This window comes from Mumia sp. zg.B17, assembly GCF_019550915.1.
GTDB lineage: Bacteria > Actinomycetota > Actinomycetes > Propionibacteriales > Nocardioidaceae > Mumia.
Window position 1 is genome coordinate 226,661 of sequence record NZ_JAHWCI010000006.1, and the last position, 57,671, is coordinate 284,331.

At 70.6% G+C, this 57,671-nt stretch carries 52 protein-coding genes and 1 tRNA gene (3 of these 53 only partly in view); 10 read left to right on the forward strand and 43 right to left on the reverse strand.

Annotated elements, in window-relative coordinates; all coding sequences use genetic code 11:
- Positions 1 to 837 carry the beginning of a DNA polymerase I gene (polA, locus tag KV097_RS09525; protein ID WP_220344432.1) on the reverse strand. It extends 1,878 nt beyond the left edge of the window, so only the first 837 of its 2,715 coding nucleotides appear in the window; the start codon lies at positions 835 to 837; the stop codon falls past the left edge of the window.
- Positions 838 to 906: 69 nt separating this feature from the next.
- The gene (locus KV097_RS09530) at positions 907 to 1,518 is read right to left on the reverse strand and encodes a GNAT family N-acetyltransferase (RefSeq protein WP_220344431.1); all 612 of its coding nucleotides are present in this window, start codon (positions 1,516 to 1,518) and stop codon (positions 907 to 909) included.
- Positions 1,519 to 1,658: 140 nt separating this feature from the next.
- Between KV097_RS09530 and KV097_RS09535 the strand changes: the two genes are divergently transcribed.
- A complete protein-coding gene (locus tag KV097_RS09535; RefSeq protein WP_220365749.1) occupies positions 1,659 to 2,405 on the forward strand; it encodes a DUF554 domain-containing protein in 747 nt (248 codons plus the stop codon).
- Positions 2,406 to 2,417: 12 nt separating this feature from the next.
- On the opposite strand, the gene KV097_RS09540 is transcribed toward KV097_RS09535, so the two are convergent.
- Positions 2,418 to 3,083 carry an ANTAR domain-containing response regulator gene (locus KV097_RS09540; RefSeq protein ID WP_220365750.1) on the reverse strand — a complete coding sequence of 222 codons (666 nt, stop codon included), beginning with the start codon at positions 3,081 to 3,083 and terminating at the stop codon, positions 2,418 to 2,420.
- Positions 3,084 to 3,127: 44 nt separating this feature from the next.
- Here KV097_RS09540 and KV097_RS09545 point away from each other — a divergent pair.
- From KV097_RS09545 to KV097_RS09570, 6 genes are all read left to right on the forward strand, one after another.
- Positions 3,128 to 3,210, forward strand: a tRNA-Leu gene (locus tag KV097_RS09545).
- A gap of 245 nt (positions 3,211 to 3,455) precedes the next feature.
- Complete coding sequence (locus KV097_RS09550; protein WP_301022374.1) at positions 3,456 to 4,673, forward strand: branched-chain amino acid ABC transporter substrate-binding protein; 1,218 nt, start codon at positions 3,456 to 3,458, stop codon at positions 4,671 to 4,673.
- 82 nt (positions 4,674 to 4,755) lie between these two features.
- Complete coding sequence (locus KV097_RS09555; RefSeq protein WP_220344427.1) at positions 4,756 to 5,730, forward strand: branched-chain amino acid ABC transporter permease; 975 nt, start codon at positions 4,756 to 4,758, stop codon at positions 5,728 to 5,730.
- Positions 5,727 to 6,899, forward strand: coding sequence for a branched-chain amino acid ABC transporter permease (locus KV097_RS09560; protein WP_255559403.1), 1,173 nt, complete (start codon positions 5,727 to 5,729; stop codon positions 6,897 to 6,899). The genes KV097_RS09555 and KV097_RS09560 overlap by 4 nt, the downstream gene beginning before the upstream one ends.
- Positions 6,896 to 7,774 (forward strand): ABC transporter ATP-binding protein, encoded by an 879-nt coding sequence (locus KV097_RS09565; protein WP_301022375.1) that lies wholly within the window; start codon positions 6,896 to 6,898, stop codon positions 7,772 to 7,774. The genes KV097_RS09560 and KV097_RS09565 overlap by 4 nt, the downstream gene beginning before the upstream one ends.
- Positions 7,775 to 7,781: 7 nt before the next feature.
- Complete coding sequence (locus tag KV097_RS09570) at positions 7,782 to 8,489, forward strand: ABC transporter ATP-binding protein (protein WP_255559471.1); 708 nt, start codon at positions 7,782 to 7,784, stop codon at positions 8,487 to 8,489.
- Between the two features lie 86 nt (positions 8,490 to 8,575).
- Here KV097_RS09570 and pyk read toward each other — a convergent pair whose 3' ends face one another.
- The 8 genes from pyk to trpC all read right to left on the reverse strand — a co-directional run bounded on the left by pyk (position 8,576) and on the right by trpC (position 21,053).
- Positions 8,576 to 10,033, reverse strand: coding sequence for a pyruvate kinase (pyk, locus tag KV097_RS09575; protein WP_220365751.1), 1,458 nt, complete (start codon positions 10,031 to 10,033; stop codon positions 8,576 to 8,578).
- A 185-nt stretch (positions 10,034 to 10,218) separates the two neighbouring features.
- A complete protein-coding gene (locus KV097_RS09580) occupies positions 10,219 to 11,685 on the reverse strand; it encodes a glutamate synthase subunit beta (protein ID WP_220365752.1) in 1,467 nt (488 codons plus the stop codon).
- On the reverse strand, positions 11,678 to 16,201 hold the full coding sequence (gltB, locus tag KV097_RS09585; RefSeq protein ID WP_220365753.1) for a glutamate synthase large subunit: 4,524 nt from the start codon (positions 16,199 to 16,201) through the stop codon (positions 11,678 to 11,680). The genes KV097_RS09580 and gltB overlap by 8 nt, the downstream gene beginning before the upstream one ends.
- Before the next feature lie 174 nt (positions 16,202 to 16,375).
- Positions 16,376 to 17,131 carry a VIT1/CCC1 transporter family protein gene (locus KV097_RS09590; protein ID WP_220344422.1) on the reverse strand — a complete coding sequence of 252 codons (756 nt, stop codon included), beginning with the start codon at positions 17,129 to 17,131 and terminating at the stop codon, positions 16,376 to 16,378.
- A gap of 9 nt (positions 17,132 to 17,140) precedes the next feature.
- On the reverse strand, positions 17,141 to 18,100 hold the full coding sequence (lgt, locus tag KV097_RS09595; protein WP_220365754.1) for a prolipoprotein diacylglyceryl transferase: 960 nt from the start codon (positions 18,098 to 18,100) through the stop codon (positions 17,141 to 17,143).
- The gene (gene trpA, locus KV097_RS09600; protein ID WP_220344420.1) at positions 18,097 to 18,936 is read right to left on the reverse strand and encodes a tryptophan synthase subunit alpha; all 840 of its coding nucleotides are present in this window, start codon (positions 18,934 to 18,936) and stop codon (positions 18,097 to 18,099) included. Before trpA ends, lgt begins: the two co-directional genes overlap by 4 nt.
- Positions 18,933 to 20,180, reverse strand: coding sequence for a tryptophan synthase subunit beta (trpB, locus tag KV097_RS09605; RefSeq protein WP_220344419.1), 1,248 nt, complete (start codon positions 20,178 to 20,180; stop codon positions 18,933 to 18,935). Before trpB ends, trpA begins: the two co-directional genes overlap by 4 nt.
- A 66-nt stretch (positions 20,181 to 20,246) precedes the next feature.
- A complete protein-coding gene (gene trpC / locus KV097_RS09610; protein WP_220344418.1) occupies positions 20,247 to 21,053 on the reverse strand; it encodes an indole-3-glycerol phosphate synthase TrpC in 807 nt (268 codons plus the stop codon).
- Between the two features lie 220 nt (positions 21,054 to 21,273).
- Here trpC and KV097_RS09615 point away from each other — a divergent pair, with 220 nt between their 5' ends.
- Positions 21,274 to 21,678, forward strand: a complete 405-nt coding sequence (locus KV097_RS09615) for a DUF4190 domain-containing protein (RefSeq protein ID WP_220365755.1) — start codon at positions 21,274 to 21,276, stop codon at positions 21,676 to 21,678.
- Between the two features lie 62 nt (positions 21,679 to 21,740).
- Here KV097_RS09615 and KV097_RS09620 read toward each other — a convergent pair whose 3' ends face one another.
- The 14 genes from KV097_RS09620 to hisD form a co-directional block, all read right to left on the reverse strand.
- Positions 21,741 to 22,166: a DUF2752 domain-containing protein gene (locus KV097_RS09620; protein ID WP_220365756.1), complete on the reverse strand. Its 426-nt coding sequence runs from the start codon at positions 22,164 to 22,166 to the stop codon at positions 21,741 to 21,743.
- A 2-nt stretch (positions 22,167 to 22,168) separates the two neighbouring features.
- Positions 22,169 to 22,870 (reverse strand): RDD family protein, encoded by a 702-nt coding sequence (locus KV097_RS19750; protein ID WP_220365757.1) that lies wholly within the window; start codon positions 22,868 to 22,870, stop codon positions 22,169 to 22,171.
- Positions 22,871 to 22,936: 66 nt separating this feature from the next.
- Positions 22,937 to 23,125, reverse strand: a complete 189-nt coding sequence (locus KV097_RS09630) for an HGxxPAAW family protein (RefSeq protein WP_220344414.1) — start codon at positions 23,123 to 23,125, stop codon at positions 22,937 to 22,939.
- A 63-nt stretch (positions 23,126 to 23,188) separates the two neighbouring features.
- The gene (locus KV097_RS09635) at positions 23,189 to 23,767 is read right to left on the reverse strand and encodes a Trp biosynthesis-associated membrane protein (RefSeq protein WP_220344413.1); all 579 of its coding nucleotides are present in this window, start codon (positions 23,765 to 23,767) and stop codon (positions 23,189 to 23,191) included.
- Complete coding sequence (hisI, locus tag KV097_RS09640; RefSeq protein ID WP_220344412.1) at positions 23,764 to 24,132, reverse strand: phosphoribosyl-AMP cyclohydrolase; 369 nt, start codon at positions 24,130 to 24,132, stop codon at positions 23,764 to 23,766. Before hisI ends, KV097_RS09635 begins: the two co-directional genes overlap by 4 nt.
- Positions 24,116 to 26,014 (reverse strand): ABC transporter ATP-binding protein, encoded by a 1,899-nt coding sequence (locus KV097_RS09645; protein WP_308289388.1) that lies wholly within the window; start codon positions 26,012 to 26,014, stop codon positions 24,116 to 24,118. Before KV097_RS09645 ends, hisI begins: the two co-directional genes overlap by 17 nt.
- A complete protein-coding gene (locus tag KV097_RS19755; RefSeq protein ID WP_220365758.1) occupies positions 26,011 to 27,819 on the reverse strand; it encodes an ABC transporter ATP-binding protein in 1,809 nt (602 codons plus the stop codon). Before KV097_RS19755 ends, KV097_RS09645 begins: the two co-directional genes overlap by 4 nt.
- Entirely contained in the window at positions 27,816 to 28,577 is a 762-nt protein-coding gene (gene hisF, locus KV097_RS09655; protein WP_220365759.1) for an imidazole glycerol phosphate synthase subunit HisF, read from the reverse strand. Before hisF ends, KV097_RS19755 begins: the two co-directional genes overlap by 4 nt.
- Positions 28,574 to 29,320 carry a bifunctional 1-(5-phosphoribosyl)-5-((5-phosphoribosylamino)methylideneamino)imidazole-4-carboxamide isomerase/phosphoribosylanthranilate isomerase PriA gene (gene priA / locus KV097_RS09660; RefSeq protein WP_220365760.1) on the reverse strand — a complete coding sequence of 249 codons (747 nt, stop codon included), beginning with the start codon at positions 29,318 to 29,320 and terminating at the stop codon, positions 28,574 to 28,576. Before priA ends, hisF begins: the two co-directional genes overlap by 4 nt.
- Before the next feature lie 64 nt (positions 29,321 to 29,384).
- Positions 29,385 to 30,611, reverse strand: a complete 1,227-nt coding sequence (locus KV097_RS09665; protein ID WP_220365761.1) for a sulfite oxidase — start codon at positions 30,609 to 30,611, stop codon at positions 29,385 to 29,387.
- Between the two features lie 89 nt (positions 30,612 to 30,700).
- Positions 30,701 to 31,336 (reverse strand): imidazole glycerol phosphate synthase subunit HisH, encoded by a 636-nt coding sequence (gene hisH / locus KV097_RS09670; RefSeq protein ID WP_220344407.1) that lies wholly within the window; start codon positions 31,334 to 31,336, stop codon positions 30,701 to 30,703.
- Positions 31,333 to 31,953: an imidazoleglycerol-phosphate dehydratase HisB gene (hisB, locus tag KV097_RS09675; protein ID WP_220344406.1), complete on the reverse strand. Its 621-nt coding sequence runs from the start codon at positions 31,951 to 31,953 to the stop codon at positions 31,333 to 31,335. The genes hisH and hisB overlap by 4 nt, the downstream gene beginning before the upstream one ends.
- Entirely contained in the window at positions 31,950 to 33,053 is a 1,104-nt protein-coding gene (locus tag KV097_RS09680) for a histidinol-phosphate transaminase (protein WP_308289389.1), read from the reverse strand. The genes hisB and KV097_RS09680 overlap by 4 nt, the downstream gene beginning before the upstream one ends.
- Positions 33,050 to 34,378: a histidinol dehydrogenase gene (gene hisD, locus KV097_RS09685; protein ID WP_220344405.1), complete on the reverse strand. Its 1,329-nt coding sequence runs from the start codon at positions 34,376 to 34,378 to the stop codon at positions 33,050 to 33,052. Before hisD ends, KV097_RS09680 begins: the two co-directional genes overlap by 4 nt.
- Positions 34,379 to 34,444: 66 nt before the next feature.
- Here hisD and KV097_RS09690 point away from each other — a divergent pair, with 66 nt between their 5' ends.
- A complete protein-coding gene (locus KV097_RS09690) occupies positions 34,445 to 35,107 on the forward strand; it encodes an LON peptidase substrate-binding domain-containing protein (RefSeq protein WP_220347055.1) in 663 nt (220 codons plus the stop codon).
- A 129-nt stretch (positions 35,108 to 35,236) separates the two neighbouring features.
- Here the strand turns inward: KV097_RS09690 and KV097_RS09695 are convergent, their stop codons facing one another.
- The 6 genes from KV097_RS09695 to KV097_RS19760 form a co-directional block, all read right to left on the reverse strand.
- Positions 35,237 to 36,400: a Vms1/Ankzf1 family peptidyl-tRNA hydrolase gene (locus KV097_RS09695; RefSeq protein WP_220344403.1), complete on the reverse strand. Its 1,164-nt coding sequence runs from the start codon at positions 36,398 to 36,400 to the stop codon at positions 35,237 to 35,239.
- 151 nt (positions 36,401 to 36,551) lie between these two features.
- Positions 36,552 to 37,091: a hypothetical protein gene (locus KV097_RS09700; RefSeq protein ID WP_220365762.1), complete on the reverse strand. Its 540-nt coding sequence runs from the start codon at positions 37,089 to 37,091 to the stop codon at positions 36,552 to 36,554.
- Between the two features lie 77 nt (positions 37,092 to 37,168).
- Positions 37,169 to 40,705 (reverse strand): DNA polymerase III subunit alpha, encoded by a 3,537-nt coding sequence (gene dnaE / locus KV097_RS09705; RefSeq protein ID WP_220365763.1) that lies wholly within the window; start codon positions 40,703 to 40,705, stop codon positions 37,169 to 37,171.
- Positions 40,706 to 40,821: 116 nt separating this feature from the next.
- A complete protein-coding gene (locus tag KV097_RS09710; RefSeq protein WP_220344400.1) occupies positions 40,822 to 41,769 on the reverse strand; it encodes an RluA family pseudouridine synthase in 948 nt (315 codons plus the stop codon).
- Complete coding sequence (gene lspA, locus KV097_RS09715; RefSeq protein ID WP_220344399.1) at positions 41,766 to 42,350, reverse strand: signal peptidase II; 585 nt, start codon at positions 42,348 to 42,350, stop codon at positions 41,766 to 41,768. Before lspA ends, KV097_RS09710 begins: the two co-directional genes overlap by 4 nt.
- A complete protein-coding gene (locus tag KV097_RS19760; protein ID WP_220365764.1) occupies positions 42,323 to 43,210 on the reverse strand; it encodes a TraR/DksA C4-type zinc finger protein in 888 nt (295 codons plus the stop codon). Before KV097_RS19760 ends, lspA begins: the two co-directional genes overlap by 28 nt.
- 484 nt (positions 43,211 to 43,694) lie before the next feature.
- Here KV097_RS19760 and ileS point away from each other — a divergent pair, with 484 nt between their 5' ends.
- A complete protein-coding gene (gene ileS / locus KV097_RS09725; RefSeq protein WP_220366010.1) occupies positions 43,695 to 46,790 on the forward strand; it encodes an isoleucine--tRNA ligase in 3,096 nt (1,031 codons plus the stop codon).
- 80 nt (positions 46,791 to 46,870) lie between these two features.
- On the opposite strand, the gene KV097_RS09730 is transcribed toward ileS, so the two are convergent.
- A complete protein-coding gene (locus KV097_RS09730) occupies positions 46,871 to 47,647 on the reverse strand; it encodes a DivIVA domain-containing protein (RefSeq protein ID WP_220344397.1) in 777 nt (258 codons plus the stop codon).
- Positions 47,648 to 47,775: 128 nt separating this feature from the next.
- Entirely contained in the window at positions 47,776 to 48,069 is a 294-nt protein-coding gene (locus tag KV097_RS09735) for a YggT family protein (RefSeq protein WP_220365765.1), read from the reverse strand.
- 20 nt (positions 48,070 to 48,089) lie between these two features.
- Positions 48,090 to 48,590: a cell division protein SepF gene (locus KV097_RS09740; protein ID WP_220344395.1), complete on the reverse strand. Its 501-nt coding sequence runs from the start codon at positions 48,588 to 48,590 to the stop codon at positions 48,090 to 48,092.
- A 74-nt stretch (positions 48,591 to 48,664) separates the two neighbouring features.
- Positions 48,665 to 49,390 (reverse strand): YggS family pyridoxal phosphate-dependent enzyme, encoded by a 726-nt coding sequence (locus KV097_RS09745; protein WP_220365766.1) that lies wholly within the window; start codon positions 49,388 to 49,390, stop codon positions 48,665 to 48,667.
- A 4-nt stretch (positions 49,391 to 49,394) separates the two neighbouring features.
- Entirely contained in the window at positions 49,395 to 50,138 is a 744-nt protein-coding gene (locus tag KV097_RS09750; RefSeq protein ID WP_220365767.1) for a polyphenol oxidase family protein, read from the reverse strand.
- Positions 50,139 to 51,401 carry a cell division protein FtsZ gene (gene ftsZ, locus KV097_RS09755; RefSeq protein WP_220344739.1) on the reverse strand — a complete coding sequence of 421 codons (1,263 nt, stop codon included), beginning with the start codon at positions 51,399 to 51,401 and terminating at the stop codon, positions 50,139 to 50,141. It abuts the gene before it with no gap.
- A gap of 238 nt (positions 51,402 to 51,639) precedes the next feature.
- Positions 51,640 to 52,353 (reverse strand): cell division protein FtsQ/DivIB, encoded by a 714-nt coding sequence (locus KV097_RS09760; RefSeq protein WP_220344392.1) that lies wholly within the window; start codon positions 52,351 to 52,353, stop codon positions 51,640 to 51,642.
- A complete protein-coding gene (gene murC / locus KV097_RS09765; RefSeq protein ID WP_220365768.1) occupies positions 52,350 to 53,774 on the reverse strand; it encodes a UDP-N-acetylmuramate--L-alanine ligase in 1,425 nt (474 codons plus the stop codon). Before murC ends, KV097_RS09760 begins: the two co-directional genes overlap by 4 nt.
- On the reverse strand, positions 53,771 to 54,868 hold the full coding sequence (murG, locus tag KV097_RS09770) for an undecaprenyldiphospho-muramoylpentapeptide beta-N-acetylglucosaminyltransferase (protein WP_220365769.1): 1,098 nt from the start codon (positions 54,866 to 54,868) through the stop codon (positions 53,771 to 53,773). The genes murC and murG overlap by 4 nt, the downstream gene beginning before the upstream one ends.
- Before the next feature lie 3 nt (positions 54,869 to 54,871).
- Entirely contained in the window at positions 54,872 to 56,146 is a 1,275-nt protein-coding gene (gene ftsW, locus KV097_RS09775; protein ID WP_308289391.1) for a putative lipid II flippase FtsW, read from the reverse strand.
- 41 nt (positions 56,147 to 56,187) lie between these two features.
- On the reverse strand, positions 56,188 to 57,671 hold the 3' portion of the coding sequence (gene murD, locus KV097_RS09780; RefSeq protein ID WP_374106987.1) for a UDP-N-acetylmuramoyl-L-alanine--D-glutamate ligase. Its footprint extends 4 nt past the window's final position; only the last 1,484 of its 1,488 coding nucleotides appear in the window; the start codon falls outside the window, past its right edge; the stop codon is at positions 56,188 to 56,190.
- Positions 57,657 to 57,671: the end of a phospho-N-acetylmuramoyl-pentapeptide-transferase gene (gene mraY, locus KV097_RS09785; RefSeq protein WP_220344388.1), read on the reverse strand. The gene runs 1,050 nt beyond the window's last position; the window shows 15 of its 1,065 coding nt (coding positions 1,051–1,065); its start codon lies beyond the right edge, outside the window; the stop codon is at positions 57,657 to 57,659. The genes murD and mraY overlap by 19 nt, the downstream gene beginning before the upstream one ends.

A 57,671-nucleotide genomic window follows, 5' to 3' on the forward strand; every position in this document is an offset into this window, starting at 1 on the left:
CAGGCTGAGGTCGGCCGTCGTGACGGGGAGGTCGAGATCTCGGACCAGGGCGTTGATCCGACGGTTGCGCACGACGTCGCCGAGGTGGTCGCGGAAGGACTGCCCCGCCTTGCCCGGCACCTTGTCAGCGTCGCGGACCAGGCCCTCGAGGCCGTCGAACTGGGCGAGCCACTTGGCCGCCGTCTTGGGACCGACGCCGGGGACGCCGGGGAGGTTGTCGCTGGTCTCGCCCACGAGTGCGGCGACGTCGGGATAGCGCTCCGGGGCGACCCCGTACTTGTCCTGGACCGCCTGCGGCGTCATGCGCGCGAGGTCGGAGACGCCCTTGCGGGGATAGAGGACGGTCGTGCGGTCGGTGACCAGCTGCAGGGCGTCGCGGTCGCCGGTGCAGATGAGCACCTCGAAGCCGTCCTGCTCGGCGCGCGTCGCGAGGGTGCCGATGATGTCGTCGGCCTCGTAGCCCTCGAGCTCCAGATAGGTCACCCGCAGCGCGTCCAGCACCTCTTTGACCAGGGCTACCTGGCCGCTGAACTCCTCCGGCGACTTGGAGCGGTTGGCCTTGTACTCGGCGTACTGCTCGCTGCGGAACGTCTGCCTGGACACGTCGAAGGCGACCGCGAGATGGGTCGGCTGCTCGTCGCGGAGCACGTTGATCAGCATCGACGTGAAGCCGTAGACCGCGTTGGTGTGCTGTCCGGTGGTGGTCGAGAAGTTCTCGACGGGGAGCGCGAAGAACGCGCGGTAGGCGACGGAGTGACCGTCGATGAGGAGCAGACGGCCGTTGTCGACCGTTGCGTCGTCGGCCGGTGCGGTGTCAGCGGTGCTGGTCGAATCCACGCACCGACTCTAACGGGCGCGGCAGACAGCGTTCGTCCGGCCGACCGGCCCCTCCCTCGACCGACCGGCTCAGTCGCCGGCGGGGACCGCGGCGAGCTCCCCGCGCGTACGGCGCAGCGACCGGCGCACGGCGATCAGGCGCCCCGTGCCCCGGCTGGCGCCCGTACGGCCGACGGCGCGCGCCCTCAGGACCCGCACTTTCGCGGCACGCACGGTGGCGTAGTGGCCGAACCCGAGCCGGGTGAGGAAGCGGTGCGCGTCGCGCGAGTCCGACGGCGCCCACGCGTACACCAGCGAAGAGTCGACCTGCTCGGCCCAGTCCACCGCGACGTTCATCAGCGCGCAGGCGACGCCCTTGCGGCGGAAGCGCGGGTCGACGTGCAGCTCGCTCACGACGACGACCGTCCGAAGGTGCAGCGGCGTCGCCGGGGACAGGTCGACGTGGATGGCGCCGACCACCCGGTCACCGAAGACCGCCACGCACAACCGCCGAGACGTGGAGTCGCCCACGAGGGTCAGCGCCTGCCGCGCCTCGTCCTCCGAGGGTTCCTCCCACGCGGCCACGACCTGCGTCGGGTCGGCGAGCGCAGCGCCCTCCGCGACGCAGACCGACCACAGGTCGATCAGGCTGCGGGCGTCACCGGGGACTGCCTCACGGACCTCCATCTGAAGGCGCGCCACCACTCCTCCTCCTGCGAGCGGCGGCCCGCGACTCGTGCTCCGGCGGGCGAAGGCCCGCACCGAGCGGCATGGTGTCGAGTTCGGAGTGAAACACTACGCCGTGGCGGAGCCCGCTGTCAGCGGGCTGGGGAGGGAGACTCGTGTTCGTCGGAGCAGGAACGGTCGCCAACGTGGTCGCCGTCCTCGTCGGGTCCGGGATCGGCCTGCTCGTCGGCAACCGTCTGCCGGCCCGCACCCGTGTCGTCGTCACCGACGGGCTCGGCCTGGTGACGCTCCTCATCGCCGGGCTCTCGGCCGTCGCCGTCACCGACCACGTCCTGTCCGACGCCGTCGGCCCGAGCGCGCCCGTCCTCATCGTGCTCGGTGCGGTCGTCATCGGCGGGCTGATCGGGTCGCTGCTCCGCCTCGAGCACCGTCTGGAGAGCTCGGGCACGTGGCTCCAGGGCCGTCTCGGCGGATCGGACGACGAGGGGGCGCGCGCACGGTTCGTCGAAGGCTTCGTCACCGCGTCACTCGTGTTCTGCGTGGGGCCGCTGACGATCCTGGGAGCCCTCACCGACGGTCTCGGCGGGGGTGCCGAGCAGCTCCTCCTCAAGTCCGCGCTCGACGGGTTCGCGGCGATCGCGTTCGCCGCGTCGCTCGGGGTCGGCGTGATGGCAGCGGCCATCACCGTCGGGGTCGTCCAGGGCGGCCTCACCGTGCTGGGGGCGCTCCTGGGGTCCTTCGTGCCCGAGCCGCACGTCGTGGCGCTCACCGCCACCGGTGGCGTCCTCCTCGTCGGCGTGGGCCTGCGGCTGCTCAACCTCAGATCCGTCGCGGTGGGCGACATGCTGCCCGCGCTCGTCGTCGCGCCGCTGCTCGTCCAGTCGGTGGTCTGGCTGCGCTGACGACCGTCGGGCCTACTCCCGCGCGTCGTCTGCGGGTCCGGCAGCGCCGTCGACGACCGCCGCACCACCGAGGGTGGGCCCGTGCTCCACGACGCCCTCGGCCACGGCACGCATCGGCAGACGCAGGTCCATCGCGGTCTTCTGGATCCACCGGAACGCCGCCGGCTCGGACACCCCGAGAGCCTCCTGCAGCAATCCCTTCGCCCGCTCCACCGCGCGACGCGTCTCGAGCCGGTCCTCCAGGCTCGCCACCTCGGCCTCGAGGGCCGCGACCTCGGCGAACCGGCTCACGGCCATCTCGATCGCCGGGACGAGGTCTGCCTTGCTGAAGGGCTTGACGAGATAGGCCATCGCGCCCGCGTCCCGGGCCCGCTCGACGAGCTCGCGCTGGCTGAAGGCGGTCAGCATGACGACGGGCGCGATCCGCTGCGCCGCGATCCGCTCGGCGGCCGAGATCCCATCGAGCTTGGGCATCTTGACGTCCATCACGACAAGGTCCGGACGAAGCTCCTCGACGAGGGCGACCGCCTGCTCGCCGTCGGCCGCCTGACCGACGACCTCGACGCCCTCCTCGGCAAGCATCTCGGCGAGGTCGAGGCGGATGAGGGCCTCGTCCTCCGCGATGACGACGCGACGGACGGGAGAGGGACTACCAGGGGTGCTCTGCGCAGATGTCACATGAGTAAGGTTATCCCGCGCCTGCCGGTGTCCGACGGGCGCGAGCCGGGTTGGCGGAATGGTAGACGCGGTGGTCTCAAACACCACTGTCCGAGAGGGCGTGCGGGTTCGAGTCCCGCACCCGGCACACCTCCCTTCGCGAGCGCACCGAGAAATCTCCGCGCACCTTGCGTCCCTGACGCTCGCCCTCGCCCAAGATCGTTGACCGGGACAACCGTGTCGTAAGGGATTCCAACCGTTTCATAACGGCTTGCCATCATCGGGCTGCGAACGCCCTCGGCTGTGCTAAAACGATGCAGTTACTGCATGGGACGCACCACCCCCGCCCTCGGCACTTCCGGGGCCGGGCACGACGAATCGGAGGACACCACCGTGTCTCGTTCCACGAAGGCGCTCGCGCTCGCCGCAGCGCTGGCCCTGGCCCTCGCGGGCTGCGCCAACAACGACGATGGCGACAACGGCGACGACAACAACAACGCCGCTCCCGAGCTCGAGGTCCAGACCGCAATCGACGCCCCGGACGATGCCGTCACCCCGGCCGGCGATGGCAAGGCGGAGTGCCCGGCGACGACCACGCTCGCCTACCTCGGCGCCGAGACCGGCCCCAACGCCCAGCTGGGCATCAACATCCTCAACGGCGTCCAGCTCGCGATCAACGAGCACAACGAGGCCAACCCGAACTGCCAGGTCAAGCTGCGCAAGTTCGACACCGAGGGCGACCCGAACAAGGCCACCGGCCCGGTGACGCAGGCGACCAACGACGAGAACATCATCGGTGTCGTCGGTCTCCCCTTCTCGGGTGAGTCCAAGGCCACGGGCAACATCTTCGAGCAGGCCGGACTCGTCCACATCACGCCGTCGGCGACGAACCCGCTGCTGACGACCAACGGCTGGACGACGTTCTTCCGCGGTCTCGGCAACGACAACGTCCAGGGCCCGGCCGTGCCGGTGCTCGCCGAGAAGCTCGGCGCCGACAAGGTCTACGTCGTCCAGGACGACTCCGACTACGGCATCGGCCTCGCGACCTCCACGACCAAGGCGCTCGGTGACGCCCTCGTCGGCACCGACAAGGTGACGACGGGCCAGAAGGACTTCTCGGCCACGATCTCCAAGATCCTCGCCGCGAAGCCAGACGCGGTCTTCTACTCGGGCTACTACGCCGAGGCGGCACCGTTCAACCAGCAGCTGGTGAGCAAGGGCTACAAGGGCATCTTCATCGGCCCGGACGGCGTCAAGGACGACCAGTTCGTCAAGCAGGCCGGCGATGCCTCGAGCAACGCCTACTTCACCTGCCCGTGCATCCCCGGTGAGCTGATCACCAGCTTCGCCGACGCCTACAAGGGAGTCTCGAAGGGTGTCGACCCCGGCACCTACTCGGTCGAGGGCTACGACGCCACGACCGTGCTCCTCGCGGGCATCGATGCCGGCAACACCGACCGCGCCAAGCTGAAGGACTGGGTCAAGAACTACGACGCCCAGGGCATCAGCAAGACCTTCAAGTGGGACGAGACCGGTGAGCTCACCGAGCTTCCCGTCTACGGCTACAAGGTGCAGGACGGCAAGATCGTCTCGGTCGGCGTGATCGAGTAACAACCGACTGCCCAACGGAGGGGGTCCGTCTGATCCAGACGGGCCCCCTTTCTGCCCCTTCCGACTCCCAAAAGGAGCCCTAGTGGACCAGTGGATCACCCTCGACTGGGAGGCACTGGGCGCGAACTTCTGGAGCGCGACCGTCGACGGACTCACGTTCGGCGGCATCTACGCACTCGTCGCGCTCGGGTACACGCTCGTGTACGGCGTTCTCAACCTCATCAACTTCGCGCACTCCGAAGTCTTCATCGTCGGTGCGTACGCGATCGTCTTCACCCTCACGTCCCTCGGCTTCGGCCCTTCCGTCCCGAACCTCGCCTGGTACGCGATCGCAGCGAACCTGCTGCTGGCGGTGGTCTTCGGCATGCTCGCGTCCGCCATCACAGCCTTCATCGTCGAACGGGTGGCCTACAAACCACTGCGTGACAAGGGCGCGCCACGGCTCGTCTTCCTGATCTCCGCGATCGGCATGTCGTTCGTCATCCAGTACCTGATCTTCGTCTGGCGCGGGCCCAACCCCGAGCCGTCGGTGATCATGTTCGAGAACAAGGCGATCTTCGACATCGGCGGGACGCTGATCTACTTCGACTCGATCCTCATCGTGAGCGCAGCGATCCTCATGATGATCCTGGTCGACCAGTTCATCCGGCGGACCAAGCTGGGTCGAGGCATCCGCGCTGTCGCGCAGGATCCCGACACGGCCACCCTCATGGGCGTGAACCGCGAGCGGATCATCATCAGCACGTTCATCATCGGTGGCCTCCTCGCCGGTGTGGCAGCGCTCTTCTACGTCATGAAGGTGCCGTCGGGCGTCCTCTACCTCGGTGGCTTCCTCCTCGGGGTCAAGGCGTTCACTGCGGCAGTCCTCGGCGGCATCGGCAACGTCCGGGGAGCACTCCTCGGCGGGCTGCTGCTCGGACTGATCGGCAACTACGGGCAGATCCTGCTCGGGAGCGCGCAGTGGACCGACGTCGTCTGCTTCGTCGTCCTGATCGTCGTCCTGATGGTCCGACCGGAAGGCATCCTCGGGAGCAACCTCGGAAAGGTGAGGGCATGAGCACCGGTACGCCGATGGGCGGGGCCTCGGAGTCCCAGGCCCGCGCCGACGAGCTGGTCGAGGAGACGACCAAGCCGTCCCGCCTGCGAGGTCTCTCGTACTGGTGGAACCATCTTCCGCGCACGGGTCAGTGGGGCTTCCTGCTGATCGCCGTCGCGGCGGCCTTCGCGCTGCCGCTGGTCAACATCCCGCTGATCACCACCGAGCCCGGCAACAACTGGCCGCTCGCCTGTGCCGAGATGGCCCGTTACGCCCTCGTCGCGATCGGCCTGAACGTCGTCGTCGGCCAGGCGGGCCTCCTCGACCTGGGCTACGTCGGCTTCTTCGCCGTCGGTGCCTACGTCGCCGCTCTGTGGACGTCGCCGGACTCCACGCTGGTGCACATCCCCTACCTCCTGACGCTGCCGCTCGCGGCCATGGTCACGGTGGTGTTCGGGGTGCTGCTCGGTATCCCCACGTTGCGGCTCCGCGGGGACTACCTGGCGATCGTGACGCTCGGCTTCGGCGAGATCATCCGCCTGCTGGCGACGATCATCCCGGCGCTGAAGGGCCAGGTCGGCTTCCAGAACGTGGGTCGCCCGCCGGGCCAGGACGCGGACGGCAACGACGTGTTCGTCAACAGCGCCGGCGCGCCGTGGTACTGGCTGACGATCACGGTGATCATCGTCATCATGATCGCGCTGGGCAACCTCGAGCGAAGCCGTGTCGGACGCAACTGGATCGCCCTGCGTGAGGACGAGGACGCCGCCGAGATCATGGGCGTCCCCACCTTCCGCTTCAAGCTGTGGGCGTTCGGGATCGGCGCCGCCCTCGGCGGCGGCGCAGGTGCCATCGCGGCCGGTCAGATCGGCTTCGTCAACAACCAGCGGTTCGACGTCCAGATGTCGATCATGTTCCTCGTGGCAGTCGTCCTCGGCGGCCAGGGCAACAAGTTCGGAGCGATCATCGGCGGGGCGCTCGTGGCCTACATCCCGCTGCGGTTCACCGCGATCGCCGAGTACAAGTACCTCATCTTCGGTGCCGTGCTCGTCGTGCTGATGATCTTCCGGCCGCAGGGTCTCTTCGGCAAGCGTCCCCACCTGCTCACGTTCGAACGCCGAGCGCACAAGCGGATCGCGAACCTCTCCGAGGCTCCCTCCGCTCCGGCCACGAAGGAGGCAGGACAGTGACCGACAAGCTCACTCCCCCGTCGGCCACCCCGAAGCCGGACGCCCCGCCGCCGCTCGACTCCGAGGTGGCCCAGCTCGCTGCTCCGGAGCGCGAGATCGCCGTCGAGGTCGGGGACAAACTGGTCGAGATCCAGAACCTCACGATGCGCTTCGGCGGACTCACGGCGCTCGACGACGTGTCGTTCGACATCAAGCGCGGAGAGATCCTGGGTCTCATCGGTCCCAACGGTGCCGGCAAGACCACGTGCTTCAACGCGATGACCGGCGTCTACCGCCCCACCGAGGGCCAGGTGCTCCTCGAGGGCGAGGCGATCGGCCGACGCAAGCAGCACAAGATCACGAGGCTCGGCATCGCGCGGACCTTCCAGAACGTCCGCCTGTTCGGCGAGATGACGGCTCTGGAGAACGTCGTCGTCGGTCTCGACGCCCGGCACAAGGTGGGTGTCTGGGGCTCGCTGTTCCGTACCCCGCGGCTCTACCGCGAGGAGAAGGAGGCCATCGACCGCGGCATGGCGCTGCTCGAGTTCGTGGGCATCGCCGACAAGGCGATGGACCAGGCGAGCGCTCTCCCGTACGGCTACCAGCGCCGGCTCGAGATCGCCCGCGCGCTGGCGACCGACCCCAAGCTGCTGTGCCTGGACGAGCCGGCGGCAGGCTTCAACCCTGCCGAGAAGGAAGAGCTCATGGAGCTCATCCGGACCATCCGCGACGACGGCTACACGGTGCTGCTCATCGAGCACGACATGCGGCTCGTGATGGGGGTGACCGACCGGATCGTGGTCCTGGAGTTCGGCAAGAAGATCGCCGACGGGCTCCCCAAGGACATCCGTAACGACCCGACGGTCATCGCCGCCTACCTCGGAGAGGAAGACTGACGTGGCGTTGCTCGAGATCAACGACGTCTCTGTCCACTATGGACGCATCCAGGCGCTGCACGGCATCTCGCTGACCGTCGACGAGGGTGAGATCGTCACCCTCATCGGCGCGAACGGTGCCGGCAAGACCACGACGATGCGCGCGCTCGCCGGGCTGCTGAGCCTGTCCTCCGGCACCGTGATGTTCGAGGGCGAGGACATCTCCAAGCTCGCGGGCCACAAGCGCGTCGTGCGTGGCATCTCCCTCACGCCGGAGGGTCGAGGCATCTTCCCCGCGATGACGGTGCGCGAGAACCTCGAGATGGGGACGTACGCGCTCAAGGAGCGTGACACGGTCAACGAGAGCTTCGACCGGGTCTTCGACCTGTTCCCTCGGCTCAAGGAGCGGGAGACCCAGGCGGGAGGCACGTTGTCCGGCGGCGAGCAGCAGATGCTCGCCATCGGGCGCGCCCTGATGGGCCGACCCAAGGTGCTGCTGCTCGACGAGCCCTCCATGGGACTGGCGCCGCAGTTCATCCGGCAGATCTTCTCGATCATCTCGCAGGTGAACGAGCAGGGCATCACGGTGCTGCTCGTGGAGCAGAACGCCAACCAGGCGCTCAGCCGTGCCGACCGGGCGTACGTGCTGGAGACGGGACGGATCACGCGCTCGGGCACCGGCCCCGAGCTGCTGGCCGACCCGGCCGTCAAGGAGGCCTACCTCGGCGTCGCCTGAGCGCCGTCGCCGTACGACGAAGCCGGCCCACTCCCTCTCGGGGTGGGCCGGCTTCGTCGTGGCAGGAGTCCGCGCGCGCGGCGACGCTAGTCGCGGACGAGCCGTGTCGTGTACGCCGGGGAGATGCCCTTGATCGCGTCGCCCATCCGGTGGATCCGCAGGGCGTTCGTGGAGCCGGCGATCCCCGGCGGGCTGCCGGCCACGATGACGACCTCCTCGCCCTCCGAGCACTGACCGATGGCGAGCAGCGCACGGTCGACCTGGAGCACCATCATGTCGGTGTGCTCGACCTCGGGCACCAGGAAGGTCTGGACTCCCCACGACAGCGCGAGCTGGTTGCGGACGACCGGGTCCGGGGTGAAGGCGAGGACCGGCACCGTCGACCGGTAGCGGGTCATGCGCCGGGCGCTGTCACCCGACGTCGTGAACGCGCAGAGATATCTGGCACCGATGCTCTGTGCCACACCCGCCGCCGCACGGCCGATGACGCCGCTGCGGGTCCGGGGGTCCCAGTGGTACGCCGCCATCCGCGGGAGCCCGTGCTCCTCGGTGCTCTCGACGATCCGCGCCATCGTGCGGACGGTCTCCATGGGGAACTCCCCCACGCTCGTCTCGCCCGACAGCATCACGGCGTCGGCACCGTCGAGGACGGCGTTGGCGACGTCGGAGGCCTCGGCTCGTGTCGGCCGCGGAGCCGAGATCATCGACTCGAGCATCTGCGTGGCGACGATCACCGGCTTGGCGTTGCGCCGAGCCTTCTCGACGATCAGCTTCTGGACGATCGGGACGTCCTCCAGCGGCAGCTCGACACCGAGGTCGCCTCGCGCGACCATGATGCCGTCGAAGGCATTCATGATCTCGTCGAGGTTCTCGACGGCCTGGGGCTTCTCGATCTTGGCGATGACCGGTCGGCGGACGCCCACCTCGTCCATGATCGCGCGGACGTCGTCGGCGTCCGCGCCGTGGCGGACGAACGACAGCGCGATGAAGTCGACGCCGGCGCGCAACGCCCACCGGAGGTCGTCACGGTCCTTCTCGGAGAGAGCGGGCACGCTCACGGTCACGCCAGGCAGGTTGATGCCCTTGTTGTCGCTGAGCAGGCCGGGCACCTCGCACTCGGTGACGACGTCCTTGTCCGTCACCTCCGTCGCGCGCAGACGCACCTTGCCGTCGTCGATGAGGATCGCGTCGCCCGGATTGACGTCGCCGGTCAGCCCGGCGTACGTCGTCGAGCACCGGTGCTGGTCACCGACGACGTCCTCGACGGTGATCGTGAACGAGTCACCGACCGCGAGCGGGACCGGCCCGGAGCCAAACCGACCGAGGCGGATCTTGGGGCCCTGGAGGTCGGCCAGGATCGCGATGGGCTCCCCGTGTACCTCTGCGGCGTTGCGGATCCAGGCGAACGAACGATCGTGGGTCGCGTGGTCGGCGTGGCTCAGGTTGAGGCGGGCGACGTTCATGCCTGCTTCTGCCAGCTCGAGGATCTTCTCCTCCGACCAGACGGCGGGACCGATGGTGCAGACGATCTTTGCTCTACGCACCACTCAACCCTAGAGCGCACCCCCAGGACCACGCGACCCGACCCGCGATATTTGTTGTTCGAAAATCAGAATTCTGTCGAACGGCGGCCCCACGGCAGGGCCGCGTTCCCGATGTGGGCAGTTGGACACGAAACCGGGTACGGGATTCCGTGATGAACTGCCCACATCGGGGACGAGAGGTCCGCTCAGACGACGAGGGGCCGCTCGGTCGGCCGGATCGGCGACGGCAGCGTGGTGGCGCCGTTCAGGTAGGCATCCACGCCCGCGGCGCAGGACCGGCCTTCGGCCAGGGCCCAGACGATCAGCGACTGCCCGCGGCCGGCGTCGCCGGCGACGAAGACCCCGTCGACCGACGTCATGTAGGACGCGTCCCGCGACACGTTGCCACGCTCGTCGAGCCCGACACCGAGCTGCGAGACGACTCCGTCGGTCTCCGGGCCGGTGAAGCCCATCGCCAGCAGCACCAGCTGCGCGGGGATCTCACGGACGCTCCCCTCGACCTCCTGGAACCGGCCGTCGACCAGCTCGACCTCGACCATCCTCAGCGCGCGGACATTGCCCTCGTCGTCGCCGAGGAACTCCTGCGTGGAGACGGCGTAGACACGCTCGCCACCCTCCTCGTGGGCCGAGGCCACCCGGTAGGTCATCGGGTACGTCGGCCACGGCTGGTGGCCGGGTCGCTCCTCGGCCGGACGGGGCATGATCTCGAGCTGGGTGATCGAGCGAGCCTGCTGCCGGATCGCGGTCCCGAGGCAGTCCGCGCCGGTGTCGCCGCCACCGATGATGACGACGTCCTTGCCCTCGGCCGTCACCTGTCCCTCGACCGACTCGCCGAGCGCCACCCGGTTGGCCTGCGGGAGATAGTCCATCGCCTGGTGGATCCCTCCGAGCTCACGTCCCACCGTGGGAAGGTCCCGGCGCACCGTCGCACCGGTGGCGAGCACCACGGCGTCGTAGCGGTCGCGAAGCTCGTCGCCGGTGATGTCGGCACCGACCGCCACCCCGTTGCGGAAGATGGTGCCCTCAGCCGTCATCTGCTCGATGCGGCGGTCGAGGACAGCCTTCTCCATCTTGAACTCGGGGATCCCGTAGCGGAGCAGACCACCAGGGCGGTCGTCACGCTCGTACACGGCGACCGTGTGGCCGGCCCGCGTCAGCTGCTGGGCGACGGCCAGGCCGGCCGGTCCGGAGCCGACCACCGCGACCGTCCGACCCGTCAGCCACTCCGGCGGCTCGGGCACGACACGACCGTCGTCCCAGGCGCGGTCGATGATCGAGACCTCGACGTTCTTGATCGTCACGGCGTCGCGGTTGATCCCGACGACGCAGGCGGTCTCGCACGGTGCCGGGCACAGGCGTCCGGTGAACTCCGGGAAGTTGTTCGTCGCGTGCAGCCGCGAGAGCGCCTCGTTCCAGTCGTCGCGCCAGACGAGGTCGTTCCACTCCGGGATCAGGTTGCCCAGCGGACAGCCGGAGTGGCAGAACGGGATGCCGCAGTCCATGCAGCGTCCCGCCTGCTGCGTGATGATCGGCAGGAGGGCACGCCCCGGGCTGCCCGGATAGACCTCTTTCCAGTCGTGGATCCGGTCTCCGACCGGACGGCGCGGCGCGACCTCGCGCGGCGTGTTCATGAAACCCTTCGGATCAGCCACGGATCGCTGCCTCCATCATCGCTGCGGTGGTCTCGTCCTCGCCGAGACCGGCCTCCTCGGCTGCGGCTCGCGCCTGCAGCACCCTGCGGTAGTCCATCGGCATCACCTCGGAGAAGCGTGCCAGCGCGGTCTCCCAGTCGGCCAGCAGCGCCGCTGCCACCTCCGAGCCGGTCTCCTCGGCATGGCGCGTCACGAGTGCCTTGAGCTCGTCGGGCGCACCGACCTCGTGGACCTCGACCAGCTCACGGTTGACGAGGTCGGGGTCGAGGTCGAGGACGTACGCGACTCCCCCGCTCATGCCCGCCGCGACGTTGCGGCCGGTGCTGCCGAGGATCACCACGCGGCCACCGGTCATGTACTCGCAGGCGTGGTCGCCGACGCCCTCGACGACCGCGGTCGCTCCCGAGTTGCGGACGCAGAACCGCTCGCCGGCGCGTCCGCGGACGAAGATCTCGCCGCTGGTGGCGCCGTACCCGATGACGTTGCCGGCGATGATCTGCTCCTCGGCGGCGAACCGCGCCTCACGGGGAGGACGGATCACGAGGCGCCCGCCGGACAGGCCCTTGCCCACGTAGTCGTTGCCGTCACCCTCGAGCCGCAGCGTGATGCCGCGAGGGACGAAGGCGCCGAACGACTGACCGGCGGAGCCGGTGAACGTGATGTCGATCGTGTCGTCAGGCAGGCCCGCCCCGCGGTAGCGCTTGGTCACCTCGTGGCCGAGCATCGTGCCGACGGTGCGGTTGACGTTGCGGATCTCCAGCTGGGCCCGCACCGGCTCGCCCCGCTCCAGGGCGTCGGCCGAGAGGGCGATCAGCTCGTTGTCGAGCGCTCGCTCCAGGCCGTGGTCCTGACCGACGGTGTGGTGCCGAGGCGTGCCCTCGGGCAGCTCGGGCACGTGCAGGATCGGCGTCAGGTCGAGCCCGCTGGCCTTCCAGTGAGCGATCGCCTCGCGGGTGTCGAGCATCTCGGCGTGTCCCACGGCCTCCTCGATGGAGCGGAAGCCGAGCGTCGCGAGGTACTCCCGCACCTCCTGCGCGATGTACTCGAAGAAGTTCACGACGAACTCCGGCTTGCCCGAGTACATCTTCCGGAGCTCGCGGTTCTGGGTGGCCACGCCCACGGGGCAGGTGTCGAGGTGGCAGACCCGCATCATGATGCACCCGGACACCACCAGCGGCGCGGTCGCGAAGCCGAACTCCTCCGCACCGAGCAGCGCGGCGACGACGACGTCGCGTCCGGTCTTGAGCTGGCCGTCGGCCTGCACGACGATGCGGTCGCGCAGACCGTTGAGCAGCAGCGTCTGCTGGGTCTCCGCGAGGCCCAGCTCCCACGGACCACCGGCGTGCTTCAACGACGTCAGCGGGGAAGCACCGGTGCCGCCGTCGTTGCCCGAGATGAGGACGACGTCGGCGTGGGCCTTGGACACACCGGCGGCGACGGTGCCGACGCCGACCTCCGCGACCAGCTTGACGTGGACCCGCGCCGACGGGTTCGCGTTCTTGAGGTCGTGGATGAGCTGCTTGAGGTCCTCGATCGAGTAGATGTCGTGGTGCGGGGGCGGCGAGATGAGGCCGACACCGGGCGTGGAGTGGCGCGTCCTCGCGACCCAGGGATAGACCTTGGGCCCCGGCAGCTGACCGCCCTCGCCCGGCTTGGCGCCCTGGGCCATCTTGATCTGGATGTCGTCGGCGTTGGTGAGGTACTCGGCGGTGACGCCGAACCGGCCCGAGGCGACCTGCTTGATGGCGCTGCGCCGCTCCGGGTCGTACAGGCGGTCGGGATCCTCGCCGCCCTCACCGGTGTTGGACTTGCCGCCCAGACGGTTCATCGCGATCGCGAGGGTCTCGTGCGCCTCCTGGCTGATGGAGCCGTACGACATCGCGCCGGTGGAGAACCGCGTGACGATCGCTGAGACCGGCTCGACCTCGTCGACCGGCACCGGCGGGCGGGCGCCCTCCCTGAGCTTGAGCAGACCGCGCAAGGTCATCAGACGCTCCGACTGGTCGTCGACGCGCTCGGTGTACTGCTTGAAGACGTCGTAGCGACCTGCCCGCGTGGAGTGCTGGAGCCGGAAGACGGTCTCGGGGTCGAAGAGATGCTCCGCACCTCCACGACGCCACTGGTACTCGCCGCCGACGTCGAGCTGGCGACGCGAGGCCGAGATGCCCGCCGTCGGGTACGCCTTCGCGTGCCGGGTGCGCACCTCCTCGGCGACGACGTCGAGGTCGATGCCGCCGAGTCGCGACGTCGTCCCGCTGAAGTAGCGGTCGACGAGCGCGGCGGACAGTCCGACCGCCTCGAAGATCTGCGCGCCCGTGTACGAGGCGACGGTCGAGACGCCCATTTTGGACATCACCTTGAGCACCCCCTTGCCGAGGGCATAGCGCAGGTTGGCGACCGCCTTCTCGGGCGTGACACCGTCGATGTAGACGGCGTTGCGGGCGAGATCCTCCGCAGTCTCGAGCGCGAGGTAGGGATTGACCGCCGACGCGCCGTAGCCGAGCAGCAGGGCGACGTGGTGGACCTCGCGCACGTCGCCGGCCTCGACGAGGAGCCCCACCCGGGTGCGAGTCTTCTCGCGCACCAGGTGGTGGTGCACGGCGCCGGTCATCAGCAGCGACGGGATCGGCGCGAGCTCGTGGTTGGCGTGCCGGTCCGACAGGACGATGATGCGCGCGCCGTCGGCGATGGCCGCCGAGACCTCGGTGCACAGCTCGTCGAGCCGTGCGCGCATCGCGTCGGCACCACCGGCGACGTCGTACAGGCCACGGACCACGTACGTCGAGAGCCCGGGCATGTTGCCGTGCCGGTTGACGTGGCGGATCTTGGCCAGCTCGTCGTTGGTGATCACCGGGAACGACATCTGGAGCTGCCGGCACGACGCCGGCGTCGCCTCGAGCAGGTTGCCCTCGGCACCGACCGTGCTCAGCAGCGACGTGACGAGCTCCTCACGGATGGCGTCGAGCGGCGGGTTGGTGACCTGGGCGAACAGCTGGTTGAAGTAGTCGAAGAGCAGCCGCGACCGGTCCGACAGCACCGCGATCGGCGTGTCGGTGCCCATCGACCCGATCGGCTCGGCACCCGTGCGTGCCATCGGCGCGAGGAGGATGCGCAGCTCCTCCTCGGTGTATCCGAAGACCTGCTGGCGTCGCGTCACCGAGGCATGGGTGTGGACGACGTGCTCGATGTCGGGGAGGTCCGAGAAGCGGACGAGGCCGGAGTAGAGCCACTCGTCGTACGGGTGGGCACCGGCGAGCTCGTGCTTGATCTCGTCGTTGGTCACCACACGCTTCTCCTCGAGATCGAGGAGGAACATCTGACCCGGCTCCAACCGGCCCTTGCTGACGATCGTCGCCGGGTCGAGGTCGAGGACGCCGGCCTCGGATGCGAGGACCACGAGTCCGTCCTCGGTCTGCCAGTAGCGTCCCGGTCGCAGCCCGTTGCGGTCGAGGACCGCGCCGATCTGCGTGCCGTCGGTGAAGACGACACAGGCCGGCCCGTCCCACGGCTCCATCATCGTCGAGTGGAACTCGTAGAACGCCCGCAGCCGCGGGTCCATCACCGGATTGTTCTCCCAGGCCTCCGGGATCATCATCATCATCGCGTGAGGGAGGCTGCGACCGCCGAGGTGCAGCAGCTCGAGCGCCTCGTCGAACGACGCCGAGTCGGAGTCCTCCGGGTCGACGATCGGGAAGAGTCGGCTCAGGTCGCCCGGGATCAACGACGACTCGAGCAGAGCCTCGCGGGCCCGCATCCAGTTGCGGTTGCCGCGGGCGGTGTTGATCTCGCCGTTGTGCGCGATGAAGCGGAACGGGTGGGCCAGCGGCCAGCTCGGGAACGTGTTGGTCGAGAAGCGGCTGTGGACCACGGCGAGCGCCGAGGCCATCCGAGCGTCAGTGAGGTCGGGGAAGAAGTGGTCGAGCTGGTCGGTGGTCAGCATGCCCTTGTAGGTCAGGGTGCGGGCCGACAGCGACGCGAAGTAGACGTCGAGCTCGTGCTCGGCGCGCTTGCGCAGTGCGAAGGCGCGGCGGTCGAGATCGATCCCCGTACGCTCCCCGTCGGCGTCGGCGACGAACAGCTGGGCGAACGAGGGCATCGCGCCTCGCGCGGTCGCCCCCAGGATGCCGGGATTCACCGGGACCTCACGCCATCCGAGCACCGTGAGGCTCTCCTCCGCGGCGAGCCGCTCGACACCCTCGCGTGCCGCCTCCGAGAGCGCCGCGTCGACGGGCAGGAACGCCGTGCCGACGGCGTACGCCCCCGGGTCGGGGAGCGCGAAGTCGACCGCGTCACGCAGGAACGCGTGCGGAACCTGGATGAGGATGCCGGCGCCGTCGCCGGAGTCGACCTCGGCGCCCACGGCGCCGCGGTGGTCGAGGTTGCGCAGGGCCGTGAGGCCCTGTGCCACGATCTCATGGCTGGCCTGGCCGGTCAGGGTCGCGACGAAGGCGACGCCACAGGCGTCGTGCTCGTCCTCGCCGGAGTACAGGCCTTGAGCTGGGGGAATCCCGCGCATGCCGCTCTTCTCCCGTCGTCTTCGCGATGGTGCTGCGGACGGGGGACTCACGTCGAACGCGAGGGCCAGTCCGTCAGCGGGGAACAACCACACCGAAGGGACGACAGTGGCCCTCTATGGCCTGCTCAGGTTACACGATTGTTGCCGCTGGCGACCCGCTGGTACGAATCGGACTCAGACGGCCACTCCCCCGACGAGACTGCCGACGAGGAACGTGAGGCCGGCGGCAGCTCCACCGAGGATCAGCTGGCGCAGCCCGCCGAACCACCAGGGCCGGTCGGTGATCGCGGTGACGACGGCGCCGACGCCGAACAGCGCGAGCAGGGACACCGTGACCGTCGGAACGACCGAGACGATCCCGAAGAGCAGGGGTACGAGCGGGATGATGGCCCCGACGGCGAAGGACAGGAACGAGGAACCCGCGGCAAGCATCGGCGACGGGAGGTCGGTGAGGTCGACCCCGAACTCCTCTCGCGCATGCACCCGTACGGCGTTCTCGGGATCGGAGTGGATCTGCTGCGCCACCTCGCGCGCCACGTCCTCGTCGACGCCCTTGGCGACGAACATGGACGCGAGCTCCGCCTGCTCGGCACGGTCATGGCGGGCGATCTCTCGGCTCTCCCGCTCGACCTCCGCGCGTGCGAACTCTGCCTGGCTGGCGACGGAGGTGTACTCCCCCACCGCCATGGAGAAGGCACCCGCGGCTAGTCCGGCGAAGCCCGCGAGGATCACGGGCTTCGGGTCGGTGGTCCCGCCCGCCATGCCCATGATCAGCGCGAAGTTGGAGACCAGTCCGTCCGAGGCGCCGAAGACCGCTGGTCGGAGCCAACCGCCTGTGACGTCGGGGTGCTCGCTCCCGATGGTCGCCGGATCGGGCAGCGGGTACGACGGCTGGTCCGGCGCGTCGTCGGGCGTGCGGCGGTCGCTCATGCCCTGAACCTACGACCGCGGCTCGTCGCCGTCATCCCGGACGCGGCTCGTCGCATCGTCGCCGGACGCCGTCGTCCGGTCCTCCGCGGGGTCCTCGGCAGCACCGCTGTCGTCACCGTCGGACGCGTCGTCCTGGTCGCGCCCGTCGATCTGGACGGTCGTCTCGCGGTCGCCACGACCGGTCCGGGTCAACCAGACGAACAACGCGACCGCGGCCACGAACAGCACGATCGACGTCCACTGGTTGAGCCGGAGCCCGAGGAACTCGTGGGCGGTGTCGATCCGAAGACCTTCGATCCAGAACCGGCCCGCGGTGTAGATCGCGACGTACAGCGCGACGACGCGGCCGCCGCCGAGCCGGAACCGTCGGTCGGCCCAGATGAGCACGAAGAATCCGAGGAGGTTCCACAGGGACTCGTAGAGGAAGGTGGGGTGGAACGTCTCGTACTGCGCCACGTCCGCGGGACGGTGGGCAGCATCGATCTCCAGGCCCCACGGGAGGTCGGTCGGGCTGCCGAACAGCTCCTGGTTGAACCAGTTGCCGAGGCGACCGATGGCCTGGGCGAGCAGGACCGCAGGCGCGAGCGCGTCGGCGAAGGGAGCGAAGCGGATGCCTTGGCGACGGCAACCGATGTAGGCGCCGAGCGCGCCGAGCGCGATCGCACCCCAGACCCCGAGGCCACCCTCCCAGACGTAGAGCGCCCGGATCGGCTCTCGACCCTCGCCGAAGTAGAGCTCAGGGTTGGTCGCCACGTGGTAGAGCCGAGCGCCGACGAGGCCGAAGGGGATCGCCCAGACCGCGACGTCGGCGACGGCTCCGGGCTTGCCGCCGCGAGCCTGGAATCGGCGGTCTCCGACCACGATCGCAGCGACGACGCCGGCGATGATGCACAGCGCGTACGCCCGCAACGGGAACGGCCCGATGTGCCAGACCGACTCGGCCGGGCTCGGGATGGACGCGAGGATCACGCGGGAGCTCCCTCTTCTGGGCTGTGAACGTCGGCACGAGCCCGCTCGACGCCGGCGCGGAGGTCCTGGGCGAGGCTGCGGACGGCGGCCACACCCGCGGGGCGGTCGGAACCAGCCTGGAGCAGGCACGCCACCAGGGCGGAGCCGACGATCACCGCGTCGGCGAAGCGACCCACGTCCGCGGCCTGGTCACCGTTGCTGACCCCCAGACCGACGCCGATCGGGATGTCAGTGAGGCGTCGGACGCGTTCGACCAGCGCCGGCGCCGCCGTGCTCGTCGCGGTGCGCGCGCCCGTCACTCCCATGACCGAGGTCGCATAGAGGAACCCGCTCGACGCGGCACCGGTCATCGCGATGCGCTCGTCGGTCGAGGAGGGCGCGACGAGGAACACCCGGTCGAGGCCGTGCGCAGAGGCTGCGGCGACCCACTCACCGGCCTCGTCGGGGATGAGGTCCGGCGTGATCAGGCCCGCACCTCCCGCAGCCGCGAGCCGGGAGGCGAACGTGTCGACGCCGATGCGCTCGACCGGGTTCCAGTAGGTCATGACCAGGGTGGGCGCCCCCGTGGCGGCGACAGCCTCCACGGTGTCGAACACGTCGGCGATCCGGGTGCCGGCGCGCAACGCCGCGTCGGCCGCCTTCTGGATGGTCGGCCCGTCCATCACCGGGTCGGAGTAGGGCAGCCCGATCTCGACGATGTCGACACCGGCGTCGACCATCGCGACCATCGCCTCGATGGCCGTCTGCTTGTCCGGGAAGCCCGCCGGCAGGTAGCCGACGAGTGCGGGGCGACCCTCCGCGCGGGTCTTCGCGAGGACCTCGTCCAACCGGCTCATGCGTCATCCTCGGCGAGCAGGCCGAAGTGCTCACCGGCGGTGTGGACGTCCTTGTCACCGCGACCGGACAGGTTCACCAGAATCGTCGGCGTGCGCCCGAGCGTCTCGGCGAGCTGCGGTGCGATCCGCAGCGCGCCCGCGATCGCGTGCGCGGACTCGATCGCGGGGATGATCCCCTCGGTCTTGCAGAGCAGGTCGAAGGCGGCCATCGCCTCGTCGTCGGTCACCGGCTCGTACGTCGCCCGGCCCGTCTCGGCGAGGTAGGCGTGCTCGGGACCGACCCCCGGGTAGTCCAGGCCTGCCGAGATCGAGTGCGACTCCATCGTCTGCCCGTCCTCGTCCTGCAACAGGTAGGAACGTGTGCCGTGCAGGACGCCGACGTCACCGGCCGTGATCGTCGCGGCGTGGCGCCCGGTCTCGAACCCGTCGCCACCAGCCTCGAACCCGTACAGCCGGACGTCGGCGTCGCCGACGAAGGCGGCGAAGAGCCCGATCGCGTTGGACCCGCCGCCGACGCACGCGGCGGCGGCGTCGGGGAGCGAGCCGGTCAGCTCGAACATCTGAGCGCGGGCCTCGTCGCCGATCCCCCGCACGAGGTCGCGGACGATCTCCGGGAACGGGTGGGCGCCGGCAGCGGTGCCCAGGAGGTAGTGCGTGTCGTCGACGGTGCCGACCCAGTCGCGCAGCGCCTCGTTGATGGCGTCCTTCAGCGTGCGGCTGCCGGTGGTCACCGGCACGACGGTGGCACCGAGCATCTGCATGCGGGCGACGTTGAGCGCCTGGCGCTCGGTGTCGACCTCGCCCATGTAGACGACGCACTCGAGATCGAGATACGCGCAGGCGGTGGCCGTCGCGACGCCGTGCTGGCCCGCACCGGTCTCGGCGATCACGCGACGCTTTCCCATCCGGCGGGTGAGCAGGGCCTGGCCGAGGACGTTGCGGATCTTGTGGGCCCCGGTGTGGTTGAGGTCCTCACGCTTGAGCAGGATGCGCGCACCGGCCCGCTCCGACAGCCGGGTCGCCTCGTAGAGCGGGCTCGGCACGTTGGCGTACTCGCGGAGCATCCGGTCGAGCTCGCCGGTGAAGGTCGGGTCGGCCTTGGCCTCACGCCATGCTCGCTCGAGCTCGTCGAGGGGCGCGATGAGCGCCTCGGGCATGAACCGCCCCCCGAACTGGCCGAAGTGGCCGTGCGCGTCGGGGAGCGTCGAAGGGCTGGTGCCGGCCGAGGCCGCGGAACTACTCATAGATCGATCCTTGCAGGTGGCGTCAACACGAGGTGCGACGGGAGACGGAGGCCGGAGCGAGTCCGGTCACCATCGGTGCTGCAGCGCCGGGTGGGATCCGGCCGCCACCAGGTCGGCCACCGTCGAGCGCGGGTTGCCGCCGGTGACCAGGGTCTCGCCGACCAGGACGACCTGGGCCCCCGCGCGGGCGTACTCGATGACGTCCTTGGTGTCACGGACACCGGACTCGGCGATCTTGACGACGGAGTCGGGGATCCGTGGCGCGAGGCGTGAGAACGTCGTGCGGTCGACCTCGAGCGTCTTGAGGTTGCGGGCGTTGACACCCACGAGGGTCGCGCCCGCGTCGATCGCCCGCTCGACCTCGTCCTCGTCGTGGACCTCCACCAGCGGGGTGAGGCCGATGGACCTGGCCCGCTCGATCAGCGACTCGAGCGCCGACTGGTCGAGGGCGGCGACGATCAGGAGCGCCATGTCGGCCCCGGCTGCCCGCGCCTCCCACAGCTGGTAGGAGGTGGTGATGAAGTCCTTGCGGAGCACCGGGCAGTCGACCTGGGCCCGCACCGCGCGGAGATCGTCGAGGCTCCCCGAGAAGCGACGCTGCTCGGTCAGGACCGAGATCGCTGCGGCACCTCCCGCGGCGTAGTCCACCGCGAGCGCCGCCGGGTCCTTGATGTCGGCCAACGATCCCTTGGACGGGCTGGCACGCTTGACCTCGGCGATCACGGAGACACCGTCGGCGCGGAAGGCCGGCATCGGATCGAGGGCCGGGTCCTGGCGTCCGGCGCGCTCCTTCAGGTCGGCGAGGGGGATGGTAGCCATCCGCTCCTCGAGGTCCTCGAGAACTCCCGCAAGGATGTCGTCAAGAACAGACATCGCGGCCCTGCCTTCCCACCCGTGGACGCCGGCGCACGCTCCCCGACGTGACCGACCTGCCTCACAGCGTATCCAGCCCGGCTTCCATCAGGACACCGCCCCCTCGCCGCGACGCGCGACGGCTCGCCCTCCGGACACCAGGCGTACCGGGAGCCACGGTGCGCACCCGCCGAGGCGTACGGCAGAATGCGGGACTCCCAGCGCCTGATGAAGGAGCACCATGAGCTATCCCCCGCCCGGTGGGCCGACACCACCCGACAACGACCCGCCCCGATACGACCCGTCTCAGGGCGGCTACGGCGATCAGCCCCCCGGCGGGTATGGCAACCAGCCCCCCGGCGGCTACGGCTACACGCCTCAGGGCGATGGGCCGTACGGCGAGCCGCCCAAGAACTCGCCCAAGGCGATCTGGGCGCTGGTCACGGGCATCCTGGGCCTCTGCTGCGGCCCGCTCGGCATCGTCGGCATCATCCTCGGCCGTAGCGCCAAGGCGGAGATCGACGCCTCGAACGGCCGTCTCACCGGAGGCGGCCTTGCCCAGGCAGGCCTCATCATCGGCATCATCGCCGTCGTCCTCTGGGTCCTCACCGTGCTCGTGCGATTCGTCTTCTCGGCCGGCAACTAGCCGGTCGACGCGAAGCGCCCCTCACCGCACCTGCGGTGAGGGGCGCTTCGTCGCTCCGGGCACTAGGGAGCCAGCGACGAGCCCCACGGGGTGTTGCGGACCACGGTGAAGACGAAGCCGACCACGATCAGCACCACGCCGACACGCGACGTGATCGCGATCATCGGCGCTCGGGCGTCGCGGAGCCGACGAGGGATCCACAGGGCGAACGCGACGGCGAGGGTCGTGACGAGCAGGACCGCCAGGACGTTGCTCGAGAGAGCGGCACCCACATCCAGGTCGGTGAGGGCGTGAACGGCACGCAGCCCACCGCAACCGGGGCAGGCCCAGCCCGTCACGGCCTGGAACGGGCAGAAGCCGTAGCTCCCGGACGTGTTCGGGTCACGGAAGTGCAGCAGTGCCGCGGCGGCGATCCCGCCCGCCCCGACCAGGGCCGGCGTGCGCAGGGCACGCCACCTGGAGACGCGGGGCGGGACCTCCACCGGCATGGTCACGCCTTCACGACCACCGACGACACGATCATGTCGTGCCAGGTCTGCTTCTTCTTGTCCCACAGGGGCCAGAGGAGGTCGAGGAAGCACAGGCTGGACAGCACGCTGTAGAGCAGCCAGCGCAGCACACCCGTGCCGGCGCCCTGTGGCTGACCGGTCTTCAGGTCGACGACCTTGATGCCGAGAATCTGCTTGCCGATGCTCTGGCCGCCCTTGCCCTGGCGGGTGCCCTGGTTCCAGATCTGGAACGCGAGGCCGACGAGGAAACCGAGGATCAGGATGATCACGCCGGCGGTCATGAGGCCGCTGTTGCTGACCTCGCTGGTCGTCGTGCCGAAGGAGTCGGTCTCGGTCTCCGTCGCCGCACCCATCATGACGGCGCCGATGACCACCGGGATGATCATGATGAGCCACGCGATGATCCCGTCGATGAGGAGCGCACCGACCCGTGACCACCAGCCCGCGTACGGCGCCGGAGGCTGGTAGTCCTGGACCTGCCCATAGCCGCTCCCCCCGTACTGGCCGTACTGCGGCGGCTGCTGACCGTAGCCCTGCGGCGGCGGACCGTAGCCCTGCGGCGGCGGACCGTAGCCCTGCGGCGGCTGGCCGTAGCCCGGGGGCGGGGGCTGCTGGCCGTACGGCGGGGGCTGCTGGCCGTACGGCGCGGGCTGCTGCGGCGGGTACGGCGGTTGGTCGGACACGGGATCTCCCTCGGGGTCACCACCGCTCGAGCGGTGGGATGTGCGTACGGCCGAAGTCTGGCGGAATCAGTGCTCCTTCGCGCCGAGACCCGCCGCAGACATCACCTTGCCGACGAGGGCCGAGCCGAGGACGAGCGCGACGCCGATCCAGAACAGCACCCAGGCGGGGCCCATCAGCAGCGCCACACCGCCGACGGTGAAACCGATCAGGCAGATGACGACCGCAGTCCAAGCGGCCGGGGAGGAACCATGCATCGTGCAAACCTCTCTACGACGGGTCGTGCTCGCAGGCGAGCGTCAGGGGGGATGCCGCTCAGCCTAGACGGTCGGGTCCTCGCCCCGGTCGAGTGCCTTCCACGGGTCCTCGTCGGTCTGGGCCCGCTGCTGCCCCACGGAGTCGTAGCGGCGCCCCATCGACGGCCAGCCCCGGCCCCAGCGCACGACCGCGAGCCCGGCCAGCGCGGGGAGGACGAGCGCGACGAGGCACGCCCATCGCCAGGCCGTGCCGGTCGCCCGGTCGGCGAGCCGATCCTGCAGCGCGGCGTCACCTGCCATCGCGGGCGAGTCGGCGAGCGACGTGACCAGCGCGTCGTGGACGGCATCACCGCCGGTCGCCACGACCACGATCGCGCCGACGGACGCGAGCGCCACCAGGAGACCCACGCCGGTCCGGACCCGACCGGCGCTCGCGAGCACGGCGACGCTGCCGGCGAGCGCGACGAGGGCGAGCCCGCCGACGACCGGGAGTGCGTCGTTCCCGCTCACCGAGACCGCGTCGCGGGCGAGACCCTGGGTCTCCACCGTGACCTTCGACCAAGGCTGCGACGCGGCGAAGAAGGCCGCCGCCGCTCCCACCACGCCGAGCAGGACGGTCAGGCCGTAACCGCGGCGGTTCACCGCTCCGACCCCAGCAGCACGTCGTCGTCGAAGCAGGTCCGTGCCCCGGTGTGGCAGGCGGGACCGGTCTGCGCCACCGTGACGAGAAGGGTGTCGCCGTCACAGTCCAGCCGGACCTCGCGCACCTCCTGGACGTGGCCCGAGGTGGCGCCCTTGACCCAGTACTCCCGCCGACTGCGGCTCCAGAACGTCGAACGCCCCGAGGTCAGCGTGCGACGCAGCGCCTCGTCGTCCATCCACCCGACCATGAGGACCTCGCGCGTGTCCGCCTCCTGGACGACGGCGGGGACGAGACCGTCGGCGTCCCGCTTGAGGCGAGCGGCGATCGCAGGGTCGAGGCGTGCGGAGTCAGTCACGCCAGCCATTGTCCCAGGCAGCACCAGCGGCGTCGTCGAGGCCGTCGGGCGAGGGCGACGCCTCGATGCCCAGGTGGGCCTGGGCCACCCAGGAGGCGTGCAGGCGGGCGTACGTCCCGTGACCGGCGGCGAGCCGGGCGTGCGGTCCGTCCTCCACGAGGCGTCCCGCATCGAAGACGAGCACCCGGTCGGCCGCCTCGGCGGTCGAGAGACGGTGAGCGATCACCACCGACGTCCGGCCGGCCAGCAGGTGCTCCAGCGCCCGTGACGCCCGCATCTCGGTCTGCGGGTCGACCGCGCTCGTCGCCTCGTCGAGAACCAGCAGATCAGGATCGGCGAGGTAGGCGCGGACGAGCGAGACGAGCTGCCGCTCACCCGCCGACATCGACTCGCCACGCTGCCCGACCTGGGTGTCGAGCCCGTCAGGAAGGGACATGAACCAGTCGTCGATCTGCAACGCGGCGAAGGCCTCGCGCATGCGCTCGGGAGACGCGTCGAGATCCCCGTAGCGGAGGTTCTCGGCGAGCGACGCGTCGAAGAGAAAGCCCTCCTGCGGCACCATCACCACCCGCTTGCGCAGGGTCGCGAAACCGATGTCTCGCAGGTCGACGCCGTCGAGCGTCACCCGGCCGTCCGACGGGTCGGTCAGGCGCGTGAGGAGCTTCGCGAACGTGCTCTTGCCGGAGCCGGTCTCGCCGACGACGGCCACCCTCTGCTCGGCGGGGATGGTGACGTCGAGGTCGTGGAGCACGTCCGGACCACCCGGGTAGGCGAAGCGCACGCCTTCGAACCCGACCTCGAGGGCACCGCCGGGCAGGACCGACCGCCCCTCGCCCGGGTCACGGATGTCAGCGGGCGTGTCGAGGATCTCGATCACCCGGCGCCAGGACGAGATCGCGTTCTGGGCCTCGGTCAGCACCTGGGTCGCGGTCTGGACGGGACCGACGAACAGCGACACGAGGAACGCGAAGGCGATCACGCCGCCCAGGGTCAGGTCTCCAGCCACGCCGAGCAGCACGCCGACGACGATGACGGCCGCGTTGGCGAGGCCTCCCGCGATCCCCGCCGAGGCGAAGGTGCCGGCGACCAGCCGCTGTGCCCGCACGTTGGCCCGCAGGTTGGTGTCGATGGCCTCGTCGATGCGGCGCTGGGTGCGGCGCTCCACGGCGTACGCGCGGACGACGGATGCGCCGACCACCGGCTCGGCGATCACGCCCAGCATCGTGCCGACCGTGGCACGCGCATGGTCGTACGCCCGCGACATCCGACCCTGGAGCAGCACCAACGTGAGGACCAGCGGGACGAAGCAGGCCCAGACGACGAGCGTGAGCTCCCAGCTGTAGAACGCCATGATCACGGTCGCGACGGCGACCTGGCCGACGCTGGTGACGATCATGATCCCGTTGAACTGGAGGAACAGCGACACCTGGTCGATGTCGGACGTGACACGCGAGACCAGCGCGCCCCGGCGCTCGTGGTTCTGGGTGAGGATCGACAGGTCGTGCACGTGGCGGAACGCCTTGATCCGCAGCTCTGAGAGCCCTCGCTCGCTGGCGGAGAAGAGCCGGACCTTCATCGCCCACGCGCACACGGCGGTGAGAAGGACGACGAGGGCGGCCACGGCGCTCCATCGCAGCACCACACCCTCGTCGGGCCCGCCCTCGGTGGCAAGGCCGCGGTCGATCGCGACCTGGACGACGATCGGGACCACGGCGCCGCCGACCGTGCTCAGCGCGGCGAGGAGCAGGGTGAGGGGAAGCCCTTTGGAGAGGGCGGGCGACAGCGCGAACCCTCGGCGGATGACGTCGAGCCCGCGGACCCGGGGCGCTCCGCCACCGCCGACACCGGTCATGGGCGGTGCGGTCGGCGTGGCCGTCGTCTGCGTGCTCACGGCGCCTCCCGGGTCTGGTCGTAGGCCTGGACGATGTCGGCGTACTCCGGCGAGCGCGCGACCAGCTCGGCGTGGGTGCCGCGGTCGACGACCTTCCCTCCACGCAGGAAGAGCACCTCGTCGGCGAGGGAGATGGTGGCCTTGCGGTAGGCGACGATGAACACCGTCGGTCCGGCGCCGGAGGCGGTGGAGCGGGCGAGCGCGGACAGGATCCGCTGCTCGACGTCGGGGTCGAGGGCACTGGTGGCATCGTCGAGGACGAGCAGCCTGGGGTCGCGGACGAGGGCGCGGGCGAGCGCGAGCCGCTGGCGCTGACCACCGGAAAGCGTGGTGCCGCGCTCCCCCAGCTGCGTGTCGAGGCCGTCCGGGAGGGCGTCGACGAACCCGCTCGCCTGGGTCAGCTCCAGCACCTCACGCAGGCGTGCGTCATCGACGTCCGCGCCGAGGGTGATGTTGTCGCGAACGGTGTCGTCGAAGACGAACGTGTGCTGCGGCACCAGCGCGACCGCCTCGGCGAGCGCGTCGTGGGTCAGTGACGCGATGTCGGTGCCGTCCAGCCGGATCGTGCCCTCCTCCGGGTCGACCAGACGGTCGAGGAGGGACGCGAGGGTGCTCTTGCCCGATCCGGTCAGCCCGACGACCGCGGTGACCGTGCCGGGCTCGAGCGTGAAGCTGAGGTCCTGGAGCACCGGGCGGCCCGGGTCGTACCCGTAGGCCACCGCGTCGACGTCGACGCGGAGCGCACCGTCGCCGGGCAGCCCTTCACGGCCGTACGGCATGTCGCCCGTCGCGCGGAGGACAGCCTGGATACGGTCCCATCCGACGACGGTGCGTGGGAGCTCGCCGAGCACCCACCCGAACGCGCGGACCGGGAAGCCCACGACCGTGAAGAGGTAGGCGACCTGCACCACGGCGCCCGCCTCGATGTCACCGGCGATCACCCGCTCGACGCCGATCACCACGACGAGCAGGACCGCGAGGTTGGGGAGCATCTCGATCAGGGGGTCGAAGACCGAGCGGATCCGGCCCGAGGCCACGTTGGCGTCGCGGAGCTCTCTCGTGACGGCGGCGAAGCGCGCGGTCTCCTCGTCCTCGCGGCCGAGCGTCTTGACGACCAGGGCTCCGTCGAACGACTCGTGCGCGACGGCGCTGACCCGGCCGCGCAGCTCCTGGGCGCGGGTCACCCGCGGTGACAGCAGGCGCTGGTAGCCGACGTTGATGGTGAACAGCAGGGGGAAGACCACGAGACCGACGACGGTGAGCACGATGTCGGCGGTGAGCATCGCCGCCACGGCGGTGACGAGCATCGCCGCGACGCCGACCGCCATCGGCAGCGGCATCATCACCGCCCAGGTGGCCTCGACGTCGGCGTTGGCGTTGGACAGCAGCTGGCCGGTCGGGTGGCGGGCGTGCCACGACATCGGCAGCGCGAGATAGCGGCGGGTGACCTTGCGGCGGTACGAGGCCATGAGCCGGTAGTAGACGATGCCGCCGACCAGACGGCGCACGATCACGCCCCAGGCCCGGAGCAGGGCGACCGAGATGAAGAGCAGGCTCGCGACGACGGCAGCGCCGGTGGCGAGCTCGCCGTCACGGAACGACGGGACCACCACGTGGTCGGTCGCCCACCCGAGCACCCAGGCGTCGGCCACCGTCATCGCGCCGTAGACGAGAGATCCGACGACCGCGAGCGCGAAGCGACGGCGCTCCTCGGCCACGCCTCGCCCGATGATGCCGAAGCCGCGCCGGGTGACGCTGCGGGTCGGCCGGCTCGCCGTACGGGGGGAGACCTGCGCGGAGCTCACCGGACGACGTGCCCGGCGTTGCGAAGCGCACTCTTGACGTCGCCGACCGTCAGGGTGCCGAAGTGGAAAACGCTGGCGGCGAGAAGAGCGTCCGCCCCGGCGTCGACCGCCTCGCAGAAGTGCTCCGGCGTGCCGGCGCCCCCGCTCGCGATCAGCGGCACCCCGGTGACGGTGCGGGCGGCCCGGATCATCTCCAGGTCGAACCCGTCGCGGGTGCCGTCGGCGTCCATCGAGTTGAGGAGCACCTCGCCGATGCCGAGCTCGGTCGCGGCGCGCACCCAGGCGATGGCATCGCGTCCGGCGGACTGCCGCCCGCCGTGGGTGGTGACCTCGAAGCCGGACGGCTGGTCGGCGGCACGGCGCGCATCGACGCTCAGCACGAGCACCTGGTTGCCGAAACGATGGGCGATCTCGGCGATCAGCTCCGGTCGCTGGAGAGCCGCAGTGTTGACCCCGACCTTGTCGGCGCCGGCTCGCAGGAGCCGGTCGACGTCGTCGACGGTGCGTACGCCGCCGCCGACCGTCAGCGGGATGAAAACCTGCTCGGCCGTCTGCGACACGACGTCGAACGTCGTCGCGCGGGCGTCGGAGGACGCGGTGATGTCGAGGAAGGTGAGCTCGTCGGCGCCCTCGACGTCGTAGACGCGGGCCATCTCCACCGGGTCGCCGGCATCACGGAGGTCGACGAAGTTGACCCCCTTGACGACGCGGCCGGCGTCGACGTCGAGGCAGGGAATGACACGGATCGCCAGCGTCACCGAGCGCTGCCCGGGTCTGCTTCGGAGACGGCCTGGAGCGCCTCGGGGAGGGTGAAGTTGCCGGCGTACAGCGCCGTCCCGACGATCGCGCCCTCGACGCCGATGCCGGCCAGTCCGGCGAGGGCGCGCAGGTCGTCGAGCGTGGTGATGCCGCCCGAGGCGACCACCGGACGGTCGGTGACCGCGCAGACGTCGCGCAGAAGCTGGAGGTTGGGACCCTGGAGCATCCCGTCCTTGTTGACGTCCGTCACGACGTAGCGGGCGCAGCCCTCCGCGTCGAGCCTCGCGAGCACCTCGTAGAGGTCGCCGCCCTCACGGGTCCATCCGCGGGCTGCGAGCGTGCGGCCGCGGACGTCGAGACCCACGGCCACCCGGTCGCCGTACGTCGCGATCGCCTTGGCGCACCAGTCGGGGTCCTCGAGCGCGGCGGTGCCGATGTTGACCCGGCGGCAGCCGGTGGCCATCGCGCGCTCGAGGGAGGCGTCGTCGCGGATACCGCCCGACATCTCGACCTTCATCTCCACGGAGTCGACGATCCGCGCGAGCAGATCGGCGTTGGAGCCACGGCCGAAGGCGGCATCGAGGTCGACGAGGTGCAGCCACTGCGAGCCGCCCTCCTGCCAGCGCAGAGCCGCCTCGAGGGCGTCGCCGAACGCCTTCTCGGAGCCGGCCACCCCCTGGACGAGCTGGACGGCCCGCCCTTCGATGACGTCGACGGCGGGGAGGAGCTCGAGCGTGGTCACGTCCTTGATCGTACTGACCCGGTCGGACAGGGACGCCCGAGGCCAGCACTCGGGACCACCGGTGTCAGGCGACGGCCACCCGGTTCTGGACGACGGCCGAGAAGAAGTATCCGCCGTCGTTGAACGGCACCTGGTCCGGCTGGGTGCGCCCGGTGACGTCGGTCGCGCGGGCCAGCAGCACGTGTTCCCCCGAGGACCGGGGCCGCCACGGGTGCGACCACTGCGTCCAGCCACTGCCGCGGGCGCGGTCGGTACGCGCGCGCTGCCACGTCTCGCCACCGTCGGTGCTCACCTCGACGCGGCGGATCGCTCCCGCACCCGACCACGACCGCCCGGTCAGCACCGTGCGGCGACCGCTCGCCAGCCCGGTCGGCGGCTCGAACGCCGACTTCACCGGGAGGACGGTCAGGGGCGGCGAGTCCGCGGGGTAGTCCGGCCCGGTCATCCGGTACCACTTCGTGTTCCAGGGCGAGGTCAGGGTCGTACGCGACACCTCGAGCTCGCCGAGCCACTTGATGCTGGCGATGCCGACCCAGCCCGGCAGGAGCAGGCGTACGGGGAAGCCGTGGTCGGGCAGCAGCGGCCGCCCGTCCATCGCGTAGACGAGCAGGGCGTCCTCGAGGGCCTTGGCGACGGGGAACGGGCGGCGCACACGCCCGTAGTCGACTCCCCCGCTGACGAACGGCTCGTCGAGCCCGGTGGCCTGGATGTCGACCGCGTCGCGACGGATCCCCAGCCGCCGCAGGACGAGTGACAGCGGCACCCCGGTCCAGCGCACGGTCCCCACCGCTCCGAGGCCCCACGCCGTCCCGCTCACCGGCGTCCCCTGCTGGGTCGCGAACAGGGTCCGACCGTTTCCGGTGCACTCCAGGACGGTGGTGACGGTCCGCGCCGGGAGACGACGGAGGTCGCGGTAGGTCAGCACGTGCGCTCGCTCCGGCGTGCGGGGATCCGCGAGGCCGTCGCCGTGGATCCTCAGCTCCCAGGTGCGGGCGTCGATGATCGGTGTGCGCGTGTGGTTGCGGACGAAGAGCCGCTCGGGTGCCGTGAGGTAGCGGCGCGGGTCCACCGAGTCCCACCGCATCTCCGCGTTGGTCCCGAGCGGCACGAACCACTCCGGGGGCAGCGGCTTGAGGATCGGTCCTTCGGTCAGAGGGAGGAGAGACCCTGGGGCGGGTGCCGCTGCGGCCGCCGATCCTCCGACCGCGCGCGCAGCGACGAGGGCGGCGGCCGCGCCGGCACCGAGCCGGAGGACGTCGCGACGGGCGTAGGACGACGAGGCAGGCGGCATGCCCGTGACGCTAGAGGGCGTCGATCCTCGCGGGCAGGGTTTCGCGCGCTCCGATCACAACGCTCGCGCAGGTCGTCTCGCGCACGCGCTCAGGAGAGCGACCGTACCCAGTTGCGCAGCAGCGCCGCGCCCGCGTCGCCGGACTTCTCCGGGTGGAACTGGGTGGCCGAGAGCGGCCCGTTCTCCGCGGCGGCCACGAACCGGTCTCCCCCGTACGACGCCCAGGTGACCCGCGCCGGCATCGCCGCATGGGTGTCGGTCAGCTCCCAGCGGCGTACGCCGTAGGAGTGGACGAAGTAGAACCGCTCGTCGGCGATCCCGTCGAACAGGACCGAGTCGGCGGGTGCCTCGACGGTGTTCCACCCCATGTGCGGCACGATGTCGGCGTCGATCCGCTCCACGGTGCCAGGCCACTCGCCGCACCCCTCGGTGCGCACCCCGTGCTCGATCCCGGTCTCGAAGAGGATCTGCATCCCCACGCAGATCCCGAGCACCGGACGTCCTCCGGCGAGCCGTCGACCGATCAGCTGGTCGCCGCGGACCGCCCGCAGACCCTGCATGCAGGCGGCGTACGCCCCGACCCCGGGCACGACGAGGCCGTCCGAGCCGAGGGCGGTGGCGAAGTCGGAGGTCAAGGTCACGTTCGCGCCGGCCCGCTCGAGCGCGCGCACCGCCGACCGCAGGTTGCCCGACCCGTAGTCGAGCACGACGACGTCCGGGCTCACAGGGCACCCTTCGTGCTCGGCACCCCGGTCTCGCGCGGATCGCGCTCGACGGCCTGGCGCAGGGCCCGGGCGACGGCCTTGAACTGGGCCTCCGCGATGTGGTGCGGGTCGCGACCGGCCACGAGCCGGACATGCATCGTCAACCCCGCGTGGTGGGCGAGCGACTCGAGGACGTGCTGCGTGAGGGAGCCGCTGTACTGACCGCCGATGACGACCGTCACCTGCGACTCGGGCTCACCGCTGTGCACGAAGTAGGGGCGTCCCGACACGTCGACGACAGCCTGGGCGAGCGCCTCGTCCAGGGGCACGAGCGCGTCGCCGTACCGTCGGATGCCGGCCTTGTCGCCCAGCGCGGCCTTGATCGCCTCGCCGATGCAGATCGCGGTGTCCTCGACCGTGTGGTGGGCGTCGATGTGGAGATCACCCTCCGACCGCACCGTGAGGTCGATCAGCGAGTGGCGCGAGAGCGCGGTGAGCATGTGGTCGTAGAAGCCGACGCCCGTGGAGATGTCGTGCGTCCCGGTACCGTCCAGGTCGACCTCCACCACGACGTGGGACTCGGAGGTCTTGCGCTCCACCCGGGCGCGGCGGGGTCCGGTGGTCTCGATCGTGGTCATGCGTTCTCCTGACGGATCGACGGGGTCTCGAGGGTGGTGACCAGGGCCTCGCGGAAGGCCGTCATCTCCTCGGGCGTGCCGACGCTGACCCGCAGCCACCCCTCGGGACCGGTCTCGCGGATGAGGACGCCCTGGTCGAGCAGGCCCTGCCACACGGCGTGCCGGTCGCCGAACGTGCCGAACAGCACGAAGTTGGCGTCGGAGTCGACGACCTCGAGGCCCTGCTCGCGCAACCAGCGTGCCGTCTCGTCCCGCGTCTCCCGAAGCTCGGCCACCCGGGCCAGCATCTCGTCGGCGTGACGCAGCACGGCGAGCGCCACGGTCTGGGTGACGGCCGACAGGTGGTACGGGAGGCGGACGATGCGGAGCGCGTCGACGATCGCGGGGTCGGCCGCCAGGTAGCCGACCCGGCCCCCGGCGAAGGCGAACGCCTTGCTCATCGTGCGTGTGACGACCAGCCGGGGGTGCTCGCCGAGCAGCGTTAGCGCGGTCGGGGTCTCAGGCCGGCGGAACTCCGCGTACGCCTCGTCGACGACGACCAGGCCGGGCGCCGCGTCGCAGACCGCGCGCACCGCCTCGAGGGTCAACGACTCCCCTGTCGGGTTGTTGGGCGACGCGAGCAGGACGACGTCCGGCTGCTCCGCGGTGACCAGGGCGAGCGCGGCCTCGACGTCGAAGGTGAAGTCGTCGGCGCGGCGACCGGTGAGCCAGCGCGTGTGGGTGTTGCGGGCGTACTCGGGATACATCGAGTACGTCGGGGTGAACGACGCGGCAGTCCGCCCCGGGCCGCCGAAGGCCTGCAGGATCTGCTGCATGACCTCGTTGGAGCCGTTGGCCGCCCACACCGCGTCGGCGGTGAGACCGTGCCCGAGGTACGACGCCAACGCCGTCCGCAGCGCCCACGCCTCACGGTCGGGGTAGCGGTTGAGGTCCGTGGCGACCACGCGCAGCGACTCGGCGACGTCGTCGGCCGTGGCCTTGGACGGGCCGTACGGGTTCTCGTTGACGTTCAGCTGCACGGGGACGTCGAGCTGCGGCGCGCCGTACGGCTCGAAGCCTCGGAGATCGGCCCGGATGGGCACCCACTCCGGGACGCTCACGAGCCGCTCCTCCCCTCAGGTGCGTCGAGACGCGCCGACACGGCCGCGCCGTGGGACGGGAGGTCCTCTGCCTCGGCGAGGACCACGACCTCGGGGCCGACCTCACGCAGCGCCGGCTCGTCGTAGGTGACGACCTGCATGGTCTTGCAGAACGAGCGCACCGACAGCCCCGAGGAGCGGCACGCGCAGCCTGCGGTGGGGAGCACGTGGTTGGAGCCGGCCGCGTAGTCGCCGAGCGAGACCGGCGACCAGCTCCCGACGAACACCGCGCCGGCGTTCTCGACCTGCGAGGCGACACCGGCGGCGTCGGCGGTCTGGATCTCCAGGTGCTCGGCGGCGTAGGCGTTGACGACCTCGAGGCCCTGCTGCACGTCGCGGACGAGAACGGTCGCCGACTGCGTGGAGGTCAGCGCGGTCTCGATGCGCTGGGCGTGCTTGGCCGCGGGCACCTGGCGGGCCAGCTCCTCGTCGACGGCGTCGGCCAGAGCGGGGCTCGGGGTCACCAGCACGGCCGCCGCGAGGGGGTCGTGCTCGGCCTGGCTGATCAGGTCCGCGGCGACGAAGGCCGGTGTCGCCGTGTCGTCGGCCAGGATCGCGATCTCCGTCGGCCCGGCCTCGGAGTCGATCCCCGTCACGCTCTGCACCAGGCGCTTGGCCGCCACCACGTAGATGTTGCCCGGTCCGGTGACCAGGTCGACCGGCTCGCACGGGCCGGCGCCATAGGCGAACATCGCGATCGCCTGGGCGCCGCCGACGGCGTACACCTCGTCGACACCCAGCAGCGCGCACGCTGCCAGGACCGTCGGGTGCGGAGCGCCGCCGTACTCGCGCTGCGGCGGCGTCGCCAGGGCCAGCGACCGGACGCCCGCGACCTGGGCCGGGACGGCGTTCATGATGACGCTCGAGACCAGCGGGGCGAGCCCGCCCGGGACGTACAGGCCGACGCGTCCGACCGGCACGATGCGCCGCTCGACACGGGCTCCGGGGCCGAGGTCGGTGACGACGTCGCGATCGAGCTCGGCCTCGCAGGTCGCGCGGAGCCGGCGGATCGACTCCTCGAGCGCGGCGCGGACGTCGGGCGCCAACGACGCGAGCGCAGCGTCGGCCTCCTCGGCCGGCACCGCGAGGGACGCGCGTTGCACCTGGTCGAACCGCTCGGTCGCGTCCAGCACCGCCGCCTCACCGCGGTGTCGCACGTCGTCGACGACCGGACGGACGACCTCGACGGCCGCCTCGACGTCGAACGGCGCGCGAGGAAGCAGCGCGCGGTACTGCGCGGGAGTCGTGCCCGCGGGGGTCTCCCGCAGGTCGGTGCGACGGATCATGCCTCAAGTCTACGGAGAGTGACGCGTCGGCCCTGCCCGTGTCCGCCGCGCGGCTAGGCTGACGGCGTGGCACGCGCGATCCCGCTGTTCCCCCTCGGAAGCGTCGTCCTCCCGGGACAGACGGTGTCCCTGCACGTCTTCGAGGACCGCTACCGCGAGCTCGTCACCTATCTGCTCGACCTCCCCGAGCCCGAGCGCCGGTTCGGCATCGTGTCGATCCGCGAGGGCTACGAGGTCGGCGAGAGCGGGGTGCAGTCCATCCACCGGGTGGGTGTGGAGGTGGCACTGACCGACGTGACCGGCTACGACGACGGCCGGTACGACGTGACCGTGGACGCGATCGGCCGGATCCGGCTCGACGCGGGTGTCACGGGCGAGAGCTTCATGTGGGGCCACGTCGAGGACCTGGAGGAGCCCGTGGGCGAGGGAGCGGTCGTGGCCGCCGACAAGGCGCACGCCGTGTTCGACGTCTACCGCACCGAGCTCAACCGCTTCCGGCTGGACGCGAGCGTCGACGACCTGCCGGGCGACCCGGTCGACCTCTCCTACCTCCTGGCCTCGAGTGCGGTGCTGACGCTCCCCGACCGCCAGGAGCTGCTCGAGGCGGACGACGCGGCCGAGAGGCTGCGCCGCTACCACCACCTGATGATCACCGAGATCGGTGCCATGAGGGCGGTGCCGAGCCTCCCCGCCGTGGACGTGGCCCGTACCGCCTGGTCGCCCAACTAACGCGGCCAGGTGGCGGCTCGTCCCGTCCGCCCGTCCGCCCGTCCGTCGGCCCCGTCCGCGACGTGAAGGGTTCGGGTCGCTTTTCAGACGCAGAAACGACCGGAGCTCGACACGTCGCGGACGACGGCCTCAGGCGGGCTCGACCAGGCCCGAGGGCTTCGCGGGATCCCAGCGCAGCACCGCACCGACCCCGTCGGTGAGGAGGTCGTCCTCGCCGTAGACGATCGTGATGCCGGCGTCCTGCTGCGCCGCGGCCGTGCCGAGCGCGATGTCGCCGCGTCGCGCTCGGGCATCTCCGGACGAGAGCTGACGGATCTCGTCGCGGTGCATGGACAGCTCGAGCGGCTTGTCACCCACCCAGACCATGACATCGGCAAGCGTGCTGACCGGTCCTGCGACCTCGTCGGTGATGAGAAGCTCCTCCACCTGCGCCTTACGCAGGGCGTCGATGACCCGGTCGATGCCCGTCACGGCCATGGCGTTGCGGCCGAGCTCCTGACGGAAGCGGTCGACCGAGGCTGCCCGGCGCCGGACCCGGAACGCCTCGAGCACCTCGTCCACCTTCGCCTCGAACGCACCGTTGATCCCGTTGTGACGAGCGCCGCCCGGCACGTGCTCGGTGAGGTCCTTGGCGGCCGCGCCGAGCGCACCGTGAACCAGCGCGACGGCCCGGACGTCTCCGGTGATGACGAGGAGGTCAGGACGACGCTCGCTCACGATCCGGTCGAGATCCGCGGCGACGGTCTCGGCGTTGCGCTCCCACGAGTCCTCGACGCGGCTCTCGATCCGCTTGTGCGAGAGTCCTCCCCCGCGGATCTTGTTGAGCACGTCGTGGTCACCGTCCACGCTCTCGCGGACCGGTGAACCGCCGACGGCGCCGGAGGTGGAGTCGTACAGGGTGACGTCGGCGCCGGTCCGGTCGATCGCCGCCAGGAGATATCTGACGGTGTCGTCGGCCTCCCGCGCGAGGGCGAACACATCCGGCCCCGTGGAGAGGACGGCCTCGTCCTTGCGGGGCGGGAAGAGGAGCAGGCGGTCCATGAGGATGCCTTCGTCCGAGGCGACGATGAGACGCCCGTGCGGACCTGTGGCCCTGGTCGGCTGCAGCACCTGCTCTTCCAGCACCGCTGACATCTCCGGCGTGATCCCTTGCCCGTCGAGCGAGCGGCGAAGCTCGGACCATCGCGCCGCGACGGTCCGGTCCCCGCTCTCGGTGTCGCGACTTGCGTCCATGACCACGGTCGCCAGCATCTCGTCGGACGGAAGCTGCTCAGTCAGCCACTGGAAGTGCATGCGTGCCCCTCTCTGCGGTGGGATCCCGGTCCTGCCTGCAGGGTCACGCGCTGAGCGCCCCTGGGCAGGTCATCGGCTTGCCTCCACCCTGCCCCAGCCCGACGTTGCGGACAACCGTGATGCACCGGCGGCTCGGGGCCCCGGCTGGCCGTCAGACGCCGACGGGAGGCAGCGGCGCGTCGCCGCGGTGCGTGCCGGCGGCCGGCTCCCGCGGGAGGGTCAACCACGCGACGAGGAGCAGCCCGAGGAGCGCGGCGACCGGCCAGACGAAGAGCATCCCGTACGCGTCGAGGGCGACCTGCCCGGAGACCGTGGCACCCGCCGGCCGCGAGCCGACAGTCGGCTCAGGGGGCCCGGCCAGCACGCCTGTCCCCCATGCCACCAGCGCACCGACGACGGCGCCCAGAGCAGTCCGGACGATCACGGCGTTGCCGCCGGCGCGTCCCCAGAGCCAGGTGGCGACAGAACCCCACAGCGCCGCGATCACCGCGCCGATCCAGGCATAGGTGACTTCGACGCCGAACTGCGCGGTCGACGCCGCCTCGTCTGCGCTCAGCCCGGACTGGTCGCCGATCCGGACGACGGTGTACTGGATGGGGTCGCTGAGCAGGGCCCAGAGGACCCCGGCGACGGCACCGGCAACGACGAAGCCGACCACCGTCGCGAAGCCACCCTTGCGTGTCCTGCGCACACGTTCCTCCTGTGCCCTGCGCCCGCGACGGGCGCGGTGTCCATCCTCCCCCACGGGGTACGGACGCGTCGGCGCGGTCACGAGACGAGGCAGCCGGGACCGAGCAGTGCCTTGAGGTCGGCGATCAACGACGACGACGGGGACACGCGAAGGCGCGGGTCCAGGCGCATGAGCTTGGTGCTCTTGGTCCCCACCAGACGCAGGTGGACCTCGGTGGCGCCGGGGTGGCTCGCGAGGACGTCGCGGAGCTGGTCGAGAGTTGGCGGGGTGCAGCGCGCGGTCGGGATCGAGAGGACGACGGGACCATCGTCACCCACGCTCAGATCCGCAGCCGTGAGCTCGGTCGCCGCGATCTCGGGCGTGTCCTCCTTGCGCTTGAGGCGTCCCTTGACCACCACCACCGCGTCCTCGACGAGAAGGTGCCCCGACAAGGTGTAGACCGACGGGAAGAGCATCACGTTGACCGCACCCTCGAGGTCCTCGACGGTCACGATGGCCCAGGGATCGCCCTTCTTGGTCAGCTTGCGCTGGATCGAGGTCACCAGGCCGGCCACCGCGATCTGCGCCCCGTCGGGTCGCTCCTCGTCGGCGATCACATCGCCGATCGTGCAGTCGCTGGCCGCACGGAGGACGTGCTCCAGACCGAACAGCGGATGGTCGGAGACGTACAGGCCGAGCATCTCGCGCTCGTGGGCGAGCAGCGTCGTCTTGTCCCACTCGTCGAGGTCGGGGACGACGACGGCCGAACCGGCGAACCCGGCATCGGCGTCGTCGAGGCCGGCGAAGAGCGAGTCCTGCCCGATCGCCTCGTTGCGCTTGATGTCGACGTACTGGTCGACGGCATCCTCGTGGACGGTCACCAGGGCGCGGCGGTGGTGCTTGAGCGAGTCGAAGGATCCGGACTTGATCAGCGACTCGATCACGCGCTTGTTGCAGACGACCGGCGGGACCTTCTCCATGAAGTCGGCGAAGTCGGTGAACGGGGACTTCTCCGTCCGCGCCTCGACGATGGCGTCCACGACGTTGTGCCCCACGTTGCGCACGGCTGACAGACCGAACCGGATGTCGCGGTCGACGGCCGTGAAGTTGGCCTCGGAGTCGTTGACGTCGGGCGGAAGCACCTTGATGCCCATCCGGCGGCACTCGTTGAGGTAGATCGCCGACTTGTCCTTGTCTCCGCGCACGCTGGTGAGGAGGGCGGCCATGTATTCGGCCGGGTAGTGCGCCTTGAGGTAGGCGGTCCAGAACGACACGACTCCGTACGCCGCCGAGTGCGCCTTGTTGAAGGCGTAGTCGGAGAACGGCAGCAGGATGTCCCACAGCGTCTTGACCGCCGCCGCCGAGAAGCCGCGCGCGTTCATGCCGGCGGAGAAGTTCTCGAACTGCTTGTCCAGCTCGGACTTCTTCTTCTTGCCCATCGCGCGGCGGAGCAGGTCGGCCTGTCCGAGCGAGTAGCCCGCCAGCTGCTGCGCGATGGCCATGACCTGCTCTTGGTACACGATCAGGCCGTACGTCTCGCCCAGGATGTCCTCGAGGGCGTCAGCGAGCTCGGGGTGGATCGGCTCGACCTTCTCGCGCCCGTTCTTGCGGCGGGCGTACTTGTTGTGCGAGTCGGCGCCCATCGGGCCGGGACGATAGAGCGCACCGACGGCGGAGATGTCCTCGAAGCTGTCGGGGCGCATGCTCCGCAGCAGGGCTCGCATGGGGCCGCCGTCGAGCTGGAAGACGCCGAGGGTGTCGCCGCGCGACAGCAGCGCGAAGGTCTCCTCGTCGCTCAGCTCGAGGTCCTCGAGGACGACCTCCTCGCCACGGTTGGCGCGGATGTTGTCGAGGGCGTCGTCGAGGACCGTGAGGTTGCGCAACCCCAGGAAGTCCATCTTGATCAGTCCGAGCGCCTCGCACGTCGGGTAGTCGAACTGGGTGATGATCGCGCCGTCCTGCTCGCGCTTCATCACCGGGATGATGTCGAGCAACGGCTCGCTCGACATGATGACGCCGGCGGCGTGGACGCCCCACTGACGCTTGAGGCCCTCGAGGCCGACCGCCGTGTCGACCACGCGCTTGGCGTCGGGGTCGGTGTCATAGAGCGACCGGAACTCGCCGCCCTCGTTGTAGCGGGCGTGCCCGGCGTTGAAGATCTCCTTGAGCGGGACGTCCTTGCCCATGATCACCGGCGGCATCGCCTTGGTGATCCGCTCTCCCATGGAGAACGGGTAGCCCAGCACGCGCGACGCGTCCTTGACGGCCTGCTTGGACTTGATCGTGCCGTAGGTGACGATCTGCGAGACACGGTCGTCGCCGTACTTGTCGGTGACGTAGCGGATGACCTCGCCGCGCCGACGCTCGTCGAAGTCGACGTCGAAGTCGGGCATCGAGACACGGTCGGGGTTGAGGAACCGCTCGAAGATCAGGCCGTGGACGATCGGGTCCAGATCGGTGATGCGCATCGCGTACGCGACCATCGATCCGGCGCCGGAGCCTCGGCCGGGCCCCACTCGGATGCCGTTCTCCTTGGCCCAGTTGATGAAGTCGGCAACGACGAGGAAGTATCCGGCGAAGCCCATCTTGAGGATGACATCGACCTCGAAGTCGGCGCGGGCCCGCACCTCCTCCGTGATGCCCTGGGGGTAGCGCTCAGCCAGCCCGCGGTCGACCTCCTTGAGGAGCCACGTCTCCTCCGATTCGCCCTCGGGGACCGGGAACCGCGGCATGAAAGTGCCGTTGCCCTCGGTGAACTCGACCTCGCACCGCTGCGCGATCAGCAGTGTCGTGTCGCACGCCTCGGCCAGACCGGCGTCCTGCTCCCAGATCTGCCGCATCTCCTGCGGCGACTTGATGTAGTAGCCGTTGCCGTCGAACTTGAACCGCGTCGGGTCGGCCAGCGTCTTGCCGGACTGCACGCACAGCAGCGCCTCGTGCGCCGTGCTGTCCTCCGGGTTGGTGTAGTGCGAGTCGTTGGTGGCGACGAGGCGGAGGTCGAGGTCCTTGGCGAGGCGCAGGAGGTCGTCCCGGACCCGCGTCTCGATCGAGAGGCCGTGGTCCATGAGCTCGACGAAGAAGTTGTCACGGCCGAAGATGTCCATGAACTCAGCGGCGGACTGGCGAGCCCTCGCGTAGTCGCCGATGCGGAGCCACGTCTGCACCTCGCCGGACGGGCACCCGGTCGTCGCGATGAGCCCCTCGGCGTACTCGGCGAGAAGCTCGCGGTCGGCACGGGGCTTGTAGAAGAAGCCCTCGAGCGAGGACCGCGACGACAGCCGGAACAGGTTGTGCATCCCGGTGGTGCTCTCGGCGAGCAGCGTCATGTGCGTGAACGCACCGCCGCCCGAGACGTCGTCACCGCCGCCCTTGTTCCACTGGACGCGCTTGCGCTCCGAGCGGTGGGTGTCGGGGGTGAGGTAGGCCTCCATGCCGATGATCGGCTTGACCCCGGCCGCCTTCGCCTTGGCGTAGAAGTCGTACGCCCCGAACACGTTGCCGTGGTCGGTCATCGCGATGGCGTCCATCCCGAGCTCGGCCGTCCGCGCGAACATCTCGGTCAGCCGGGCCGCCCCGTCGAGCATGGAGTACTCGGTGTGGACGTGCAGGTGCACGAACGAGTCGGCGCTCGACATCGGGGTGGGGCCTCCTGGAAGAACGGGCCGGCGAGGGGGTCGATGACAGCCTACGACCACCGACCGACACCCGGGACGAGGCTCGCGGGGTGGTCTCGATCGGTGGTCGGCAGGTGTCAGTCGGCGTTGCGGATGACCTCGAGCGCACGCTCCAGGTCGTCGGGGTACGGCGAGGTGAACGTCACCCAGTCACGGGTCCGAGGATGCTCGAAGCCGAGCCTGTGGGCGTGCAGCCACTGGCGCTCGAGCCCCACCCGCTTGGTCAGCGTGGGGTCCGAGCCATAGAGCGGGTCACCGACGCACGGGTGCTTCAGCGCGGCCATGTGGACTCGGATCTGGTGCGTACGACCGGTCTCGAGCTTGATCTCGAGGAGGCTCGCGAAGCGGTGCGCCTCGAGCGTCTCGTAGTGCGTCACGCTGGCCCGTCCGTCGGCCATCACGGCGAACTTCCAGTCGTGCTTCGGGTGACGGGCGATCGGGGCGTCGACCGTGCCCTCGAGCGGGTCCGGGTGCCCCTGCACCATCGCGTGGTAGGTCTTGTCGACCTCGCGCTCGCGGAAGGCGCGCTTGAGGACGGTGTAGGCGTGCTCCGACTTCGCGACGACCATCAGCCCGCTGGTCCCGACGTCGAGCCGCTGGACGATGCCCTGTCGCTCCGGGGCGCCCGAGGTGCTGATCCGGAAGCCGGCGCCGGCCAGGTGACCCACGACGGTCGGCCCGGTCCACCCGACGCTGGGGTGGGCGGCGACCCCCGCCGGCTTGTCGACGACGACGATCTCGTCGTCGTCGTGGACGATGCGGAGGTCGTCGACGATCTCGGGGACAACCTCGGCGACGTCGCGCTGCCGCGGGATCTCGACCTCCAGGAACGCCCCGGCCTCGACGCGGTCCGACTTGGACGCCGGCTTGTGGTCCACCGTGACCAGGCCGTCGGCGACGAGCTCGGCGACACGGCTGCGCGAGAGGCCCAGGAGGCGGGCCAGCGCGGCGTCGAGCCGCTCGCCCGCGAGCCCGTCCGGGACGAAGTAGGCACGCTGCTCCGCGGCTGCGGCGGGGCCGGTCATGGCGCTTCCGGCTCGGAGCCGGCCTTCTTGGCTGCCCGGGTGCCGTCGAGACCGACACCGCGGACGGTCTGCAGGACGATGATGACCGCCGCGATGTTGATCATCACGTCGGCGATGTTGAAGACCGGCCAGTTGGGTGGCCAGTCGGGGAACTGCAGAAAGTCGACGACGTGGCCCTCGAGCGGCGAGGGCTCTCGGAAGATCCGGTCGGTCAGGTTGCCCAGGGCGCCTGCCAGGAGGAGACCCAGTCCGACGGCCCACAAGGGGTCGCGCAGCTGTCGGGCCATCCGGATCACGACCACGCACACCGTGATGGCGATGAGCGTGAGCACGATCGTGAACCCGGTCGCCATCCCGAAGGCGGCGCCCGGGTTGCGCAGGAAGGTGAGGTGGAGCACGTGCGGCACGAGGACGACGGGGTCGGCGTCCTCGAGGCGTGCGACGGCGATGATCTTGGTGATGAGGTCGGTGAGGTAGCCGACCAGCGCGACCACCGCGAACAGCACGATCCGTCGGGACCGTGCTGGGGGGTGGTCGGCGTCGTGATCGGGGGTCAGCGACGTTCCTCGCGTTGCTTGCATGTCATGCACAGTGTGGCACGGGGGAACGCCATCAGCCGCATCTTCCCGATCGGCTGACCGCAGATCTCGCAGTTGCCGTAGGTGCCGGCCTCGATCCGGGCGAGGGCCTTCTCCACCTGGAGGAGAAGCTCGCGGTGGTTCGCGGCGAGCGACATCTCCGCGTCGCGCTCGAGGGACGTGGAGCCCACGTCGGCCTGGTCGTTGCCCGCCCCGTCTACTCCCCCGCTGAGGAGGTCGGCGAGTCCACGCTCGGCCACCTGGATCTCGTCCAGGAGTCGGGTCCGGTCGGCCTCCAGCGCGGCTCGGACCTCCGAAATCTCGTCGGCGGACCAGGGAGCCTCGTCGGCCTTGACAGCCAAGGAGCCGGTCGTCGTCGGGTTCGTCACAGTTCTCGGTGCTCCTGTCGTACGGGGTCGCTTCGCGGCGCCCTTGGCTGGTGTCTTCTTCGCGGTCGCCTTCTTGACCGGCGCCGCCTTCTTCGCGGTCGCCTTCTTGACCGGCGCCGCCTTCTTCGCGGTCGCCTTCTTGACCGGCGCCGCCTTCTTCGCGGTCGCCTTCTTGACCGGCGCCGCCTTCTTCGCGGTCGCCTTCTTGACCGGCGCCGCCTTCGTGGCGGTCGTCTTCTTAGCCGCCGGCGACTTCTTGGCGGTCGCCTTCTTAGCCGGCGCCGCCTTCTTGGCCGCCGGCGCCTTCTTCAGGGTCGCCTTCTTGGCCGGCGCCGCCTTCGTGGCGGTCGTCGTCGTGGCCGGCGCCTTCTTCGAGGGCGTCGCCTTGCTCGCCACCTTGCGTGCGGCACCCTTCACGGCTGCCACGCCGCGCGACGCGGCACTGCGCTTGCTGGTCTTGGTCGTGCTCGCCATCTCTGGCCCCCTCGATGTGCACGAAATGCCACACATCGAGGCCATCCGCTCGGGATCGCCTCGATGTGACGTGGTGCCCGAACAATAGGCGGGCGTTCGGCCGTTCACAAGCCGATTTGCCTGTGTCGCCCGCTCTGCCCGACTCCTGGCGCGCTGCACTAGACTGGTGTCCGCCGCAGGCATCGACGAGGACGCGCGGCGTACGTCTCCTGAGCACGAGCGATCCGGGGTTGGTGCGAGCCCGGAGCTTAGCCGTACGCCGTATCACCTCGGAGCCGCCGGAAGAACGGCGCACACCGTGCGCTCACTAGACCCGCGCAGCGGCAGACCAGAGAGGGTGGGCGGATCGTCGTCCACCAAGGAGGGTGGTACCGCGGGGCCGAGCGCCTCGTCCCTTCGCCGAGCCGAAGCTTTCGTGACTTGTCGGAGGAAGACCGTGACCGCCGCGTACCCCGCTGTTCCCGCCCACGTGGACCTACCCGCCATGGAGCGCGACATGATCGCGCTCTGGGAGCGGGAAGGCACCTTCGAGACCTCGCTCGAACAGCGCGACGGCGCCCCGCGCTGGACGTTCTACGAGGGGCCTCCGACCGCCAACGGCACGCCGGGCGTTCACCACGTCGAGGCACGGGTCTTCAAGGACGTGTTCCCGCGGTTCCGCACGATGCAGGGCTACCTGGTCGAGCGCAAGGGCGGCTGGGACTGCCACGGCCTCCCCGTCGAGATCGCCGTCGAGAAGGAGCTCGGCTTCAACGGCAAGCCCGACATCGAAGCCTTCGGTGTCGCCGAGTTCAACGCGAAGTGCCGCGAGGCGGTGCTGCGCAACGTCGGCCTGTTCGAGCAGATGACCGAGCGGATGGGCTACTGGGTCGACACCGACAACCCGTACCGCACGATGGACACGCCGTACGTCGAGAGCGTCTGGTGGGCTCTGCAGCAGATCTTCGACAAAGGGCTGCTCGCGGAGGACTACCGCGTGGCGCCGTACTGTCCGCGATGCGGCACCGGCCTGAGCGACCATGAGGTCGCCCAGGGGTACGAGTCGGTCGTCGACCCGTCGGTCTACGTGCGCTTCCCTCTGACCTCTGGTCCCCTGGCCGGCGAGGCGTCGTTGCTGGTCTGGACGACCACGCCGTGGACGCTGGTGTCCAACGCGCTGGTCGCGGCCAAGGCCGACATCACGTACGTGGCGGTCAGCAACGGGCACGAGACGCTCGTCGTCGCCGAGCCCTTGGTCGAGACGGCGCTCGGCGAAGGATGGACGGTCGATGCGCGCTTCGAGGGCGCCGAGCTCGAGGGGTGGACGTATGCGCGCCCGTTCGACCTCGTCGACTGGCCCGACGACAACGCGCACTACGTGGTGACCGAGGACTACGTCACCACCGACGACGGCTCGGGCCTGGTCCACCAGGCGCCAGCGTTCGGCGCGGACGACTTCGCGTCCGGGAAGCGCAACGGCGTGGCGATGGTCAACCCGATCGACCCCACCGGCCACTTCGAGGACGGGCTGGACCTGGTCGGCGGCGCGTTCTTCAAGAAGGCCGACGCGATCCTGGTCGAGGACCTCGAGCGTCGAGGCCTGCTCTTCCGCCACCTCCCCTACGAGCACAGCTACCCGCACTGCTGGCGCTGCCACACGCCGCTGATGTACTACGCCTCCCCCGCCTGGTACGTCCGCACCACGGCAGCCAAGGACGCACTGCTGCGCGAGAACGAGGGCACCAGCTGGTTCCCGCAGACGATCAAGTGGGGCCGCTACGGCGACTGGCTGCAGAACAACGTCGACTGGTCCCTGTCGCGCAACCGCTACTGGGGCACCCCGCTGCCGATCTGGCGCAACGACGCCGATCCCGGCCGGCTGGTGTGCGTCGGGTCGCTCGCGGAGCTGTCGGAGCTCACCGGGCGCGACCTGTCCGACCTCGACCCGCACCGCCCGTACATCGACGACGTCACCTTCACGGTCGAGGGCGAGGAGGGCACCTACCGTCGAGTGCCGGAGGTCATCGACGCATGGTTCGACTCCGGGTCAATGCCCTTCGCGCAGTGGGGATACCCGCACCTGCCCGGCTCGGAGGAGAAGTTCCGCCAGGCCTTCCCCGCCCAGTACATCTGCGAGGCGATCGACCAGACGCGGGGATGGTTCTACTCGCTGATGGCCGTCTCGACCCTCGTCTTCGACCAGAACTCGTACGAGAACGTCGTCTGCCTGGGCCACATCCTCGCCGAGGACGGCCGCAAGATGTCCAAGCACCTGGGCAACATCCTGCTCCCCGTCCCCTTGATGGACGAGCACGGCGCCGACGCCGTCCGCTGGTTCATGGCCTGCTCCGGCTCGCCGTGGCAGGCCCGCCGTGTGGGGCACTCGGCGCTGCAGGAGATCGTGCGCAAGGTCCTGCTGACCTACTGGAACACCGTCGCCTTCCACGTCCTGTACGCGCGCACCGCCCACTGGTCGCCTGCCGACGGCGCACCGCCCGTCGCGGAGCGCCCGATCCTCGACCGCTGGCTGGTCTCGCGGACACAGGGCCTGGTCTCCGAGGTCACGACCTGCCTGGAGCGGTTCGACACCCAGCGCGCCGGCGCCCTCCTCTCGCAGTTCGTCGACGACCTGTCCAACTGGTACGTCCGCCGCTCCCGGCGCCGGTTCTGGAGCGGTGATCCTGCGGCGCTCGCGACCTTGCACGACACGCTCGACGTGCTCACGCGTCTGATGGCGCCGTTGGTCCCGTTCGTCACCGAGCGGGTCTGGCAGGACCTCGTCCGTGCGTCCGACCCCGATGCGCCGCCGTCGGTGCACCTGGCGTCGTGGCCCGTGGCCGACGAGTCGCTGGCGGTCAAGGGTCTGGACGAGCAGGTCGCGCTCGCGCGGCGGGTCACCGAGCTGGGACGTGCCGCACGCGCCGAGGCCAAGGTCCGGACGCGGCAGCCGCTTCGCCGTGCGCTGGTCCCCTCACGTGCGTGGGAGCAGCTCGGCGACGAGCTTCGGGCAGAGGTGTGCGACGAGCTCAACGTCGGCTCCCTGGAGTCTTTGGCGGCTGCGTCGGGTGACCTCGTGGAGCACTCGGCCAAGGGCAACTTCCGCAGCCTCGGCAAGCGGTTCGGCAAGCAGACGCCGAAGGTGGCCGGTGCTGTCGCAGAGGCCGACGCCGCCGAGCTCGCCGCAGCCGTCGCGGACGGCGGGTCGTACGCCCTGCAGGTGGACGGCGAGACGATCGAGGTGACGGCCGACGACGTCATCGTGTCGGAACGTCCTCGAGAGGGCTGGGCCGTCGTCAACGACCAGGGCGAGACCGTCGCGCTCGACCTGGACCTCGACGAGGACCTCCTCCGGGCCGGCACCGCACGCGAGGTCGTCCGCATGCTCCAGGAGGCGCGCAAGAACGCCGGTCTCGACCTCACCGACCGGATCCGCGTGACGTGGGCGGCCGAGGGAGAAACCGCGGAGGCGGTCCGGGCCCATGAGTCCACGATCGCGGACGAGGTCCTCGCGGTCGAGATCGCGCAAGGTCCGGCAGTCGTCGACGGACACGTGGCGACCGACGAGGACCTGGGGGTGACCGTCTCGCTGCGCAAGGCCTGAGCAGGTCGCCGACGTGCGAAGGCCCCCTCCGACCCGATGGTCGGAGGGGGCCTTCGAACGTGCGGTGAAGAGCCGGTGGCTCAGGAGCGCTCGTCGTCGCCGAACAGCGACTTGAGACGGCGCGGCGCGTGCTCCGGGGTGGGGGACCCGTGCACCGCCGCAGGCGTCGGGCTGCTGGTCGGCAGCGACGCCGCGACCGGCTGCTCGCCCTCGAGGTGCGAGAGCTGCGCCTGGAAGTAGCTCTTGAGGCGGCTGCGGTACTCGCGCTCGAAGGTGCGGAGCCGCTCGAGCTCGCGGTTGAGGTCGTCGCGCTCCTTCTCGATGTTGCCGAAGGCCTGCTGGCGGCGCTCGGCGGTCTCGGCGTCGAGCTTCTGGGCGCGCATCCGCGCCTCGCTCTCGAGCCGCTCCGCCTTGCCCCGAGCCTCGTTCTCGACCCGGTCGGCCTTGGTCCGGGCCTCACCCAGGATCCGGTCGGCCTCGTTCTTGGCGGCGTCGACGAGCTCGTCGGCGTTGTGCGTCGCGATCTCGAGGAGGCGGGCAGCGGCGCTGGAGGCGTCACCCACCGACGAGGAGGCCGGCGACTGCGCCTGGACCGGCATCGGAGCCGGCGGCGGCGGAGCCATCGGCGCCGGAGCCGGGGCGGGCGCGCGGAAGCTGTCGAACGACGAGGTCGACGAGCCGGAGCCGGACGAGGCGGAAGCGAGCTTGCTCCTCAGGTCCTCGTTCTCCAGGGTCAGACGCTCGAGCTCGGCCTCAACCTCGTCGAGGAACTGGTCGACCTCGCCCATGTCGTAGCCCTCACGAAGGCGGACCGGGGTAAATCGCTTGTTCCGCACGTCCTCTGGCGTCAACGGCATGGTTTCACCTCGGGGTCATGTTTCATCGGACAGTCCTGACAACGGTACTTGGTCGGGGAAGCCATCCCTGCGGCACCCCGTGGGGAACCACCTTAGTGCGACTCCCCCGCGGGAAAGAAGGCTCATGCTCAGCGGAAGAAGATCTGAGCGTTGATGATCTGGAGAAGGTAGAGGCCGATCAGCAGCACCATCGGCGACAGGTCGAGCGCCATCCCGCCGAAGCGGATCGGCGGGATCACGCGGCGCACCGCCCGCATCGGCGGATCGGTGACCGAGTAGATCGCCTCGCAGAACACGAGCACGAAGCCCTTGGGCTGCCACGAGCGTGACAGCACCTGGACCCAGTCGATGACGAAGCGGGCCAGCAGGAGCAGGATGCACGCCCACAGAACGAAGTTGATGACCTCACCGACGACGACCATGAACGACAGTGTGTCCTACGTCAGCTCTGGTTGAAGAACCCGCCCTGCGCGAGGCGCTGGCGATCCTCCGCAGTGACCGTCACATTGGGCGGCGAAAGAAGGAACACCTTGCTCGTGATCCGCTCGATCGACCCGTAGACGGCGAAGATGAGTCCGGCCGCGAAGTCGACGAGACGCTTGGCGTCGTTGTCGTCCATCTCGCTGAGGTTCATGATGACCGGGGTGCCCTCGCGGAAGTGCTCGCCGATGATCCGGGCCTCGTTGTAGGTCCGCGGGTGCAGCGTCGTGATCCTCGTGAACTCTGCCGGCGCGGGCACGACCGTCGGGGTCGACGCCGGTCGGCGCCGGTCGTCGATCCGGGCGACAGGCCGCGGCTCCGCCTCGCGCACGGCCGGGCCCGCCGGTCGGACGGGCCGACGCGCGGCCTCCGGCTCCGACTCGTAGTCGTCGTACTCGTCGTACTCGCCGGACTGCTCGACGAGGCCGAGGTACTCACCCATCTTGCGCATCGCGCCAGCCATCGCCTGACCTCCCTGAAAACCACGCTGCTTGCTCGAACTCATGAACCGGCGGTGTGCTCACCGTCGCCCTCAACCTACCGGAGCGGAGGGCGCTCTCCGAGCACCGAGCGCCCGATCCGTACGTGTGTCGCGCCGTGCTTGACAGCCACCTCCAGGTCACCGCTCATGCCCGCGGAGATCGCCGTCGCACGCGGGTACGCCGCCGCGACGCTGGCCGCCACCTCCGCGAGGCGCGCGAACGCGTCGTCGGGGTCGGCGTCGAGGGGGGCCACGGCCATCACGCCTTCGAGCCGCAGCGCCTCTGCCGCGTCGACCTGCGCGGCGAGCCCCAGGACGTCGCCGGGGGCGGCGCCGGCCCTCCCGGCGGGGTCGTCGTCGCGGCCCTCGAGGTTGACCTGGACGAGCACGCCGAGGGTACGGCCCGCCTGACGCGCTCCACGGTCGAGCGCATCGACGAGCCTGGGCCGGTCCACCGAGTGGACGACGTCGGCGTAGCGGGCCACCGCGGCAGCCTTGTTGGTCTGCAGGGCGCCCACGAAGTGCCACCGGAGGGCGGCGGCAGGATCGCCCGCCTCCTCCCGCTTGCGGGCCGCCTCCGGGTGGCGGTTCTCGCCGACGTCGGTGACCCCCAGGTCGGCGAGGAGCGCGACGTCGGAGGCAGGGTAGGTCTTGGTGACCACGATCAGGGTGATCTCGTCCGGTGCGCGACCGGCCATGGCGGCCGCGGTCTCGATGCGGTCGCGGACCGCACGGAGGCTGCGGGCGAGCTCGTCACGGCGTGCGTCGTGGGTGTCGGTCACGCGCTCAGCCTCGCACGCGGACGAGCGCGGCGAGCCGGCCGGAGCGCTCACCCTGGCGCCGGTAGGAGAAGAAGTCCTTCTCCCCCTCGATCGTGCACATCGGGTGGTGGTCGGCGAGGTCGACGACGTCGACGTCCGCGGCACGGAGCTGGCCGGCGACACCGGCCGCCAGGTCCAGGGCAGGCGTGCCGCTCCGGGTCTGTGCCCACGTGCCGGTGACCTGGCGTGCAACCTCGTCACGCATCGCCTCCGGGACCTCGTAGCAGTGCCCGCACGCACGAGGTCCCAGCCACGCCGTGATCCGCTCGGCACCCAGGGCACGCATCGCCTCGACCGCGGCACCGGCGACGTCGAGGACGACGCCCTTGCGCCCGGCGTGGACGACCGAGGCGACCGCGTTCTCGTCGTCGACGAGCACGACAGGAAGGCAGTCGGCCACCCGGACGACGAGCACCGCGCCCGGCACAGCTGTCACCAGCGCGTCGGCAGCGGCGCGCGGGGCGGTCGGGTCGTCGTCGGCCGTCACGACACGGACACCACGGCCGTGCACCTGGCGTACGAGATGCGTCCGGTCAGGGTCCCCACCGAAGGCCTCGACGGCGTCTCGAAGGTTGCGCGCGACTGTGGCCTCGTCGTCGCCGTTGCTCGCCCCCAGGTTCAGCGAGGCCCAGGGACCCGTGCTGTGACCGTCGTGACGGTCGGTGAACGCGAGGTCGGCGCGGGAGAGGGTCTCGTGGAAGGCGAACACTTACTTCAGGAAGTCGGGGATATCGAGGTCGTCCTCGAAGGGATCGACAGCCTGACGCTTCGGGGTCGACGGCCGAGCCCCGTTGCCTGAGCCGGTCGCCGGACCCGTGACAGGGGACGGGCCGCGCGAGGCACGGGACTCGGTGGTCGGGGTGGTGCTGTCGCCGGCCTGGCTGCGCACCCCCACGGGGACACGGTCGCCGCGGCTGGCCGTCTCCGCCGGCGCTGCCGGTGCGGCGGGCGGCTCCTTGGTCACGGGCCGGGCCGGCGCTGTGTCGCGGCGCAGGGCTGGACGTGACGCGTCGCGTCGTTTGGGCGTGCCTCCGTCGAAGCCTGCGGCGATGACGGTGACACGCACCTCGTCGCCGAGGGCGTCGTCGATCACGGCACCGAAGATGATGTTGGCCTCGGCGTGAGCTGCCTCGCTGACGAGCGCCGCGGCCTCGTTGATCTCGAAGAGGCCGAGGTCGGACCCGCCGGCGATCGAGAGCAGCACGCCGTGCGCACCGTCGATCGACGCCTCGAGCAGAGGGCTGGAGACGGCCATCTCCGCGGCCGCCACCGCGCGGTCGTCTCCCCGAGCGGACCCTATTCCCATCAACGCTGAGCCGGCATCAGACATCACGGACTTGACGTCGGCGAAGTCGAGGTTGATCAGGCCCGGCGTCGTGATCAGGTCGGTGATGCCCGAGACGCCCTGGAGGAGGACCTGGTCGGCCTGCTTGAACGCGTCGAGCATGGTGACGTTGCGGTCGCTGATCGACAGCAGCCGGTCGTTCGGGATGACGATCAGCGTGTCGACCTCCTCCCGCAGCCCTTCGATGCCGTCATCGGCCTGGTTGGCGCGGCGTCGACCCTCGAAGGAGAACGGGCGGGTGACGACGCCGATCGTGAGGGCGCCCAGCGAGCGGGCGATGCGGGCGACCACCGGCGCACCGCCGGTGCCCGTGCCGCCTCCCTCACCTGCGGTGACGAACACCATGTCGGCGCCCTTGAGCACCTCTTCGATGTCGTCCGCGTGGTCGTCGGCCGCCTGTCGCCCGGTGTCGGGGTTGGCGCCGGCGCCGAGGCCGCGGGTGAGCTCGCGACCGATGTCGAGCTTGACGTCGGCGTCGCTCATCAGCAACGCCTGGGCGTCGGTGTTGATCGCGATGAACTCGACTCCCTTGAGGCCGGCCTCGATCATCCGGTTGACCGCGTTGACGCCACCTCCGCCGATGCCGACGACCTTGATCACGGCCAGGTAGTTCTGAGCTGCCACGATGGTGCCCCTCACGTGCTTGTGTGTCCGAGTCTTCACGAGGCACCGCAGTCCGGTGTCGGCGCCACAGGCTCCGAGCGGTGAGCCCAGAACCCTAACCCTCAAGTTCAGGGTTATAGTTATGTCAACCTCGTGTCTGTGCATGAACCTACGTGCTCGACCGCGCCGCTCTGCGCCGACACGCCGCCGGTCCCGCCGCTCCTCGTCGAGATGTCACCCACAGAGCGTGCTCGGAGGTCGGTCACGGCCGGATGGTCGGCCGTTCAGGTGCACGGACGTCGTACGCGCTGGCCTTCTGGGGCAGCAGCGCCGAGAGGACCTGGGCCTTCAGACCGGCATGGTCGGCGCTCCCCCAGGCGACCTCGGCACCGTCCCGCAGCTCGAGCGTGATCCCGTCCCGACTGCTCACCCGGACCTCACGGACCCTCCGGGCGAGGTCTCGGTCCATCGCGCGGACGGCGTCGGCCGCCTCCTTCAGCGCCTCCGCCCTGGGCCCCGACCCCGAGGCGAGGACGACCCGCGGCAGCCGGCGCGGCGTCTTGCCGGCAGGGGGATAGACGACTCCGTCGCGATCGAGCAGGCGTACGTCGTCGCCGGACAGGCGTGCCACAGGAGTCCGCTCGGTGACCTCGACGACGACCGAGCGCGGCCACCGGCGGCTGACGTCGACGGTCGCCACCTGCGGGATCTGCTCGACACGTTCGCGCACGGCCTCCACGTCGAGGCGCGCGAGGGGACGGCCCTCCACGACGTCGGCGCGTGCGCGGACCACGCTCGGCGACACGGTGGTCGCCCCACGGACCTGGACGGAGTGGGCACCCAGGACGGACGTCTCGAGGGTGACCCACGCGCCGGCGCCGATCACGGCGAGCGCGGCCGCCACGAGGAGGTACGGACGCAGCCGCCCGAGCCGCGCCCGCCAGCGCCGCCCTGCGAACCGGTCCGTGACGGTCACGAGCCCGCTGCCCTCTCCCGCAGACGCGCGACGAGCCGGGGTCCGACGGTCGTGATGTCACCGGCGCCGAGCAGGAGGACGAGGTCACCCTCCGCCGCGAGGTCGGCCAGCTGGGCGTCCAGCGTCTCGAGGTCGGCGCCCGCGTGGACGTCCTCCGGCGGGAGGGACACCGCCTCCCGAACGAGGGCCGAGGTCACGTCGGGGTCGGCGTCCTCGCGGGCGAGATAGACGTCGGTCACGACGACGACGTCGGCCGCGCTGAGCGCCTCCCCCATCGCCGTGCCGAAGATTCGGGTCCGGCTGACGAGGTGGGGCTGGAACGCCACGACGACCCGCCCGTCACCCGCGAGTGCCCGCGCCGCCTGGAGGTCACCGGCGATCTCGACCGGGTGGTGGGCGTAGGAGTCGTACACCGTCACGCCGGCACCCTCGCCGATCCGCTCCATCCGCCGGCTCGCGCCGGTGTAGGCCGCGAGACCGGCTGCGGCGTCGGCGAACGACGCGCCGCACTCGAGCGCGGCGCCGAGCGCTCCGAGAGCGTCGACGACGTAGTGCTCCCCCGGGACCTGCAACCTGACCCGCCCGAGCGACTCCCCCCGGCGGACCACGGCGAACGAGGTGCCTCCACCCTCCGTCACCAGGTCGGTGCCGCGCAGCTCCGCCGACTCGCCGAGACCGGCGCGCAGGACCCGCAGCCCACGTCCCTCGGCACGGGCCTCCAGCGCCGCAGCACCGGGATCGTCGACGCAGAGCACGAGGAACCCGTCAGGCGAGACGCGGTCGACGAACCGCGCGAAGGCCTGCTCGTACGCCTCCGGCGTACCCCAGACGTCGAGGTGGTCGGCGTCGACGTTGGTGACCACGGCGGCGTACGGCTCGTAGACGAGGAAGGCGCCGTCGCTCTCGTCGGCCTCCGCGACGAACCAGCGACCCGTGCCGGCGTGCGCGTTGGTCCCGAGCGAGGCGACCGGCGCCCCGATCGCGTACGAGGGGTCGAGCCCGGCGTGCACCAGCGCGCTCGCCAGCATCGACGTCGTCGTCGTCTTGCCGTGGGTGCCGGCCACCGCCACCACGTCGTGCCCGACCATCACCGACTGCAGACCCGCGGACCGTGGATACAGCCGCAGGCCGCGTGCCAGGGCCGCCACGATCTCCGGGTTGTCGGCGCGGACCGCGGTCGTCGCGATGACGGTGTCGGCCTCACCGAGGTTGTCGGCCGCCTGTCCCACCGTCACTGTCGCCCCGTCACGCTCGAGCGCCCTGAGGAGGTCCGAGTCGGCCGCATCGCTGCCCTGCACGGTGATGCCCCGCTCGAGCATGATGCGCGCGATCGCCGACAGGCCGGCGCCGCCGATGCCGACGAGGTGGACCACGCCGAGCCGTTCGGCCGCGTCGATCTGCTCCGGGACCTCGATCTTCATCCCTGCGCCGCCTCACCGGCAGCCTCGAGCACGATCCTGGCCAGCACCTCGTCGGCGTCACGGGGCATCAGGTGCGACGCCGCCGTGGACATCCGCGTCAGCCGGTCGGGATCGCGCAGCAGCGACACGACCGCGGTCGCCACCCACTCGGGCGTCAGCGCCGCGTCGTCGACGAGGATGCCGCCGCCGGCGCCGACGACCGGGTGTGCGTTGAGCGCCTGCTCGCCGTTGCCGATCGGCAGCGGGACGAAGATCGCGGGCAGTCCCACGGCTGCCACCTCGGCGACCGTATTGGCCCCCGACCGGCAGACGATCGCGTCAGCAGCGGCGTAGGCCAGGTCGATGCGGTCGATGAACGGGAGGGTGACGTACGGCGGCTCGCCCGGTCCACGCTCGACCTGCGCCTCCTCGACGCGGCCTGCGGCGTGCAAGACCTGCACGCCGGCAGCGGCGAGCTCGTCGGCGGCGCCCGACACGGCCTCGTTGATGCGCCGTGCGCCCTGCGATCCGCCCGTCACGAGCAACGTCGGGAGCTCGGGATCGAGCCCGAACGCACGGCGGGCCTCGGCGCGCTCGGCGCCCCGGTCCAGACGCGCGATCTGCTCGCGCATCGGCAGGCCGATGTAGCGCGAGCTCGGCAGGGGCGTCTCGGGGAAGCTGGTGAAGACACGCGAGGTGAACCGCGCTCCGAGCTTGTTGGCGACGCCGGGGAGGGCGTTCTGCTCGTGGACGACGATCGGCACCTTGCGCTTGCGGGCGACGAGGTAGGCAGGGACCGACACGTAGCCGCCGAACCCGACGACGACGTCCGGACGCACCCGGTCGAAGACCTCACCGGTCGCCTTGACGGTCCCGGCGAGCCGGCCGGGAACCCGGAGCAGGTCGGCTCCCACGCTGCGTGGGAGCGGCACCGCCGGGACCAGCTCGAGGGGGTAGCCCGCCTGCGGGACCAGCGTCACCTCCAGCCCTCTGGGGGTCCCCAGTGCCGTGATCTCCGCCTCGGGGGTGAGCCTGCGGACCGCAGCAGCGGTGGCCAGCAGGGGTGAGATGTGGCCGGCGGTGCCTCCGCCGGCCAGCAGGACGCGTGGCGCCACCGATCATCCTTCCTCGCGGACGATGCGTCCGACAGGTCGTGGGGCAGGTTTGATGGGGTCGTGCAGCGGCACCGTACCGCTCGCGCCGCGCCCCCGAGCACGGCGGCGTCGGTGCGCCCGCAGCGCCGTCTGCGCACCAGGCTCGTTGCGCGCGAAGTTGGCGAGCATCCCGAGCGCGACCACGGTCGGGACGAGTGCGGAACCACCGTAGGAGATGAGCGGCAGAGGGATGCCGATGACCGGCAGCATGCCGAGCACCATCCCGATGTTGACGATCGTCTGGACCATCAGCCAGACGGTGATCCCGGCGGCCGCGAGGCGGCAGAACGGGTCGCGCGCCCGTCGCGCGATGCGGAAGCCGACGTAGGCCAGAAGGCCGAAGAGCAGCAGCACGCTGAGGGCTCCCACCAAGCCGAGCTCCTCGCCGATCACGGCGAACACGAAGTCGGTGTGGGCTCCCGGCAGCGAGCCCCACTTCTGCCGGCTATATCCGAGCCCTACCCCAAACCACTGGCCGGTCGCGAGCCCCATCAGTCCGTGGGCGGCCTGGTAGCCGCTGTTCTGGGCGTCGGCGAAGGGATCGGTGAACGAGGTGATGCGCTGCAGACGCTCTGCGCTGGAGCGCACGAACACCAGGACCACGGCACCGATGCCGAGGAGCGAGACCAGGAAGAGGCGTCCCGGAAGTCCGGCGACGAAGAGCAGGCCCAGAATGATCGCGAAGAGCACGAGCGCCGTACCGAGGTCGCGCTGCAGCACGACGAGCATCGCGACGAACCCCGTCACCGGCAGCATCGGCAGGAGGACGTGCTTCGGCTGGTGCAGCAGGCGCTGCTTGCGGGCGAAGAGGTCGGCCGTCCACAGCACGATCGCGAGCTTCGCGACCTCCGACGGCTGGATGAGGAACGGGCCTCCGAAGTCGAGCCAGTTCTGGTTGCCACGCACCTCCTCGCCCAGCGGGGTGAAGGTCAGGCCGAGCAGCACCAGGGCCAGCAGCAGCAACGGGTAGACGCACCATCGCATCGCGCGCAGCGGCATCTTCCACGCCACCAGGCCCAGCACGAGGGCCGCCACGAGGAAACCTCCCTGGCGGGCGGCGATGGCGTAGGGACTTCCGTTGTTGAGCTGGGAGGTGACCGAGCTGGCGCTGAGCACCATCACCATGCCGAAGCCGATGAGCAGGCCGGCGACCGCCAGCACGAGGTAGTAGGAGGTCAGGGGCTTCTCGAGGGTGTCGCGCAACGTCGCGACCCACGTGTGCCTGCCCGACCTCGCCACCGGTCGCCTCCCGCTCGTGTGCTCGTCGGGCGGCGGCGGTCTCACCGTCGCGTCGCCGCGTGCCTGGCCACGGCTGCGGCGAAGGAGTCGCCTCGCTCCGCGTAGCTCGTGAACTGGTCCAAGGACGCGCACCCCGGGGCGAGCAGCACCGTGTCGCCGGGCCGGGCGAACCGCACTGCCGCGTCCACGACGCGATCCATGAGCACATCCTTGCCCGCATCGACCTCGACGACCGGCACCTCCGGCGCGTGTCGCCGCAACGCGTCCCGGATCACGGCGCGGTCGGCGCCGATCAGCACCGCCGCCCGCAGCCGAGAGCCCGTGCGCTCGACGAGACCGTCGAACGTCGTGCCCTTGGCCTGTCCGCCGGCCACCCAGACGACCGAGGGGTACGCGAGGAGCGACCCGATCGCCGCGTGCGGGTTGGTGGCCTTGGAGTCGTCGACGAACGTGACGCCGTCGACCTCCGCGACCTGCTGGATCCGGTGGGCTCCGGGCTGGTAGGCCCGCAGCCCGTCGCGCACGGCGACAGGCGGCACCCCGTGGGCACGGGCGAGCGCGGCGGCCGCCAGTGCGTTGGCGACCACGTGAGGCGCGGGCGGCTCTCCCGCGGGACCGGCGAGGTCACCCAGCGTGGCAAGCTCTGCGGCGCTGGTCGTGCGCTCGGGGACGAAGGCGCGGTCGGCGAGCACGTCGTCGACCATGCCGACCATCCCGACCGACGGCACGCCGAGGGTGAACCCGATCGCGCGCGCGCCTTCCTGCACGTCGGCGTCGCGCACCAGACGCTCGGTGGCCGGGTCGTCGACGTTGTAGACGCACGCCCGCTCCACGTGCTCGTAGATCCTGCCCTTGTCACGGGCGTAGTCGGCCGGGCCACCGTGCCAGTCGAGGTGGTCGTCGGCGACGTTGAGCACGGCCGACGCCTCGCAGGCCAGGGATCGGGCGAAGTGCAGCTGGAAGCTCGACAGCTCCACGGCCAGCACGTCGTAGCCTGCGGGGTCCATCACCGCCTCGGTCACCGGGACCCCGATGTTGCCCACGGCGGGCGCACGGAGCCCGGCGGCAGCGAGGATCGACTCGAGCATCTGGACGGTGGTGGTCTTGCCGTTGGTGCCGGTGACCGCGAGCCAGGGTGCCGCGCCCGGTTCGCGCAACCGCCACGCGAGCTCGGGCTCGGACCAGACCGCGACGTCGCGGGCCTGCGCCGCCTCGGCGACGATCGGCGTGCGAGGTGGCAGTCCCGGGAACGGAACGAGGAGAGCGGCCCCGGCGGGCAGGGTCGCGGTCGCACCCGGACCCAGCCGCACCTCCGCCCCGAGCACCTCGAGGATGCCCGCCCGCTCGCGCAGGAGGTCGCCCTCGCCGTCGTCGAGGATGGTGACGCGCGCACCGACCTGCACCAGGGCGTCCGCGGCGGCGTAGCCGCTGGCGCCCAGGCCGGCGACGACGGCGTGCACCCCCTCCCACGAGTCGTGCCGTCCGAGGTGGTCCACAGAGGGCTCGGCGGTCACAGTCCGCTGAC

What these genes read in the sequence shown, in the direction of transcription:
- KV097_RS09560 (WP_255559403.1), top strand. Translation starts at nt 5,727, where the DNA reads ATGAGCACCGGTACGCCGATGGGCGGGGCCTCGGAGTCCCAGGCCCGC.
- gltB (WP_220365753.1), bottom strand. Translation starts at nt 16,201, where the DNA reads ATGCGCGGGATTCCCCCAGCTCAAGGCCTGTACTCCGGCGAGGACGAG.
- KV097_RS09590 (WP_220344422.1), bottom strand. Translation starts at nt 17,131, where the DNA reads ATGAGCGACCGCCGCACGCCCGACGACGCGCCGGACCAGCCGTCGTAC.
- trpA (WP_220344420.1), bottom strand. Translation starts at nt 18,936, where the DNA reads ATGAGCCGGTTGGACGAGGTCCTCGCGAAGACCCGCGCGGAGGGTCGC.
- trpB (WP_220344419.1), bottom strand. Translation starts at nt 20,180, where the DNA reads ATGAGTAGTTCCGCGGCCTCGGCCGGCACCAGCCCTTCGACGCTCCCC.
- trpC (WP_220344418.1), bottom strand. Translation starts at nt 21,053, where the DNA reads ATGTCTGTTCTTGACGACATCCTTGCGGGAGTTCTCGAGGACCTCGAG.
- KV097_RS09615 (WP_220365755.1), top strand. Translation starts at nt 21,274, where the DNA reads ATGAGCTATCCCCCGCCCGGTGGGCCGACACCACCCGACAACGACCCG.
- KV097_RS09620 (WP_220365756.1), bottom strand. Translation starts at nt 22,166, where the DNA reads ATGCCGGTGGAGGTCCCGCCCCGCGTCTCCAGGTGGCGTGCCCTGCGC.
- KV097_RS09630 (WP_220344414.1), bottom strand. Translation starts at nt 23,125, where the DNA reads ATGCATGGTTCCTCCCCGGCCGCTTGGACTGCGGTCGTCATCTGCCTG.
- hisI (WP_220344412.1), bottom strand. Translation starts at nt 24,132, where the DNA reads ATGGCTGGCGTGACTGACTCCGCACGCCTCGACCCTGCGATCGCCGCT.
- KV097_RS09665 (WP_220365761.1), bottom strand. Translation starts at nt 30,611, where the DNA reads ATGCCGCCTGCCTCGTCGTCCTACGCCCGTCGCGACGTCCTCCGGCTC.
- hisB (WP_220344406.1), bottom strand. Translation starts at nt 31,953, where the DNA reads ATGACCACGATCGAGACCACCGGACCCCGCCGCGCCCGGGTGGAGCGC.
- hisD (WP_220344405.1), bottom strand. Translation starts at nt 34,378, where the DNA reads ATGATCCGTCGCACCGACCTGCGGGAGACCCCCGCGGGCACGACTCCC.
- KV097_RS09695 (WP_220344403.1), bottom strand. Translation starts at nt 36,400, where the DNA reads ATGCACTTCCAGTGGCTGACTGAGCAGCTTCCGTCCGACGAGATGCTG.
- dnaE (WP_220365763.1), bottom strand. Translation starts at nt 40,705, where the DNA reads ATGTCGAGCGCCGACTCGTTCGTGCACCTGCACGTCCACACCGAGTAC.
- KV097_RS09710 (WP_220344400.1), bottom strand. Translation starts at nt 41,769, where the DNA reads ATGACCGGCCCCGCCGCAGCCGCGGAGCAGCGTGCCTACTTCGTCCCG.
- lspA (WP_220344399.1), bottom strand. Translation starts at nt 42,350, where the DNA reads ATGCAAGCAACGCGAGGAACGTCGCTGACCCCCGATCACGACGCCGAC.
- KV097_RS19760 (WP_220365764.1), bottom strand. Translation starts at nt 43,210, where the DNA reads ATGGCGAGCACGACCAAGACCAGCAAGCGCAGTGCCGCGTCGCGCGGC.
- ileS (WP_220366010.1), top strand. Translation starts at nt 43,695, where the DNA reads ATGGAGCGCGACATGATCGCGCTCTGGGAGCGGGAAGGCACCTTCGAG.
- KV097_RS09730 (WP_220344397.1), bottom strand. Translation starts at nt 47,647, where the DNA reads ATGCCGTTGACGCCAGAGGACGTGCGGAACAAGCGATTTACCCCGGTC.
- KV097_RS09735 (WP_220365765.1), bottom strand. Translation starts at nt 48,069, where the DNA reads ATGGTCGTCGTCGGTGAGGTCATCAACTTCGTTCTGTGGGCGTGCATC.
- KV097_RS09740 (WP_220344395.1), bottom strand. Translation starts at nt 48,590, where the DNA reads ATGGCTGGCGCGATGCGCAAGATGGGTGAGTACCTCGGCCTCGTCGAG.
- murC (WP_220365768.1), bottom strand. Translation starts at nt 53,774, where the DNA reads ATGAAGATCGAGGTCCCGGAGCAGATCGACGCGGCCGAACGGCTCGGC.